At 58.4% G+C, this 57671-nt stretch carries 49 protein-coding genes (2 of these 49 only partly in view); 28 read left to right on the forward strand and 21 right to left on the reverse strand.

The window, feature by feature from the left end; genetic code table 11:
• Together QQX03_RS00830 and QQX03_RS00835 are read right to left on the reverse strand one after the other, a co-directional pair.
• Positions 1-427, reverse strand: the 5' end (the start) of a protein-coding gene (locus QQX03_RS00830) for a carboxyl transferase domain-containing protein (protein ID WP_285976000.1). 1181 nt of this gene lie to the left of the window's left edge; the window shows 427 of its 1608 coding nt (coding positions 1-427); it begins with the start codon at positions 425-427; its stop codon lies off the left edge, out of view.
• Positions 424-1593, reverse strand: coding sequence for an isovaleryl-CoA dehydrogenase (locus QQX03_RS00835; RefSeq protein ID WP_285976001.1), 1170 nt, complete (start codon positions 1591-1593; stop codon positions 424-426). Before QQX03_RS00835 ends, QQX03_RS00830 begins: the two co-directional genes overlap by 4 nt.
• A gap of 124 nt (positions 1594-1717) precedes the next feature.
• Here QQX03_RS00835 and QQX03_RS00840 point away from each other — a divergent pair, with 124 nt between their 5' ends.
• Both QQX03_RS00840 and QQX03_RS00845 read left to right on the forward strand, forming a co-directional pair.
• The gene (locus QQX03_RS00840; protein ID WP_432762831.1) at positions 1718-2527 is read left to right on the forward strand and encodes an ATP-binding cassette domain-containing protein; all 810 of its coding nucleotides are present in this window, start codon (positions 1718-1720) and stop codon (positions 2525-2527) included.
• A complete protein-coding gene (locus tag QQX03_RS00845) occupies positions 2524-4059 on the forward strand; it encodes an ABC transporter permease/substrate-binding protein (RefSeq protein WP_285976002.1) in 1536 nt (511 codons plus the stop codon). Before QQX03_RS00840 ends, QQX03_RS00845 begins: the two co-directional genes overlap by 4 nt.
• Here QQX03_RS00845 and QQX03_RS00850 read toward each other — a convergent pair.
• Positions 4056-5120: a class I SAM-dependent methyltransferase gene (locus tag QQX03_RS00850; protein ID WP_285976003.1), complete on the reverse strand. Its 1065-nt coding sequence runs from the start codon at positions 5118-5120 to the stop codon at positions 4056-4058. The genes QQX03_RS00845 and QQX03_RS00850 overlap by 4 nt on opposite strands.
• Positions 5117-6004, reverse strand: a complete 888-nt coding sequence (gene lgt / locus QQX03_RS00855; RefSeq protein ID WP_285976004.1) for a prolipoprotein diacylglyceryl transferase — start codon at positions 6002-6004, stop codon at positions 5117-5119. Before lgt ends, QQX03_RS00850 begins: the two co-directional genes overlap by 4 nt.
• 164 nt (positions 6005-6168) lie before the next feature.
• Between lgt and QQX03_RS00860 the strand changes: the two genes are divergently transcribed.
• The 3 genes from QQX03_RS00860 to QQX03_RS00870 all read left to right on the forward strand — a co-directional run bounded on the left by QQX03_RS00860 (position 6169) and on the right by QQX03_RS00870 (position 13039).
• Positions 6169-7875 (forward strand): class I adenylate-forming enzyme family protein, encoded by a 1707-nt coding sequence (locus QQX03_RS00860; RefSeq protein ID WP_285976005.1) that lies wholly within the window; start codon positions 6169-6171, stop codon positions 7873-7875.
• Between the two features lie 9 nt (positions 7876-7884).
• Positions 7885-10644, forward strand: a complete 2760-nt coding sequence (locus QQX03_RS00865; protein WP_285976006.1) for a [protein-PII] uridylyltransferase — start codon at positions 7885-7887, stop codon at positions 10642-10644.
• 79 nt (positions 10645-10723) lie between these two features.
• The gene (locus tag QQX03_RS00870) at positions 10724-13039 is read left to right on the forward strand and encodes a TonB-dependent receptor (RefSeq protein WP_285976007.1); all 2316 of its coding nucleotides are present in this window, start codon (positions 10724-10726) and stop codon (positions 13037-13039) included.
• 65 nt (positions 13040-13104) lie between these two features.
• Here QQX03_RS00870 and QQX03_RS00875 read toward each other — a convergent pair whose 3' ends face one another.
• Complete coding sequence (locus QQX03_RS00875; protein WP_285976008.1) at positions 13105-13575, reverse strand: hypothetical protein; 471 nt, start codon at positions 13573-13575, stop codon at positions 13105-13107.
• Complete coding sequence (locus QQX03_RS00880) at positions 13572-14249, reverse strand: YggS family pyridoxal phosphate-dependent enzyme (protein ID WP_285976009.1); 678 nt, start codon at positions 14247-14249, stop codon at positions 13572-13574. The genes QQX03_RS00875 and QQX03_RS00880 overlap by 4 nt, the downstream gene beginning before the upstream one ends.
• On the opposite strand from QQX03_RS00880, the gene QQX03_RS00885 reads away from it, so the two are divergent.
• Both QQX03_RS00885 and QQX03_RS00890 read left to right on the forward strand, forming a co-directional pair.
• Positions 14248-14808, forward strand: coding sequence for a thiamine phosphate synthase (locus tag QQX03_RS00885; protein ID WP_285976010.1), 561 nt, complete (start codon positions 14248-14250; stop codon positions 14806-14808). The two genes, QQX03_RS00880 and QQX03_RS00885, sit on opposite strands and share 2 nt — an antisense overlap.
• 197 nt (positions 14809-15005) lie before the next feature.
• Positions 15006-17357, forward strand: coding sequence for an FtsK/SpoIIIE family DNA translocase (locus QQX03_RS00890; RefSeq protein WP_285976011.1), 2352 nt, complete (start codon positions 15006-15008; stop codon positions 17355-17357).
• 2 nt (positions 17358-17359) lie between these two features.
• On the opposite strand, the gene QQX03_RS00895 is transcribed toward QQX03_RS00890, so the two are convergent.
• The 6 genes from QQX03_RS00895 to QQX03_RS00920 form a co-directional block, all read right to left on the reverse strand.
• Positions 17360-17608, reverse strand: a complete 249-nt coding sequence (locus QQX03_RS00895) for a hypothetical protein (RefSeq protein WP_285976012.1) — start codon at positions 17606-17608, stop codon at positions 17360-17362.
• Positions 17609-17696: 88 nt separating this feature from the next.
• Entirely contained in the window at positions 17697-18743 is a 1047-nt protein-coding gene (locus tag QQX03_RS00900; RefSeq protein WP_285976013.1) for a substrate-binding domain-containing protein, read from the reverse strand.
• A 114-nt stretch (positions 18744-18857) separates the two neighbouring features.
• Complete coding sequence (locus QQX03_RS00905; protein WP_285976014.1) at positions 18858-20255, reverse strand: OprO/OprP family phosphate-selective porin; 1398 nt, start codon at positions 20253-20255, stop codon at positions 18858-18860.
• A 137-nt stretch (positions 20256-20392) separates the two neighbouring features.
• Positions 20393-21658, reverse strand: coding sequence for an NADH:flavin oxidoreductase/NADH oxidase family protein (locus QQX03_RS00910; RefSeq protein ID WP_285976015.1), 1266 nt, complete (start codon positions 21656-21658; stop codon positions 20393-20395).
• A gap of 5 nt (positions 21659-21663) precedes the next feature.
• Positions 21664-22068, reverse strand: coding sequence for an acyl-CoA thioesterase (locus QQX03_RS00915; RefSeq protein ID WP_285976016.1), 405 nt, complete (start codon positions 22066-22068; stop codon positions 21664-21666).
• Positions 22065-24257, reverse strand: a complete 2193-nt coding sequence (locus QQX03_RS00920) for a S9 family peptidase (RefSeq protein WP_285976017.1) — start codon at positions 24255-24257, stop codon at positions 22065-22067. The genes QQX03_RS00915 and QQX03_RS00920 overlap by 4 nt, the downstream gene beginning before the upstream one ends.
• 126 nt (positions 24258-24383) lie before the next feature.
• Here QQX03_RS00920 and QQX03_RS00925 point away from each other — a divergent pair, with 126 nt between their 5' ends.
• The 8 genes from QQX03_RS00925 (at position 24384) to QQX03_RS00960 (ending at position 31561) form a co-directional block, all read left to right on the forward strand.
• Complete coding sequence (locus QQX03_RS00925) at positions 24384-26189, forward strand: aminopeptidase P family protein (RefSeq protein ID WP_285976018.1); 1806 nt, start codon at positions 24384-24386, stop codon at positions 26187-26189.
• A 102-nt stretch (positions 26190-26291) separates the two neighbouring features.
• Positions 26292-26684, forward strand: coding sequence for a VOC family protein (locus tag QQX03_RS00930; RefSeq protein WP_285976019.1), 393 nt, complete (start codon positions 26292-26294; stop codon positions 26682-26684).
• Positions 26685-26909: 225 nt separating this feature from the next.
• Positions 26910-27569, forward strand: a complete 660-nt coding sequence (locus QQX03_RS00935) for an EF-hand domain-containing protein (protein ID WP_285976020.1) — start codon at positions 26910-26912, stop codon at positions 27567-27569.
• Between the two features lie 50 nt (positions 27570-27619).
• Entirely contained in the window at positions 27620-29410 is a 1791-nt protein-coding gene (gene pabB, locus QQX03_RS00940) for an aminodeoxychorismate synthase component I (RefSeq protein WP_285976021.1), read from the forward strand.
• Positions 29407-30129 (forward strand): RluA family pseudouridine synthase, encoded by a 723-nt coding sequence (locus tag QQX03_RS00945; RefSeq protein ID WP_285976022.1) that lies wholly within the window; start codon positions 29407-29409, stop codon positions 30127-30129. Before pabB ends, QQX03_RS00945 begins: the two co-directional genes overlap by 4 nt.
• A complete protein-coding gene (gene arfB, locus QQX03_RS00950) occupies positions 30122-30538 on the forward strand; it encodes an alternative ribosome rescue aminoacyl-tRNA hydrolase ArfB (protein WP_285976924.1) in 417 nt (138 codons plus the stop codon). The genes QQX03_RS00945 and arfB overlap by 8 nt, the downstream gene beginning before the upstream one ends.
• Positions 30539-30659: 121 nt before the next feature.
• On the forward strand, positions 30660-30827 hold the full coding sequence (gene rpmG / locus QQX03_RS00955; protein WP_010233410.1) for a 50S ribosomal protein L33: 168 nt from the start codon (positions 30660-30662) through the stop codon (positions 30825-30827).
• Between the two features lie 68 nt (positions 30828-30895).
• Positions 30896-31561: a LolA family protein gene (locus tag QQX03_RS00960; protein ID WP_285976023.1), complete on the forward strand. Its 666-nt coding sequence runs from the start codon at positions 30896-30898 to the stop codon at positions 31559-31561.
• Between the two features lie 324 nt (positions 31562-31885).
• Here QQX03_RS00960 and QQX03_RS00965 read toward each other — a convergent pair whose 3' ends face one another.
• Entirely contained in the window at positions 31886-33316 is a 1431-nt protein-coding gene (locus tag QQX03_RS00965; RefSeq protein WP_285976024.1) for an alkaline phosphatase, read from the reverse strand.
• A 104-nt stretch (positions 33317-33420) separates the two neighbouring features.
• Here QQX03_RS00965 and QQX03_RS00970 point away from each other — a divergent pair, with 104 nt between their 5' ends.
• The 8 genes from QQX03_RS00970 (at position 33421) to QQX03_RS01005 (ending at position 40835) form a co-directional block, all read left to right on the forward strand.
• Complete coding sequence (locus QQX03_RS00970) at positions 33421-34215, forward strand: exodeoxyribonuclease III (protein WP_285976025.1); 795 nt, start codon at positions 33421-33423, stop codon at positions 34213-34215.
• A 29-nt stretch (positions 34216-34244) separates the two neighbouring features.
• On the forward strand, positions 34245-35282 hold the full coding sequence (gene ribA, locus QQX03_RS00975; RefSeq protein WP_285976026.1) for a GTP cyclohydrolase II: 1038 nt from the start codon (positions 34245-34247) through the stop codon (positions 35280-35282).
• Positions 35279-35776, forward strand: a complete 498-nt coding sequence (locus QQX03_RS00980) for a GNAT family N-acetyltransferase (protein WP_285976027.1) — start codon at positions 35279-35281, stop codon at positions 35774-35776. Before ribA ends, QQX03_RS00980 begins: the two co-directional genes overlap by 4 nt.
• A 106-nt stretch (positions 35777-35882) precedes the next feature.
• Complete coding sequence (locus QQX03_RS00985) at positions 35883-36164, forward strand: hypothetical protein (RefSeq protein WP_285976028.1); 282 nt, start codon at positions 35883-35885, stop codon at positions 36162-36164.
• Positions 36165-36328: 164 nt separating this feature from the next.
• Positions 36329-37507: an acyl-CoA dehydrogenase family protein gene (locus QQX03_RS00990; protein WP_285976029.1), complete on the forward strand. Its 1179-nt coding sequence runs from the start codon at positions 36329-36331 to the stop codon at positions 37505-37507.
• Entirely contained in the window at positions 37507-38739 is a 1233-nt protein-coding gene (locus QQX03_RS00995) for a CoA transferase (protein WP_285976030.1), read from the forward strand. Before QQX03_RS00990 ends, QQX03_RS00995 begins: the two co-directional genes overlap by 1 nt.
• Complete coding sequence (locus QQX03_RS01000) at positions 38736-39965, forward strand: acetyl-CoA C-acetyltransferase (protein ID WP_285976031.1); 1230 nt, start codon at positions 38736-38738, stop codon at positions 39963-39965. Before QQX03_RS00995 ends, QQX03_RS01000 begins: the two co-directional genes overlap by 4 nt.
• A gap of 18 nt (positions 39966-39983) precedes the next feature.
• Positions 39984-40835 (forward strand): HTD2 family dehydratase, encoded by an 852-nt coding sequence (locus tag QQX03_RS01005; protein ID WP_285976032.1) that lies wholly within the window; start codon positions 39984-39986, stop codon positions 40833-40835.
• Here the strand turns inward: QQX03_RS01005 and QQX03_RS01010 are convergent.
• Entirely contained in the window at positions 40832-41329 is a 498-nt protein-coding gene (locus tag QQX03_RS01010; RefSeq protein ID WP_349665856.1) for a polyphosphate kinase 2 family protein, read from the reverse strand. The genes QQX03_RS01005 and QQX03_RS01010 overlap by 4 nt on opposite strands.
• Between QQX03_RS01010 and phhA the strand changes: the two genes are divergently transcribed.
• Positions 41328-42269 (forward strand): phenylalanine 4-monooxygenase, encoded by a 942-nt coding sequence (gene phhA / locus QQX03_RS01015; RefSeq protein WP_285976033.1) that lies wholly within the window; start codon positions 41328-41330, stop codon positions 42267-42269. The two genes, QQX03_RS01010 and phhA, sit on opposite strands and share 2 nt — an antisense overlap.
• Before the next feature lie 17 nt (positions 42270-42286).
• Here phhA and QQX03_RS01020 read toward each other — a convergent pair whose 3' ends face one another.
• The 4 genes from QQX03_RS01020 to QQX03_RS01035 all read right to left on the reverse strand — a co-directional run bounded on the left by QQX03_RS01020 (position 42287) and on the right by QQX03_RS01035 (position 47560).
• On the reverse strand, positions 42287-42541 hold the full coding sequence (locus QQX03_RS01020; RefSeq protein WP_285976034.1) for a GlsB/YeaQ/YmgE family stress response membrane protein: 255 nt from the start codon (positions 42539-42541) through the stop codon (positions 42287-42289).
• Between the two features lie 71 nt (positions 42542-42612).
• The gene (locus QQX03_RS01025; protein WP_285976035.1) at positions 42613-43470 is read right to left on the reverse strand and encodes an undecaprenyl-diphosphate phosphatase; all 858 of its coding nucleotides are present in this window, start codon (positions 43468-43470) and stop codon (positions 42613-42615) included.
• 82 nt (positions 43471-43552) lie between these two features.
• Positions 43553-45700: a M13 family metallopeptidase gene (locus tag QQX03_RS01030; RefSeq protein WP_285976036.1), complete on the reverse strand. Its 2148-nt coding sequence runs from the start codon at positions 45698-45700 to the stop codon at positions 43553-43555.
• A gap of 129 nt (positions 45701-45829) precedes the next feature.
• Positions 45830-47560, reverse strand: coding sequence for an ABC transporter transmembrane domain-containing protein (locus QQX03_RS01035; protein WP_285976926.1), 1731 nt, complete (start codon positions 47558-47560; stop codon positions 45830-45832).
• A 304-nt stretch (positions 47561-47864) separates the two neighbouring features.
• On the opposite strand from QQX03_RS01035, the gene QQX03_RS01040 reads away from it, so the two are divergent.
• Positions 47865-49100 carry a polyhydroxyalkanoate depolymerase gene (locus QQX03_RS01040; protein WP_285976927.1) on the forward strand — a complete coding sequence of 412 codons (1236 nt, stop codon included), beginning with the start codon at positions 47865-47867 and terminating at the stop codon, positions 49098-49100.
• A gap of 11 nt (positions 49101-49111) precedes the next feature.
• Here QQX03_RS01040 and QQX03_RS01045 read toward each other — a convergent pair whose 3' ends face one another.
• From QQX03_RS01045 to QQX03_RS01055, 3 genes are all read right to left on the reverse strand, one after another.
• On the reverse strand, positions 49112-49693 hold the full coding sequence (locus QQX03_RS01045) for a carboxymuconolactone decarboxylase family protein (RefSeq protein WP_285976037.1): 582 nt from the start codon (positions 49691-49693) through the stop codon (positions 49112-49114).
• A complete protein-coding gene (locus tag QQX03_RS01050; RefSeq protein ID WP_285976038.1) occupies positions 49693-50874 on the reverse strand; it encodes an acetyl-CoA C-acyltransferase in 1182 nt (393 codons plus the stop codon). Before QQX03_RS01050 ends, QQX03_RS01045 begins: the two co-directional genes overlap by 1 nt.
• Positions 50875-50953: 79 nt before the next feature.
• Positions 50954-51403 (reverse strand): MaoC family dehydratase, encoded by a 450-nt coding sequence (locus tag QQX03_RS01055; RefSeq protein ID WP_285976039.1) that lies wholly within the window; start codon positions 51401-51403, stop codon positions 50954-50956.
• A gap of 223 nt (positions 51404-51626) precedes the next feature.
• Between QQX03_RS01055 and QQX03_RS01060 the strand changes: the two genes are divergently transcribed.
• The 3 genes from QQX03_RS01060 to QQX03_RS01070 all read left to right on the forward strand — a co-directional run.
• Positions 51627-52532 (forward strand): hypothetical protein, encoded by a 906-nt coding sequence (locus QQX03_RS01060; RefSeq protein ID WP_285976040.1) that lies wholly within the window; start codon positions 51627-51629, stop codon positions 52530-52532.
• Positions 52533-52761: 229 nt separating this feature from the next.
• The gene (gene gltB / locus QQX03_RS01065) at positions 52762-57414 is read left to right on the forward strand and encodes a glutamate synthase large subunit (protein ID WP_285976041.1); all 4653 of its coding nucleotides are present in this window, start codon (positions 52762-52764) and stop codon (positions 57412-57414) included.
• Positions 57415-57433: 19 nt separating this feature from the next.
• Positions 57434-57671: the start of a glutamate synthase subunit beta gene (locus QQX03_RS01070; RefSeq protein WP_285976042.1), read on the forward strand. It continues 1199 nt past the right edge of the window; the window shows 238 of its 1437 coding nt (coding positions 1-238); its start codon is at positions 57434-57436; the stop codon falls past the right edge of the window.

The following is a 57671-nucleotide window of genomic DNA, read 5'->3' on the forward strand; positions in this document are numbered from 1 at the left end:
AGATGCACGGCAGGCGGTTCTCCTGCGCGATCTCCTGCGCGCGCAAGTGCTTCTTGACCGTCATCGGGTAGTAGCTGCCGCCCTTCACGGTCGGATCGTTGCAGACGATCATCACCTGCCTACCACTGACGCGGCCAATGCCGCAGATCATGCTCGCGCCAGAGACATCGCCTTCATACATTCCATTCGCAGCGAGTTGGCCGACTTCGAGGAAGGGCGAACCCGGATCGAGCAGGCGTTCGACGCGTTCTCTCGGGAGAATCTTGCCGCGCGACACATGCCGTTCTCGATGCTTCTCCGGCCCACCCAATGCGGCCTCGGCGACGCTTGCGCGCAAACCATCGGCCAGCGCCTTGTTATGATCAAACCGCGCCTTCGCGTCTGGCGCTTCGCGATCGAGCTTCGTGGTGAGAACAGGTGCGGTCATCCCGCAGCCCCGATCAGTTCGCGCCCGATCAGCATTCGGCGGATTTCATTCGTGCCCGCGCCGATATCGAGCAGCTTGGCATCGCGCATATAGCGCTCCACCGGCCAATCGAGCGTGTAACCTGCGCCTCCCAGCGCCTGAACACTTTCGGCGGCTGCGCGGAAGGCGTTCTCGCTCGACAGCAGGATCGCGCCCGCCGCATCGAAGCGGGTGGTCTGGCCAGCATCACACGCCTTTGCCACCGCATAGGTGTAGGCACGCGTCGATTGCAGCGCGACATACATGTCCGCTACCTTGGCCTGCATCAGCTGGAAGCTGCCGATGGGTTTGCCGAATTGCTTGCGTTCGCGCAGATAGGGGATGACCGTGTCGAGACAGGCCTGCATAATGCCGAGCTGAATGCCCGACAGCACCACACGCTCATAATCCAGCCCGCTCATCAACACGCCCACGCCCCCATTCAGCGGCCCCATGATGCGTTCTTCGGGTATGTGGCAATCGTCGAACACCAGCTCTGCCGTGGGTGAGCCTTTCATGCCGACCTTCTCGATTTTCTGGCCGATGGAGAAGCCTGCATCGCCCTTCTCGATCAGGAAGGTCGTGATCCCGCGCGAACCCGCACTGCCATCGGTCTTAGCATAGACTACCAGAGTGTCTGCCTCCGGTGCATTGGTGATCCAGAACTTTGTGCCATTGAGCACATAGCCGCCCTGCACGGCCTCGGCCTTGAGTTTCATCGAGACAACGTCCGAGCCCGCACCCGCTTCGGACATGGCGAGCGAACCGACATGCTCGCCAGAGATCAGCCCGGGCAGATATTTGGCCTTCTGCTCTTCATTGCCCCAGCGGCGAATCTGATTGACGCAGAGGTTCGAATGCGCGCCGTAAGAAAGTCCCAGCGAGGCGCTAGCGCGGCTGACTTCCTCAACGGCGATGACATGCTCGAGATAGCCGAGGCCCAGCCCGCCATCTTCCTCATCAACGGTCAGACCATGCAGGCCAAGCTCGCCCATTTGCTGCCACAGCTCTGCGCGCGGGAAATAGTCTTCGCGGTCAATCTTGTCCGCCAACGGGGCGATTTGCTCGTCGGCAAACCGGCCCACGCTGTCGCGGATCATTTCTGCCGCTTCGCCCAGCTGGAAATCGAAATCGGGTGTGGCACGCATTGTCTGAACTTCTCCTCTTCAATTCCCATAACAGCGCACGGGGTTTGCGCAAACCGGTTGCAGCTGAAATCATCTGGCAATTGCACGTCGTCTCTTGGCCTTGCCGCTGGCTTTCCCTAGAGTTGTGTCAATCGAGCGGGGCGAAATCATTTCCGACACATTGCCAGATAGCGTGATCCATTTCCGTGCAGTGGCGCGGCATTTCGACGATGTCATCGCGGTTGGCGGCGTGGATTTGAGCGTCGCGGCCGGATGCTTCGTTGCGCTGGTCGGCGCGTCGGGCTCCGGCAAGTCAACGCTGATGAAAATGGTCAACGGGTTGGAACAACCGACCACTGGCCAGGTCATCTTTGCCGGTGAGGATGTGTCTACTCAGCCACCAGCAAAGCTGCGCCGGCGCATTGGCTATGTGTTTCAGTCAATCGGCCTGTTCCCGCATATGAATGTGGCCGAGAATATCGGGATCGGCCCACGCCTGTCAGGGCAAAGGCTTGGCGATGGGCGAATTCGCGCATTGCTCGAGCTGGTGGAGCTTGAGGCGGATATGACAAGCCGCATGCCAGACGAGCTTTCAGGCGGCCAGCGCCAGCGTGTCGGCGTGGCTCGCGCGCTGGCGAACGAGCCAGAGCTGCTGCTGATGGACGAGCCGTTCGGCGCGCTTGATCCGATCACGCGTGATGCTTTGGGCGAGCGCGTGCGCGCGCTGCATGATGCCTTGGGCCTCACCAGCATCATGGTAACACACGACATGGCCGAAGCTTTGCTGCTGGCTGACCGCGTTCTGGTGATGGATGCAGGCCTGATCGTCGCGGACGAAACACCCGCCGCATTGCTAGCCGGCAAAGGCGGAGAGATCGCGCAAGGGTTAGTAGCCGTGCCACGCGCGCAGGCTGAAAAGCTTGCAGCCATGGAACGCGAGGGCAGCAGATCGTGAACGGGTTCCGGGATGCCTTGCTGGGCCTGGGCCCGCAACTTTCTGCGCATATCCTGTTGTCCGCGTCCGCCATCGTATTGGGTATTCTCGTAGCGCTGCCGCTTGCCGTGTGGGCCAGCCGTTCACCACCGGTGGCGCGTGTCGCCTTGGGTTTTGCAAGTCTTGTTCAAACCATCCCGGCGCTGGCACTGCTGGCATTGTTCTTCCCGATCCTGCTGAGTCTGCGCGTCATCTTTGGTGAAGGCTTGCCAACCTTGGGCTTTCTGCCCGCGCTGCTTGCGCTGGCACTGTATGCCTTGCTGCCGATCCTGCGCAATGCCGTGACTGCGCAGGCCAATCTCGATCCCGGCGTATTGGAAGCGGCAGACGGCGTAGGCATGACCAAATGGCAAAAGCTCAAGCTGGTCGAAGCGCCGCTGTCTGCCCCCTTCATCATGGCGGGTATTCGCACCGCAAGCGTGTGGACCATCGGGGCGGCAACGCTCGCCACCACGATCGGCCAGCCGAGCCTGGGCGATCCGATCTTCGCCGGATTGCAAACGCAGAACTGGGTGCTGGTGCTGGCGGGCTGTTTCGCATCGGCAGGCCTGGCGCTGATTGCAGATGCTCTGCTGGGCCTGATCGAGCGCGGGATGGCCACACGCCAGCGGGGGCTGGCACTTGGCGGCCTGGTAATGGTCATTCTGGGCATCGCTGCGGCGGCGTTTGCGCAATTCGGTGGCGGCGAGCGCGACCGCATCCTGATCGGAGCAAAGGGTTTTTCGGAGCAATATGTGCTCGCGCGGCTGATCGGACAGCGGCTGGAAGCCGAGGGATATGCTGTCGAATATCGTGACGGGCTGGGTTCAGCCGTGGCGCATAGCGCGGTTTCCAGCGCCGATATCGATCTGCTGGTGGACTACACTGGCACAATCTGGGCCAATCAGATGAAGCGCACCGACAACCCGGCGCACGAACAGATGTATAATCAGATCTCGGATTGGGAGCGGGAAACAAGCGGCACCGTGGTGCTTGGCCGCATAGGCTTCGAGAATGCCTATGGCCTCGCAGTGCGGCAAGATGTCGCCGAAAGTCGTAACCTGACCTCGATCGCTGATCTGGCCAGTATCGCCCCCCAACTCACAATCGGTGGAGATCCCGAGTTTTTCGAGCGACCCGAATGGATCGCGGTACGCGATGCCTATGGCCTGCGCTTTGGCCAGACCAGAAACTTTGCGCCGACATTCATGTATAACGCGCTCAAATCGGGAGAAGCGGATGTGATCAGCGCCTATACTTCGGACGGGCGCATCGCTGCAGACAATCTGGTGCTGCTGGACGACCCGGCCGGGGCATTTCCGAACTATGACGCGATCCTGCTGGTCAGCCCGGATCGGGCAACGGATGCCGCGCTACTCTCAGCGCTCACACCCGTGATTGATGCGATCGACGTTGATGCGATGCGCGAAGCCAATTACGCGGTCGACCGCGACACGGACAAGCTTACGCCAGACGAAGCCGCGCGGATGCTGGCAGCGCGCGTCGGACTTTAGCCAAGGAACCCTGATGCATCGCCGGGCCAGCCTTTGCCGGCAACGCCCAGCACTTTGAACAACAGCCCCATCTGGTCATCCGCCATCAAGCGATGCCGCTGGCGATCCAGCACCTCAATGTTTCGCGGTGACTTCTTCTTGAGCCCTTCAAAGCGCATCTCTGCCCCCAGTTCAGTGAGCCATTCACCCTGAGTCGAGATGCCAAGCGCGCGGCACCCCTGCCGCTCTGCAACATCGCGCAAAGTGCCAAAATCGACATGCGCGGTAATGTCCATGTCGCCCGGATGCGCAAACACATCGACTTTTCGATGCGCTTTGATTGCTTGCAATGTCGAGCCGGCGCCCAGCTCTTTCGCGCCATAGTCAAAGATCAACGCTGCTCCGCCTTGTGCAGCCAACCGATCTGACAGTTCAGACATGATCGCAGAAGACGCGGCACTGGTTTCCAGCAACGTGCCCTGATTGGCATGTTTCCAGCGCTCCGGCACCGCGGCGTCCATTGGCTTGTCGCCAAAGACAAACGACAGCTTGCCGTCTTCCAATCCAACCATCCGTTCGCGCCAACCCTCTGCCGCGCGCAACAATTGGCGGATCGGCAGCGCGTCGAAGAACTCATTGGCTACAATCAACAGGGGGCCATCCTCTGGCAGGCTGGTCACATCACTATGATGCTGCACCCCGGGCACCGTACCGCGTTGAATCAGCTGCAAGGCTTCGGAGCCCTCAACAAAGTGGACCTTGGGGTTGAGCCCATACCGCCCGGCGGCGCGCAAAGCATCCGACGCGAGCGTTCCGCGACCGGGCCCCAGCTCGACATAGTGTACGTTATCAGGCCGCCCGGCACGAACCCAGATATCCGCCAGCCACAGCCCGATCAGCTCGCCAAAAACCTGGCTGATTTCCGGCGCAGTGATGAAATCCGCGTCTTCGCCCAAAGGGTCGCGGCTGGTGTAATAGCGCGCATTGCTCTCACCCATATATTGAGCAAGGCTGATCGGCCCGTTTTCACGGATCAATCGGCAGAAGGCATCTGCCAGATCGCCTTGCGGCTTGTCATTCATGCCCGCGCCGGACTGCTCCCGCCCGAACCCAGCGGGCTGCGCCGAATTGCGGAGAGAATGACAATCAACCCAAGCAGGATCAGCGGTATTGTGAGCCATTGGCCCTGACTAAGCCCCGTTTCGACAACTCGATCTGCCAAATGTTCATCAGGTTCTCGGAAGAATTCGTTAACAAAGCGCGCCGCACTGATCCCGGTAACGAAGATCCCGGTCAGCAAGCCCGGGCGGAAACGCGCACCGGTTTTCCAGAACAGCAATGTCATGACGATCAACAGCAGCAAACCTTCAAGCCCCGCCTGATAGAGCTGGCTTGGGTGGCGCACCACGTCTCCGCCGCCGGGAAAAATCATGCCCCACGAAACGTCTGTTGCGCGGCCCCACAATTCGCCATTGGTGAAATTGGCCAAACGACCCAACAGCATGCCCATCGGTACGCCCACAGACACGTAGTCGGTTACGCGCAGGAAAGAGAGCTTGCCACGCCAGCTGACCCACATCATCGCCGCCATCACGCCCAACAGCCCGCCGTGAAAGCTCATACCGCCATCCCAAAGGCGAAGCAGATCCCAGCTGACAAAGCCTTCGCCATTGAAGCTGGTGAACAATTCCGGGCGATAAAACGCGGCATAGCCCAACCGTCCGCCCAGAATCACACCCAATGTGCAGTAGAAGAAGAGATCATCGACATGCCGCTGCGCCATTGGTGCGCCGGGTTGTTTGATCATCTTGGTCACATGCCAGTAAGCAAACAGCACGCCCAGAAGGTAAGCGAGCGAGTAGTATCGCAGAGTAAAAAACCCCAGATCGATACCCTCCGTTAAGCCCAGATTGGCCCAGTAAATTGGGTCGGTAGCAGCGCCAGCGGCAGCGAGTAGTGACAGCACGAAGTGAACCTCTATATAGGTGACACGTCATCCGGACATGCCTGTTTGGATGCTGCTATTGGCACAGCCAGAGAATTGGGGAAACCCCGAAGGCTTTGAGCGTTAGCTTGAAGAACGGGGCTTCGCGGCCGCGGCCCGGATTGAAAAGTGGAGAGAGTACAGAGATGCCTTCAGAGTTGGATATTGCGCTTGAAAACATCATCGGCGAACTGATCCAGGAAGGTCAGCCGTTCGAAACTGTACCCTTTGAACGCAATGGTGTGACCATGCCTGCGTTCAAGAACGCGCCGCCAAGTCTGGCCCATTATTTCGCGCATTTCTGCAATGAGCACAAAGATTTGACATTCTTGGTCGATGGCGACGTTCGGCTGACCTTTGGTCAGGCATGGGCCGCTGCAAGCTGTGTCGCGCATGGGCTGGCAACGCAGCACGGCGTGAAGAAGGGTGATCGCGTAGGCATCGCCGCTCGCAACTCGGCCAACTGGATTATTGCCTATATGGGCATCGTTATGGCGGGTGGCTGCGCCACATTGCTCAACGGTTTCTGGTCTGGAGACGAGTTGGCCTATGGCATCCGCCTGGCCGAATGCGATGTAGTGCTGGCAGATGCGGGCCGCGCCAAGCGACTCGAAGGCACAGACCATTCCGCAAAGCTGGTCTTGATCGATCATGACAGTGCGCCGGCTGAAGGTCTCGCCAATATCTGGGCTGAAGGTGACACAGCGATGGCTATGCTGGCGCAGATCGGCCCCGATGATCACGCCACCATCCTCTACACCTCTGGTTCGACCGGCCAGTCCAAGGGCGCCTATTCAGACCATCGCGGCGTTGTCAGCGGCGTGTTCAGCTATGTCGCGCAAAGTGCGATGGCCAAGGTACTGCTCGAATCGCGCGGCGAAGATGTGAGCACGCAGCCATGCGCTTTGATCGCGGTCCCGCTGTTCCACGTAACAGGCGAAGTGCCGCTGTTCCTGCAAAGCTTTGGCATTGCGCGCAAGCTGGTGCTGATGCCCAAATGGGATGCACGCGAGGCGCTACGGCTGATGGAAGCAGAGAAAGTCACTTACTTCGTCGGCGTTCCGCTGATGAGCTATGAAATTGCAACGCACCCAGAGCGTGAACAATTTGATGTATCAAGCTGCAAGAGCTTTGCCGCTGGCGGCGCACCGCGCCCGGTCGATCACGTCAACAAGATCAAGGAGGCTTTCCCCGGCGGGTTCCCGCTGCTCGGTTATGGCCTTACAGAAACCAATGCAGTTGGCTGCGGCAATTTCAACGAAAACTACATGGCGAAACCCGGCTCTACCGGCAAAGCCAGCGTGCCATTGGTTGACCTCGCCATTCTCGACAATGATGGCAATCCACGCCCGCAAGGCGAAGTGGACGAGGTTTGCATCCGTTCGGTGGCAAACTTCCTGGGCTATTGGAACAATGAGGAAGCGACCAAGGCCGCTTTCACTGATGACCAGTACTTCCGCACGGGCGATTTGGGCTATCTCGACGAAGACGGATATCTCTTCATCGTCGATCGCAAGAAGGACATCATCATTCGCGGCGGCGAGAATATCTCCTGCATCGAAGTGGAAGAGGCGATCTACGGCCACGATGCGATCGCGGAATGCTCTGTATTCGGCGTTCCCGACGATCGGATGGGCGAAGTGCCAGCGGCCGTATTCTACCAGAAGGGCGGCAGCACGCCTGTAAGCAAGGAAGAGCTGCGCGAATATCTGCTTTCGCGCATCGCACCGTTCAAGGTTCCATTGCCCGAGCATATTTGGGTGTCTGACAAGGCGCTGCCACGCCTGGGCACACAAAAGATCGACAAACGCACGGTTCGCACCATGTTCGCCGGCGAGCTCGTGGACAGCTAAGGACAGCGCTTGAATTCCGTCAAGATACCTCGCCAGCGCGCGATTATCGATCGGCGCAAGACCGCTGAGGCGATCAATGCATTGGTAGCCGAAAAGGGGGATGCGGCACGCAATGAAATTGTGTCGCTGCTGAAGGATGTGCTCCGTAATGGCCGGGCAGAGATCGCCAAGCGGCTGGCGGAGAATCCTTCTGCCGGGCACGAATGCGTGGCTGCACAGGCCCTGCTGATCGATCAGATGCTGCGGCTGGTGCACGACCATGTGATCGAGCATGTTTATCCGGCGGGCAATCGCAGCAGCGCTGAGCGGATCGCGATTCTGGCAGTCGGCGGGTACGGCCGGGCCGAGATGGCGCCACATTCCGACGTCGACATCGCCTTTATCACGCCGATGAAACGCGCTGCGTGGTGCGAGCAGGTGATAGAAGCCATGCTCTATTTCCTGTGGGATCTCGGGCTGAAAGTGGGTCAATCGAGCCGCACCGTCGATGAAACCATCCGCATGGCGAAAGAGGATCTGACGATCCGCACCGCGCTTCTGGAAAGCCGCTTCATCTGGGGCGACCGCGCCCTTTACGCAGAAACCGGTCGGCGCTTCTGGGCCGAAGTTGCCAAAGGCAGTGAGCGCCAATTCCTGACGCAGAAACTGGAAGAGCGCGATGCGCGCCACAAGCGGATGGGTGACAGCCGTTATGTGGTCGAGCCCAATATCAAGGAGGGCAAAGGCGGCTTGCGCGATCTGCAAACGCTTTATTGGATCGGCAAGTATGTCCACCGCGTCCGCAGCGCAGCGGAACTGGTTGATGTCGGCTTGCTGACCAAGGCCGAGTACAGCAGTTTTCGCAGAGCCGAGGGCTTCCTGCTGGCGGTGCGCAGCCATATGCACATGATCACTGGTCGGGCTGAAGACCGATTGACCTTCGATCTTCAGCGCGAGGTCGCAGCGCGCATGAACTTCGCTGATCGCCCCGGAAAAAGCGCGGTTGAGCGCTTCATGCAATTCTATTTCATTCAGGCGAGGCGCGTAGGAAGCTTGACCGGCGTGTTCCTGGCCCATCTGGACGATGAGTTCGCCAAGAAGCGCGCCCGCAAGGGTTTCTTCGCAGGATGGAACCAAAAGGCGCGGACGCTGAAAGGCTATCGTGTTTTTGGTGGCCGGATTGCTGCCCCGTCAGACGATTGGTTCAAAAAGTACCCGGTGCGTCTGATCGAGGTTTTCCAGCTGGCCGAAGCCAACAGTCTGGAGATACACCCTGACACGATGCGTCAGGCTGATCGTGACAGCACGCTGATCAAGGCGAATATCCGCGAGGATAAGTGTGCCAATGCTCTGTTCGTTGAGTTGCTGGCTGGACGCAACGATCCGGAAACGGTGCTGCGCTGGATGAATGAGGCGGGCGTGTTTGGCCGCTTCGTACCTGACTTTGGCAAGGTCAATGCACAGATGCAGTTCGACATGTATCACCACTATACTGTTGATGAGCACACTATCCGCGCGATCGGATTGCTCTCCAGAATCGAGAAAGGTGAACTTTCAGCGGATCACCCGCGCTCGACCCGGCTGATCCACCGCGTTAACTCAAGGCGTGCGATTTATGTCGCTGTGTTGCTTCACGATATTGCCAAGGGGCGCGGCGGAGACCATTCAGTGCTTGGCGCCGAGGTTGCCGAGGAGCTGTGCCCTCGCTTTGGCCTGTCCGAAAACGAGACCGAACTGGTTGCCTGGCTGGTACGCTATCACCTTCTGATGAGTGCGACCGCGTTCAAACGCGATCTCACCGACCCCAAGACCATCGAGAATTTCGTAGGCGAAGTGCAAAGCCTTGAGCGACTTCGGAATCTAATGATCCTTACCGCTGTCGACATTCGCGCGGTCGGGCCGGGCACGTGGAACAGCTGGAAGGGTCAGCTGCTCGGCGATCTATACGATGCCGCGCAAGAGCGCTTGCGTCTTGGCCACATGAAACATGGTCGCCAACAGCGTATCGCCGCCAAGCAGGAAGCGGTTGTCGCTCTGTTGGGCGACAAGGCCCATCTGAAAGAAGACGTCGGATCGTTGCTCGACGATTCCTATTGGATTGCCGAGCATGAAGACATGATTACCAGCAATCTGATACAGTATGAGATCGCACGTAAAAACGAAGAGCAACTCTCAATCCATTGCGAGTTTGACGCAACGCGCGGTGCGACCTTGGTCAGTGTCATCGCGGCAGACCATCCCGGTCTGTTTTTCCGGATTGCAGGCGGTATCGCACTTGCAGGAGCGAACATCATCGATGCGCGCATTCACACCACGCGCACCGGCTACGCCGTCGATAATTTCTTGGTACAGGATCCGCATGGGCAGCCCTTTGCAGAGGGCCGACAGTTGGAGCGGCTCAAGCGTTCGATCCGCGATGCACTCGCGAACCGGGTCGACCTGGTGCCCAAGCTCGCGGCACGCCCATTGCCAATTACCCGCTCGAGCGCATTCCGAATTGCTCCACGCGTTACCTTTGACAACAATGCATCGGGGCGCTTCACTGTGATCGAAGTCAATGCGCGCGACAGGCCCGCGCTGCTCAATCGCCTCGCCCGGGCGCTGTTCGAAAGCAAACTGGTGATCCAGTCCGCGCATGTGACAGCCTATGGCGAGCGTGCGGCTGACACTTTCTATGTGACCGACCTGCTCGGCGCGAAAATCACCGCTGATGATCGCCTTAAGGAAATATCGGACCGACTGCTGCACGCAGCAAGTGATGCACGTCAGAAACAGCTCGAAGAAGCCTGATACACATTCGTCCGCAATTAGTTGCTTTTCAAGACTATCGCGCCAATGGGCGCCCAGAGGACTAAAAGGAGAGCCCCCCATGAATACCAGATTTGCTTCATTGAAGACGCTTGCCTTGCTTGGAGCAGGCATGGCGATGATTCCCGCTACAGCTTTCGCGCAAGATGCTGTGGAGGAAGAAGAGCAACAGACGGGCCGTACGAGCATCGCTGATGCGACCAACGTCATTGTTGTGACCGGCACAAAGACGCAGAATGCAGAAAATGTTCAGGACGTGCCGTTGGCGGTGACAGCGTTCAATGCAGAAAGCCTCGATGCGCTCAAGGTGCGTGACGTTCAAGGACTGACATATTCGGCACCCAACGTGTCGCTTGACCAGATCGGCACCAGCCGTGGAACCGCAAACTTCTCGATCCGCGGTCTGGGCATCAACAGCTCGATTCCCTCGATCGACCCAACTGTCGGCGTATTCGTCGATGGCGTTTACCTCGGCTTCAGCGGCGGCGTCGTGTTCGACCTGTTCGACCTTGAAAGTGTAGAAATTCTGCGCGGCCCTCAGGGTATCCTGTTCGGACGCAACACCACCGGCGGCGCGGTGTTGATCAACACCGGCAACCCGACCGACTATTTGACCGGAAAATTCCGCGCGGCGGTTGATGGACCGCTTGTAGATGGCGGTCGCGGCGGTGCAAACTATACCGTCAGCGGCGTAATTTCAGGCCCGATCGTTGAAGACACGCTGCTGTTCAAGCTGGGCGCATATTACAACAAGAATGAAGGTTACTTCACCAACCTGTTCGATGGCTCAAACCACGGCAAGGCTGAAACCAAAATCCTGCGCGGCGCGCTGGAAGGCCGCTTTGGCGACCTGACACTGACCGGCAAGCTGGACTATTTCACCAGCGATGGCGACGGCCCTTCAGGCCAGAACCGCGGTGTGTTCGAGCGTGACACTTTCGATCTGTCGATCGACGAGCGCGGTAACTACGATAACGAGATCTGGACCGGATCGCTCACTGCAGAGGTTGATATCGGCCCGGGTACACTGACCAATATCTTCGGTTATCGGGATTATTCGGCAACAACACTGGGAGATATCGACAGTCTTCCGATCTTCGGTTTCCATTCAAGCACAGAAACCGAGCACGATCAGATTTCGAACGAGATCCGCTACGCGATTTCGACTGACAACTTCGACCTGACGATCGGCGGTTTCTATTTCGACCAGTCGATTGCCTACACAGAAACTCGTGATCTGCCGCCGCTCAGCCCGCTGACATTCTATGGCGGTGGTTCGCAGGACCACGAAGTATTGGGCGCGTTTGCGGCAAGTCAGTATTATCTGACGTCGGACTTTTCTGTCATCGCCGGCATCCGCTGGAGCCGCGAAGAAAAGTACGCTGGCGTGACATATGTACGTCCGCGTCCAGAATGTTCGGTAGTTGGCGGCACATGCCCAACCAGCGGCACAAACCCGTTCATCCCGACCGAGAATAACGGTTTCGAAGATGGCCGCAGCTGGACCAACTGGTCGCCAAAGTTCGGCTTCCAGTATGAATTCGACGACAGCCAGATCTATGCTCACTGGACCCGCGGATATCGCAGCGGCGGCTACAACTTCCGTATCACCAACGCGACCGTGTTCGAGACTGTCGTTGTACCGGCAACCGGCGGCAATTTCGGCTTCGATGAAGAGCGCGTCGACAATTACGAGATTGGCGGCAAGTTCCAGACCAGCGATGGTGCATTGACCGTCAACGCTGCAGTCTATCTGACCGAGATCGACGACATGCAGCGCGAAGTGAATCAGAGCTCGCCAACTGCCGGCGTGTCACAGTTCATCCTGAACACGGCGGATGCCGAAATTCTTGGCTTCGAAGTTGAAGGGCGGGCGCGGGTTACCGACAACCTGATCTTCACGGCGAACCTCGGCATCATCGACGATGACTACAAGAGCGTAGCTTTCGATATCTCGAGCGACGGCGCAATCGACGATGCAGACACCGCTCTGCGTCTGCCACGTGTGCCGGAAGTAACCTGGGGCGTTGGCATGCTCCATGAGTTGATCTTGCCGAATGGCGCGATCGTCAGCCGGGTGAACTATCAGTTCCGCGACGAGTTTGCCTATACGGACAACAACTTAGGCTGGATCCAGGCTGCCGACAACCTTGATGCCAACATCACATGGGAAACCCCGATGGATGGCCTGTCCGTATCGATCTACGGCAAGAACCTGCTCGATCAGGTTCAGGCTGGTGGTGACACCCAGCTGCCGTTCGGTGGTCCGCTTAGCAATGGCGTGAACCGTCCGTTCGATGCCTATCCGGCTGGCGGCACACTGTCGCCGCTGTCGAAGGGTCGCCAGATTGGTGCGGAAATGACTTTCGAGTTCTAATTCGCACAAGATCACAGAATATCGGAAAGGGCGTCTCTTGCGAGGCGCCCTTTTCTTTTTGCGACCTAACCTTGTTCGGTGCCTTGTTCGGCAATCAGGATCAGCGCGATCTGCCTGTCGTCGAAGCAGACAAATCCCCATTCCACGCTCGTGCGCGAAATCGGATTCCACAAGCCGTCATAACGGTTGGATACAACCGTCAGCGAAGTTCTGTCGAATGCGGCCAACAGGTCTTGCGCGCAGCGAGACGCGGCGGTGGAACCAAGCCATTCCTTTGACGGGTTGGAGATATCGTTGGCGATCGCCTTTGTCAGTTCGCCAACCGCTGAACGCGGACTATCCGCATCGCCATGCGCATCAAGCAGTTCCCAATTGAAGCCAATTGGTGTGAAACCGAGTTCACTGACGAAAGTGTCGGCAACCGCGGAATGCAGCCCGGCATCAGGCGGCGTCAGGCCATGGTGAAACGAAGTGCGAGCGCCCGTATTCAGCCGGGGCAGCCATTCGGCTTCAAACCGCTCCAGCGCCTCGCTCACTGCCCCTGCTTCCGGCGCTCACCAAACAGTGCGGTCCCTACACGCACATGGGTCGAGCCCAGCATCACAGCGGTTTCATAATCGCCGCTCATGCCCATGCTAAGCTGATCCAGGCCATTGTCGGCCGCCAGCTTGAACAAATATGCAAAGAATGGCGCAGGTTCGATGTCGAATGGCGGAATACACATCAGGCCAAGGATCGGGATCTCCGCCGCCTTCGCTTGCTCTATCAACGCAGGCAAATCAGCGATTGCGCAGCCCCCCTTCTGCTCTTCCTCACCAATATTGACCTGAATGAAACACGGCACACGTTTGCCCGCTTTGTCCATCGCTTTGGCAAGTGCTTTCAGCAGGCTGGGGCGGTCCAGACCGTGAATACAATCAAAAAGCGCGACTGCTTCGTCCGCCTTGTTGGATTGCAATTGCCCGATCAGATGCAGCTCAACATCGGGATAGGCTTCGCGCAGCGCAGGCCATTTCTCCTGCGCTTCCTGAACGCGGTTCTCTCCGAAGACGCGATGCCCGGCCTCCAGAAGTGGCGTGATCTTCTCCGCAGGATGGGTCTTGCTGACCGCAATCAATGTAACGTCATCGGTCTCGCGGCGCGAAGGCTTGCACGCCTTCGCGATATTGGCGCGGACTTCATCGAGGCGATATGCTGCTTCATTTGCCATGACAGCGCGCTATAGCGTGGCAATGGCGCAGTTCCAGCATCTTCCTGACCTTTGGTTGCTTTCAGACGAACGCAATGACGGCACGCTGGAGGCATCCCTGGCTCGGTTGCCGCGCGCATCAGGCTTTGTTTATCGCCATTATCATTTGGATGACCCGCAGCGTTGGGCCAGGTTTCAGCTATTGAAGCGTGTGTGCCGCGCGCTTGAACATGTGGTCATTCTGGCTGACAGCACACTAACCGCGCGCGAATGGGGCGCTGACGGTATCTATGGTGCACCGCGATCCCTCTATCCAACGCGTACCGATATGCTGACAATCGCAACGGCGCATGATCTCGAAGAGATTGGGCAAGCGAACCGCGCAAGGGCCGACGCGGTGATGGTTTCACCCGCGTTTGCAACCAATTCACACCCTGAGACCCCATTTCTTGGACCAAATCGGTTCAGAATGCTCGCGCAGCATGCCGATATGCCTGTCATCGCGCTGGGCGGTATGAACCAGCGTACGGCGGATCGGCTGAAGTGGCCGCGCTGGGCGGCGATAGATGGGTTGAGCTAGCTTGTTGCGCTGAAGTCCCAGCCACCCGCGCCTTCCACCCTTCCACCCGGATTGTATCCCGGTAGGCTCCGGGTGGAAGGGTGGAAGGCGCGGCTGGCAATGGCACGCTACAAAGACACCGACGCTTGAGGCTCTAAAAACGTTGACCGCGAGTCCTCGAAGATTCATGGTGTGTTCTTGTAGGAGAGATTGCCCCGATGGCTACACGGTCAATGCGCAAAAAGGGACAGGCAGACTGGCGCGCGGCATTCCGTCGCTCGATGCGCCGCGCCGGTCAGATGGCGGGGGCGGGCGGGCTCCTGATCCTGTTGGTTTTTCTGACCCTGGCGCTGGCAAGCTATACCCAGACTGACCCGTCCGGTTCCACGGCCGCATCGGGCAATGACATTCGCAACTGGATGGGTGCAAGCGGGGCTTGGGCCGCAGACAAGGTGCTGGGCACATTTGGCATAACTTCGGTGCTGCTGCTGCCGCTCATCTACATCGGCGCGCGCGGGCTTTGGCGCGAGGTCGAGCACGAAGATGAAGATAAAGGCACCCGGTGGTGGCTGCCGCTCGGCATGCTGCTCGTCGCAATGGTGTTGCTCTCAACCTTCCTGTCCTTGATGTTCGAAGGGCCGGACAGCACGCTGCCTGCGCAGATGGGCGGCATTTCTGGCCTATTGGGCGCTAGCGCGGTCAACGCCGTGGCGGACCGTTTCGGTGAAGGCACGTCTGGCTGGGTTACAGGCGGGCTGGTGTTCGCCAGCCTGGCCGGCGGCATTGCACTTACCACGCGCGTATTCGCGATCGACTGGCGCAGCCTGCTGACCTTGCCGGACTTCGTACGCAATCTTCTGCCAGTGCGCAGCACTCGCGAGATCACCGATGAGACAAGCACGCCCAGATTGAAGCGCGCAAAATCGAATCGGGACCGAGGCGATGCGGAGGTTCTGGCAGATCCTGCACCGCGCCGTACACCGACGATCACTGATCCTACCAAACCGCCCAAGAAAGCCGCACTCGCGAATGCCAAGCAACGCGATATGTTCGCAAGCTTCGACTTGCCGAGCCTCGATCTGCTCGAGGACATGCCCGAGGACAAAGGCGTCAAGCTGGACAAGATGGCGCTCGAGCGAAACGCGCGTCTGCTTGAGAATGTGCTCGACGATTTCAACGTCAAAGGTGAGATCACCGCAGTGCGTACTGGCCCGGTTGTGACGATGTACGAGCTGGAACCAGCACCGGGCATCAAGGCCAGCCGCGTTATCGGCCTGGCCGAAGATATTGCCCGTAATATGAGCGCGATCTCCGCCCGCGTTGCACCGATCCCGGGAAAGACGGTGATGGGCATCGAGCTTCCCAATGCCGAACGGCAAATGGTGAGCTTCAAAGAGCTTGCCGCTTGCGCAGCCTTTGCGGAAAACAAGGGCACGCTGCCGATTATCCTGGGCAAGGATATCGCAGGCGAGCCTATAGTGGCGGACCTTGCTGCCATGCCGCACTTATTGGTCGCTGGCACGACCGGTTCGGGTAAGTCGGTGGGCCTCAACGCGATCCTGTTGTCACTGCTATATCGTTTCACACCGGCTGAGTGCCGCTTGATCCTGATTGACCCCAAGGTGCTCGAGCTCAAGAGTTATGATGATATCCCGCATCTGCTCAGCCAGGTTGTGACGGAACCGCACAAGTCCGTGCGCGCGCTTAAATGGGCGGTCGAGGAGATGGAGCGCCGCTATCGCATGATGAGCAGCGTGAACTCGCGCAATATCAGCGGTTTCAACGAGAAGGTTCGCGCCGCCGCCGCCAAGGGCAAGCCGCTGGGCCGGCGCGTGCAGACCGGCTTCGATCCCGAAACGGGTGAGGAGCTGTTCGAGGAAGAACAGCTCGATTACGAACCATTGTCGATGATCGTCCTGATCGTGGACGAGCTGGCTGATCTGATGGTGACGGTCGGCAAGGAAATCGAAGTCCTGATCCAGCGCCTCAGCCAGAAATCACGCGCGGCGGGCATTCACCTGATCATGGCAACGCAGCGCCCATCAGTCGATGTCATCACCGGCGTGATCAAAGCGAACCTGCCGACACGGATCAGCTTCAAGGTAACCAGCCGGATCGACAGCCGCACCATTCTGGGTGAGCAAGGCGCCGAGCAGCTGCTTGGCCGCGGTGATATGCTGTACAAGCCCAACACCGGCGCGCTGACCCGCGTCCACGGGCCGTTCGTGAGCGATGATGAAGTCGAAAGAGTGGCGAACTATTGGCGCAGCCAGGGCAAGCCTGAATATGTCGACGCGGTTACCGAGGAGCCGGAAGATGGCGGCGGGCTGAGCTTTGAAGACGAATTCACCGCCAGCGACAATCCCGAAGAGCGCAAGTACCGCCAGGCCTGCCAGATCGTGATCGAAAACCAGAAAGCCTCTGGCTCATGGCTCCAACGCCAGATGGGCGTGGGCTACAACACCGCCGCCAAATGGATCGAGCGGATGGAAAGCGAAGGGCTGGTCGGCCCGGCGAACCATGTCGGCCGCCGCGAAATCTTCCGCGATCAGGATGGCAATCCGATCTGAGATCAAGAAGGATCGTCATCTTGGGTTAGCTGGGAGTCTTGCCATTGCTTGTGTGTTTGCCCGTTGGCTTGCATGACCTGCGCTAGCGTGACGGCTTCGGAGAGCGGGGCGAGCCCTGGCTCAAGCGGTGCATCTTCAAAACTGGCCGGGTTGAATTTTGGATCTGGCGACGTCAGCCATATCAAGAATAGCACGATGACAATCAACCCGATCATCGCGCCGAGTGCCTCCGCTGTGCATCGCCCAGCCATATAGCACAAAGCGCCTTAATACGAAAAACGCCGCACTGCCAGATTGGCAGAGCGGCGCTTCGATCAGAAGTAACCGGAAGGGAGAGGATTACTTGCTGAGGTCGTCAGCTGTGATTGTGACATAGTTCTTTGCAGCGAGCTCGTTCTTCGCGCGCTCGGCTTCTGGTGAAGGCACCAAGCCGATCTTGGTCAGAGCACCATCCGGCCCCCAGCTACTGACCCACTCTTGCAAATACTCGTCAAGGCCGCGGATCGCGCTGCGGTGCGCAGCCTTCACATAAACGAAAAGCGGGCGAGCACCGGGATAAGAGAAGTTGGAGATGTTCGCATAGGTTGGGTCCACGCCGTTCATCGGCAAGCCCTGCACCTTGCCGGCATTCTCTTCGAGATAGCTGAAGCCGAACACACCGATCGAGCGCGGGTTGCTCTCGATCTTCTGCACGATCAGATTGTCCTGCTCACCCTGGTCGACATATTTGCCGTCAGCGCGCACTTCAGTGCAAACCTGATCATAGCGATCTTCATCGCTTTCTTTCAGAGCTTTCATGTCTTCATTGGTCTTGCAGCCAACTTCAAGGACGAGCTCTTTCAGAGCATCGCGAGTGCCCGAGGTGGACGGCGGGCCATAGACAAAGATCGGCTCATTCGGGAGCGAAGGATCAACATCGGACCATGTTTCATTGGTCTGCTCGCCGCCATACGGATTGGCTGCCAGCGCTTCATAAACGATCTTGGGGGAAAGGTTCATCATCAACCCGCCTTGCGCGGATGCAAATGCGATTCCGTCAAGACCGACCTGCAACTCGACGATTTCCGTCACACCGTTTTCCTGGCAGGTTTCAAACTCAGACATCTTCATGCGGCGCGATGCATTGACCATGTCAGGGGTGCTTGCGCCAACGCCAGCGCAGAACAGGTTCATACCGCCGCCAGTGCCGGTCGATTCGATCAGCGGAGAATTGAATTCGGGGTTAGCGCGAGAGAAGTTTTCCGCCACTTGCTTGGCAAACGGAAAAACCGTTGAAGAGCCAACCGCGCGAATTGAGTCGCGGGTGCCGCCGCCGGCACCTTCACCGCAAGCGGCAAGGGCGAGGCTCGAAATTGCCAGAAGGCAGGTTGTTTTTACAAAACGCATGGAAAAATCCTTCAATTGACCCCTAGATATAAGATGCGCTTAGGGGAGATGCGTGACAGTAATGTGACAATTGTTAGTCAGCCCGGAGCGTGTCTTCCAGGCCGACCTGGAGGATCAGAAATCGATCTGAGCGCGAACGCCGATTACATCTGCGCTGTAATCCGTATCGCCGGTTGCGGTCGGGTGAACAGCATTCGAATAGTCGAGCTTACCATAATTCGCGAGCAGCATGGTGTAGTCGGTTGGCTTCCACACCAGCGACAGGAAATAGCCGTCCTGTGTCCCGCCTACGATACCGGCATCGCTGAGGTCGAGGCGATCATAGCGTGCGTTGAGCTGGATCGAACCGATGCCGCCTTCGCCGACAGGATTGGCTGGTTTGGTGCGGTCAAACTTGCCGCCCTTGTAGCCGCGCGTGTCGCCGCTTGTCAGGAAGTAACCGATTTCGGCATAGCCGCCGAAGAAGGTCGGATCATCAGCGCCCATTGGCAGGTTGACGCTCTGCCAATAGCCTTCAGCCGCGCTGTGGAACGGGCCAGCGATGAACGCGCCTTCAAGACCAAATCCAAATTCGCTGGTTGCGCCCAGATTGCCAGTGTTGATGAAACGCTCTGACGTGAAGTGGACCAATGGACGCTGGCGATAGCGAACGGTCTCGCCGGTTTCGAGGTCGGAATAGTGAACCGAGCCGCCGAAATGCAGTTGAGTGTCGCCGGCCTTCGGATTGAAGACCACGCGGCCATCCGCGCTCCAGTTCTTATTGGAAAGATCTTCCAAATTGTCAGTGAAGAGACCTGTCTGGATCAGAAGATCGCCGCTGCTGAAGGTGGCGGCCGCACCGACCCGGCGTTCGAAACCGAAAGCGTCGGTGAAGGCCGCGCGCTCGATAAAGCTGGTATGGAGCGAACTGGTCAGTTCTTCCAGTGACTGGAAGGTATTCATCTGGCCAACGCTGATTTCTGCATCACCAGCTTCGTATGAGATGATCGCATCGGTGACGGCCACATCGTTGCCCGCGAAGTCGACTTCGAACTTGTAGGCAAAACCGCCGGGCATATCGCCAGAGACGCCCAGGCGTGCGCGACGCGCTTCGCTACCGAAACCGTCGCTGCGGCCAGTCGATGAAGGTACTGATGTAATGCCTGCGTCATATTGCAAGCGACCGCGTGGCTTGAAACTCCAGCCGCCATCGGCCTTGATTTCAGGCGCGCCTTTGAAGGCAATGCTTGCGCCCGCGTCCGCCGCTTCAGCTGCTGCGACCGCCGCACTTGCCGTCTCGCTTGCGGCAGATGCAGCTTGCGACGCTGCTGCGGCCTGCGTCGCTGCGACGTCTGCCTTGGATTCCGCTTCAGCAAGTTCCGCTTCAAGCGTGTCAATCCTGGCTGCCATCGCAGCCATTGCCGCACGCATTTCAGCGAGCTCTGCAGAAAGCTCGGAATTGTCCTGCGCGATGGCGGGTGAAGTAAAACAAAGGGCGCCAGCCGCTGCTGACAAAAGCAATGCACGTTTCATTGTGTGTGTTCCCTATGACCGTTTTGCTGCGGCACTATGACGGGAAAATTACATTTTTGAGACATGCCGCGCTGGCGTGCACACAGTCGGAGCAACCAACTGAAATCAAACAGGATTACTTATGCACAGAAGATTGGTCAGTTCGCCCGCCACTTGCGGTAGCCCTTGGCGCGCTTTGCCGCGCGATATTGATCGGCCACTAGCGCGATAACAGCTGAACCGCCATCACCCGGCGGCTTGTTTTTGGCCATTTTCTCAAGCTGTTGCTTGGTCAGCGCCATAGTCGCGAGGCCATTGAGGGTGGCATCCTTGAAGCCGGCTTGCGGAAGCGAAACGTTGGCATTCGTTCCTTCACGCCAATGCTTTGGCAGATCCGGATCGCTGGCCAGCGCACGCGCAATGCCCAGCAATTGTACGCCAAAGCCCGTTTCATCCTTCGCCAGCGCGGCTTCAGCAACTTCCATCTTCGTGATGCCGCCTGTCACCATGATCGGCATATCGGCGACTTTCGCGATCTGACGGGCGAAATCGATAAAGTAGGTCTCGCGCGCGGCCGTTGAAGAACTTGGGGTTGAGCCTTCCTGCGGATTGCCTTGCATCGCGGGGCTCTCATAGCTGCCGCCTGACAGCTCGACAAAATCGAGCCCGTGACCATTAAGCCATTCCAACACTTGCCTTGCGTCTTCGAATTCGAAGCCACCGCGCTGAAAGTCAGCCGAGTTAAGCTTGAGGCCCACACCGAAGCTGAGCTTCACACGCTGACGCACCGCTTCAACAATCCGCAACAGGAAGCGCGCGCGATTTTCAAGGCTGCCACCCCATTCATCATCGCGCTTATTGGTGAGCGGCGAGAGGAACTGGCTGATAAGATAGCCATGCGCACCGTGGATCTGGACACCATCAAAGCCTGCTTGTTCGGCCAACTCCGCAGTGTCTGCAAAACGCGTGATGATCGCTTCGATCTCGCCCACTTCGAGCCTGCGGACGGGTGCGAAGAGTGATGAGAACTTGCCAAGGTTGAGCTCCACACCAGAGGGCGAAACGGCAGTCTCTCCCAAGCTCTTGTAAAGCTGGCGTCCCGGATGACTGATCTGGAGCCAGAATTGCCCACCAAAGGATTGGCCGATCTCTGCCCATTTCTTGAACGGCGCCAACTCAGTGCCTTTCTGCAGCACCACACCGCCTGGACCGGTCAGCGCGCTAGGGTCAACCATAACATTGCCGGACAGGAGCAAGCCTGTGCCGCCCTTCGCCCATTGGCGGTAAAGCGCGAACAGCTTCTCCCCCGGGTATTGCCCCGGCTGCACGGCCATATTTTCTTCCATCGCAGCCTTGCAGATGCGGTTGGGTAGCGTGCTGCCATTGGGCAACGTCAATGGTGCAAACAATGGGCTCTTGGTCATGCGGCTTATTCCCCCGATAGCTGAAAGGGCGCTATCACTTCAGGGCGAACGCGCACAAGCCGCTGTGTTTTGCGGTCGAGCATGGCCCAGGTGGTGCGCGCAGAGACGATCACCTTGCCCGCCGCGTTGCGGAAGTCGACCCGGCGATCAGATTTCGCGCCTTTGGCAGGCCCGTCGATCCACGTATCTCCGGTCACACTTTCGCCCGCTGCGATATTGCCGCGGTAATCGATCTCGTGCCGGATCACGACCCAGAAGAATTGCGCATTGTCTTCCGGCCGCGCGGCTGCATCCCAATGCGCGGTGGCGATATCCTGAACCCAGCCGACCCAGACGGTATTGTTGACATGCCCGAGCTCGTCAATGTGCTCGGGCAACGCCGTGAACTTTCTGGTGAAGCTAGTGGTCAATCTGCCCCCTCGGCTTCGGTCATGCCCATCTGCCACAGGATAAAGGCGTATTCTTCCGCGACCTCATAGACCGAATTCCAACGGCCCGACTTACCGCCATGCCCAGCGCCCATATTAGTCTTCATGAGCAGCTCTTTGTTGTCAGTCTTTACATCGCGCAATTTGGCGACCCATTTGGCTGGCTCCCAATAGGTCACACGTGGATCGTTAAGACCGGCGGTAACGAGCAGCGGCGGATAGTCTTGCGCGCTCACCTGATCATAGGGCGAGTAGCTGAGGATGTAAGCGAAGGCCTCTTTGCTGGTCAGAGGATTGCCCCATTCCTGCCATTCGCCCGGTGTCAGCGGCAGGCTTTCATCAAGCATGGTGTTGAGCACGTCGACAAACGGCACATGGCTGACCACTGCGCCATATTGCGACGGGTCTTGGTTGATGACCGCCCCCATCAGCTCGCCGCCGGCCGAACCGCCTGATGCGGTGACTTTACCTTCGCTCGTATAGCCCAGCTCAATCAGCCCGCGCCCCGCATCGACAAAGTCGTTGAAGGTGTTGCGCCGCTCGAACATCTTGCCTTGCAGATACCAGCGGCGGCCCAGATCATCGCCGCCGCGAATATGCGCGATGGCATAGGCAAAACCGCGGTCGACCAGGCTCAGGCGCGTGGTAGAGAAACCCGGCGGTACCGCGTAGCCATAGGCGCCATAGGCATAGAGGTGCAGCGGTCCGGCTTTTTCTTCCAAAATCTCTTCGCGATCCTTACGCATCACGATGCTGACCGGAACCTTTGTACCGTCACGTGCAGTGATTTCGACCCGCTCGGTCGTATAGAGCGAGGCATCGTAGCCCGACGGGATTTCCTGCTGCTTCAACAGCTCCAGCTCGCCCGATGCTAGATGATAGTCATAGACCGAACCCGGGGTGATCATGCTTTCGTAAGAAAGGCGCAACTTGCTGACATCGTATTCGGGATTATTCGAAAGGCCGGTGTCGTAGCTGGCTTCAGGAAAATCGATCGATTTCATGTCGGACGCGTCGGCATAACTGCGGATCTGCACCTGATCGAGCCCGTTCAGGCGCCCTTCGGTAACGTAGAAATCCTTGAACAGCTCGAAACCGGTCAGGTAAAACTCGTCCGAGCCTGCAATCACCGTTTCCCATTCACCGGGGGTCTTCAGCGAGGCCTTGGCCAGGCGGAAGTTGATGTGATTATCATTCGTCCAGATGAAGATCTCTCCATCCCGCACATCGATAGAATATTCGACGCCTTTCTGGCGTGGCTTGATCAGAATCTGCTCGCCGGTAGGGTCGTCAGCACGCACCAGCCGTACTTCGCTCGTCTCATTGTCGCCCGTGGCAATGATCAGCCAGTCATCCTGCGCGGTAAGACCAGCCCCCACACCGAAGCTCTGGTCGTCCTCTTTGTAAAGCGTCACATCGCTTTCCACCGGCGTGCCGATCACATGCAGCTTGGCCTCCAGCGTGCGCCATTCCTCGGTCGATGGTCCGTAAACCAGCGCCGTGTCATTCGCGACCCAGGTCAGCCCGCCACGCAGATTGGTGAGCTCGTCATCCAGCAGCTCACCCGTCTGCAAATCCTTGATCCGTGCAGTGTAGCGTTCCGATCCATTGGTGTCGGTCGAATAGGCAAGGAAACGCCCGTTCTTGCTGACCGATGCAGCGCCAAGGCGGAAATACTCATGCCCCTCTGCAAGCTCATTTTCATCAATGATAAGCACCGGATCACCGCCAGCAGCGGGTTTGCGATAGTGCTTGCGATATTGCGCGCCTTCTTCAAACTCGGACCAATAGATCCAGTCCCCATCCTTTTGCGGGACAGTGCTGTCGTCTTCCTTGATCCGCGCCTTCATCTCTTCGAACAGCGTGTCGGTCAGCGCCTTCTGCGGCGCCATACGCGTTTCGAACCAGGCGTTTTCAGCCTTCACATAATCGAGCACGTCTTCGTCATCGATCGTGGGGTATGATTGGTCTTTCAGCCAGTGATACGGATCGCTGACGGTAATTCCGTGGTGGGTAAAGCTATGCTCGCGCTTTTCGGCGATCGGGGGGGAGGTTGGTGCCTCACTTGTCACGTTAGTTGATTCCTCTTGATTGGCAGCATGGGCAGCGGCGAGCGGCGAAATCGCCAGACAAGCTGCGAGCGCGCCATGTGCAATGCGCGTTAAACTCATTGGGCATCCTTCTGTGCGAACCCAGCGCGGGTGGAATACCGCGCGCTGAAAGACTATGTGGTGAGTCGTTTAGAGATTAGCGCTCATGCCGCAAGCCTGAAGCGCTCAACACGCAGGATCGATCATATGTTGATGCAAACCCACGAAGCGCGTCTCGACGCGTTGAAGCAGGAATTGAAACGTCGCGAACTGGACGGGTTCATCATACCCATTTCGGATGAGCATATGAGCGAATATGTCGGTGCCTATGCACAGCGGCTTGAATGGCTGACCGGATTTGGCGGCAGCGCAGGCAGCGCTGCGGTGCTGCTAAACACAGCCGCGATCTTTGTTGACGGCCGCTATACCGTGCAAGTGCGCGATCAAGTGGACGAAAAACTGTTTGAATACCGCTCTGTGCCCAAGGATACGATTGGCGGATGGATCGCCGACCATGCCGGCCAAGGCGCGAAGATCGGTTACGATGCATGGCTGCATAGCAGGGCGTGGGTAAATACGGTTTCAGCGCAAGCGGCCAAAGTGGGCGCAGAACTGGTACCTGTCGACGGCAACCCGCTTGACGCCGTGTGGCAGGACCAGCCCGAGCCATCCGATGCGGTGGCAATGATCCAGACAGACGAGCACACTGGGCGCTCCTCGGCTGAAAAGCGCGCGGAGATCGCAGATTGGCTCAAGGCCGAAGGTCACGATGCAGCGGTCATCTCCGCGCTCGATTCGGTGGCGTGGCTGTTGAATATCCGCGGCTCAGACATCGCGCATACGCCAGTCGCGCTAAGCTATGTCGTTGCACATGCCGATGGGACTGCAGAATTGTTCATCGGTTCCGAGAAAGTCACGCCGGAGCTGTCACAGCACTTGGGCAATGCGGTGACGATCCGTGAACGCGGCACCTTTGCAGACGCGCTTGGAACAATGGCAGGGAAGAAGGTCGCGGTTGATCCCAATTATGCCGTGGCCGGGATTGCTCAGGCGCTGGAGGCAGGTGGCGCAACCGTGAGCTTTGAGCGCGACCCCACCATTCTGCCGCGCGCGATCAAAAATCCGGTCGAACAACAAGGTCACCGCGACGCGCAGGCCCGCGACGGCGTCGCTGTAAGCCGTTTCCTGCGCTGGATCGAGGAAACCGCGCCGTCGGGCGAAGTCGACGAGCTGGCCGCCGCGGCAAAACTGCTCGAATTCCGCCGCGAGCTGGGCAACCTCAAAGACATCAGCTTCGACACCATCTCTGCCGCTGCCGGTCACGCCGCGCTGCCGCATTACAAGGTCGATGAAGACAGCAATATTCCGATCCCGCCCAGCTCAATCTTCCTGTGCGATTCAGGTGGGCAATATCCGGCGGGCACAACCGATATCACGCGCACTGTTTGGGTTGGCCCTGGCGAACCAACAACAGAGATGAAAGACCGCTTCACGCGCGTTCTCAAGGGCCACATCCAGATTGATCGCGCCATTTTCCCGCAAGGCACCTGCGGGGGTCAGCTGGATGCCTTTGCCCGGCAATATCTCTGGGAGGCAGGCGTCGATTACGCGCATGGTACTGGCCATGGCGTAGGTAGTTTCCTGTCAGTCCATGAAGGGCCACAGCGCATCGCCAAGCTTGGCGGCGGTCAACCCGGAGCGGACGAGGAACTGTTCGCAGGCATGATCCTGTCGAACGAACCTGGCTATTACAAAGCGGGCGAATTTGGCATCCGGATCGAGAATCTGATCCTGACCGTACAACAGGATATCGAAGGCGCAGAGGGCGAGTATCTGGGGTTCGAATGCCTGACCTTTGTGCCGATCGACCGTACACTGGTTGAAGAGACCCTCCTGACCGCTGACGAGATCAATTGGTGGAATGATTATCATGCCAAGGTCTGGGATATCTTGAGCCCGCAGATGGATGGCGAGGACTTGGCCTGGCTGGAAAAGCATTGCGCTCCGCTTTGATAGGCGGAAATCCTTAGGTCGGCTTGTGGAACTGCAAATGTTCTTGTAATGTTCTTACATTGCGGGTCGCGAAATTTGTGACTCATGACGGGAGAGTATGTGATGATCGGTTATGTAACGCTGGGCACGAACGATCTGCCGCGCGCCGCCAAATTCTATGACGCTATCGCCGCTGAAATGGGCGTCGGACGGATGATGGACTTCGATACTTTTATTGCCTGGGGCGCATGGGATGGCGGTGCAGGCATAGCCGCGACCAAACCGTTCGATGGCAAGGAAGCGACCGTCGGCAACGGCACGATGGTGGCCATCGAAGCCAAGGACAAGGATCAGGTCCATCGACTGTATGACATTGCAATGGTACACGGTGGAACCGATGAAGGCGCGCCGGGCCCACGCGGTGAACCGGATGAGAACGGCAAGGTGTTCTATGCCGGATATTTCCGTGACCCAGACGGCAACAAGCTCAACGCTTTCCTTATGGCAGACGCCTGAGGCATATTTCGCGCAAATGAACAGAGGTCTGAAGGTGATACAATCTGCGACAATTTGCCTCTAAACTGGCATACTCCTGCGACACAGCGCCGCGAGATAAGTGTTCAAGAGTTGCAGAAAGCGGACCGTTTGCATTCCCCTGTGCAAGCAAGGCCCCCTCCCTCTCAAAATGTGGTTAGGTTCGTTTTCTGCAGCTCGCACGACACATTCATAGGAGCAAACACAATGCGTAAACTCACACTCACCCTTTCAGCCGCCGCTCTTGCCATTGGCGCTTCTGGCGCGGCCTTCGCTGACCATCATGGCGGCAAGCGCGGACCCGATGCCAATGGCGATGGCAATGTGACACTTGAAGAAGCGCGCACTCACAGCGCGAAGATGTTCGAACGCGCCGATGCCGATGGCAATGGCGTGATTGATCGGGCAGACCGCGCTGCAAAGCAGGCAGAGCGCTTTGCCAAAATGGATGCAAACGGCGACGGCGAAGTCACGCAGGCTGAAATGCAGGTCGCGCGCGAAGCACGACAGAGCCGACGCCAGGAACGCCGTGGTGATCGCGCAGAACGCATGTTCGCCCGCGCAGACACCGATGGCAGCGGCGGTCTTAGCCAGGAAGAGATGTCTGCAGCCCGCGAAGCGATGCGCGCTCGGGCAGGAGAACGCGGTGGTCGCGAAGCGCGACAAGGCCGCGGTGGTCCTTCGCGGATGATGGCTATGCTACGCCGCGCAGATACCAATGGCGACGAAGCTGTGACGCGCGAGGAATTCGATGCGGCTATAGAGACGCGTTTTAACAGTGCAGATAAAGATGGCTCTGGCACGATTTCATCTGCAGAGCGCAAGGCAGCGCGCGAAGCGATGCGCGAGCAGCGCAGCGGACCCTAGGTGGTCAAGTACTCGACTTGTGCACGCGATTGGCTAAGGCTGCACTGGCAATGGGACAGCGCACACCCTTTATCCTGCTTGATGACGCGCGCCGGGACGGCGCAGCATCTGCGCATCTGTTTACCGATCCACGCCAGATTTTCATTGCGATGCGCGGCGAAGAGGTGGCGGATGTGTTGACCGCAGCCGATACCGCACGACTAGCCAGCGGCGGAACATTGGCGGGCTATATCGCTTACGAAGCGGGCCTGGCGATGGAGCCCAAACTTTCGCCCTTGGTGGATGCACGCAGCGGTGCGGCAGGCCCGCTAGTCTGGCTCGGCCTGTTTGACAGCGAGCAAGAAATTGCCGCGCAAGACGTTCCACAATGGCTCGCTTCGCAGTCTGAAGGCACAGGGACGCTGGGGCCGATGGAACCGCAGCTTTCGACCGGCGGCTATGCGGCAGCATTCGCCCGGCTTCAGGACGCGATCCACGCAGGTGACATTTACCAGGTCAACCTGACCTATCAGCTCGCCGGATCCTATCGCGGCGATCCGGTTGCGCTCTATTCACAGCTGCGCCCGGCTGCCGAGGCCGGCTATGGCGGATTGCTGTTCGATGGCTCGCACTGGCTGCTCAGCCTCTCACCCGAATTGTTCGCTTCGCTCAAGGGCAATGCGGCAAAAGTCAAGCCGATGAAGGGCACGCGCCCTCGTGACGACACGGCCGAAGCCGATCAAGCATTGGCGGACGAATTGGCTAAGTCAGTCAAGGACAAGGCCGAGAACCTCATGATCGTTGACTTGATGCGCAATGATCTTAGCCGTGTGGCCGAAGCTGGCAGCGTGCGCGTTGAGGCACCGTTCACCGTCGAGAGCTATCCAACGGTGCATCAAATGGTTTCCAGCGTGCATGCCAAACTGCAAGAAGGCAAAACTGCGGTCGATCTGGTCCGCGCCATCTTTCCCTGCGGTTCCATCACCGGCGCGCCCAAGATTCGCGCGATGGAGCTGATCAATGAGAGAGAGCGCGATGCGCGCGGACCCTATTGCGGGGCGATCGGACGGATCGGGCCTGATGGCGATACCGCATTCAATGTCGCGATTCGCACGCTCCGCTTGACGCCGGAAGAGAACAATCGAGGGCGCGCGGTCATGGGCGTAGGCTCTGCGATTGTTGCAGACAGCGAAGCCATGGCTGAACGGCGCGAATGCGAAGTGAAGGCAGGCTTTGCGCGCCGCCTGAGCGATTGCGATTTGATCGAGACAATGCTGTTCGATCCGGAAAGCGGTATCGGCTTGCTCGAACTGCATCTGGAACGGATCAAGGCTTCAGCGCAGGCTTTGGGCTTTTCTTTCGACCGGCATGCCGCGCGCAACCAGATTCAGGCGCTGTGCTTTGATCTGGAAACGCGCAGCAAGGTGCGGCTGCTGGCATCGCGGCGCGGAGAGTTGGCGCTGGAGGCGGGGCCTGTACCAAGCGCCAGTGATACACCGCTGCGATGTATCGCGCTGCCTCTGCCGGTGGATCCCAGCGATTGGCGCTTGCGGCACAAGACAACCGATCGCGGGTTCTACGAGGAGGCGCTGGCCGCCGCAAAGGCCGCAGGCGCGAAGGAAGCGCTGCTCGTTCATCCCGAAGGCTTCGTTACCGAAGGCAGCTTCACCAATATCTTTGTTGAGCGCGACGGAGTATGGCTCACTCCCCCGGATTCGCTTGGCCTGCTGCCCGGCGTATTGCGCCGCTCGCTGATTGACAGCGGCAAGGCGCGCGAAGAACATCTGATCTTGGAAGATCTCGAAAATGGCTTTTTGCTCGGCAACGCCGTGCGCGGGCTGATGAAAGCTGAATTGATATGAATATCGAAATACTCTTCGAAGACGGCGAAGCGCTGGTGATCAACAAACCTGCGGGTTTGCCAGTGGACCGCCCCAAGCGCGGCGGCCCCGCTTTGTGGGACCATATCGAGCAGTTGAAGCTGGGATTTCAGCGCCCGCCAGTTGCCGTTCACCGGCTCGATACCGATACCAGCGGCTGCCTGATTCTTGCGCGCAATCCGAAGGCGCTGAAGCGCTTTAACAGGGCGTTCGAGGACCGTCTTGTTGGCAAAACATATCTGGCAGTGATGGATTTTGAACCGTCCGAACAATCCGGCACGATCGAACTTAACCTCTCCAAGATCAGCTCGGCTGAGAAGGGCTGGCGGATGATTGCCGCGAAGAAAGGCAAACCGGCGATCTCGCATTGGGAATTGCTCCAGACTATCGGTGAAGAAGACCGAAAGCGGTCGTTGATCCGCTTCCGCCCCGAGACCGGGCGCACGCACCAATTGCGGGTTCACGCCTTGCAAGGGCTGGGCGTTCCACTGCTGGGCGATCCCGTTTACGGGCCCGTGCGCGGGCAAAACAAAGGCGCGCCCCGCACCATGCTGCACGCAGAGGCGATCCATATGACACGCCCAGGCAAGGATCCGATTACCGCCTACGCTCCATTTCCGGAAGACTTCGTTCGGGCGGGTCTCACCGCCCCTGAGCCTCCGCCTCCGCCAGAACGCACGCACGTGTCAGATGATGGATGATGATCTTCTCGCCCGCGCGCATGCTCTGGCAGAGGAAAGTTTCCTCGCTGGCAGCGGGCCGGGAGGGCAGAACGCCAATAAGGTAGCGACCGAGGTCCAGCTGCGGGTGAATATCTACAAATTGGGTCTGCCGCCGGCTGTTTTTGCGCGGTTGAAAGAAATCGCCAAAAGCAAGCTCATCGCGTCAGGCGACCTTTTGATTACAGCACGCGAACATCGTACCCAGGAAGCAAATCGCACCGCGGCGCGCGAGAAGCTCGAGCAATTGCTCACCAAAGCGCATGAGCGCCCCAAGCCGCGCGCCAAAAGCCGCGTCAATCGCGTGGGCAAGGTCCAGCGGCTGAAAGCCAAGAAAGCCCGTGGCGATGTGAAGGCGAAAAGAGGTAAAGTCAGTCGCTCTGATTGGTGAGTCGTGCTTGACTTTTGCCCCAGAATCACCCAATGGCGCGCCTCTGGATGGCGGTGCTGCTCGCGCCGCCTGTATTTTTTCGGCTGAACATCAGCCCTTTTGCAAGTTTTAGGATACCGTCATGGCGAAGCCAGCAACCGTCAAGATCAAGCTCGTCTCGACTGCAGACACGGGCTTCTATTACGTGACGAAAAAGAACCCGCGTAACATCACTGAAAAGATGACTTTCCGTAAATATGACCCGGTTGTGCGCAAGCATGTCGAGTTCAAGGAAGCCAAGATCAAGTGATCTTGCTGAACGGCTGAACGCAATCAAGTTCAGTGACAGTTAAACGCCGCGTGATTAGAAAGCGCAGCATGAGCATCTTTGCATTTCTTTCCAAACGCCCGCTGCACGTTGCGCTGGCGAGTGCTGCCTTATGCGCAATCCCCGCATCTATCGCGACGACCGCGCCCGCCATCGCGCAATCCGAAGCGGGCGATCTGAACCGCGCTGTCAGCGCGCTTCGCCAAATCGCCACACTAAAGGCAGACTTCTCACAAACTGACCGAATGGGGCAGACTGCCGACGGTGTTCTGACACTAAAGCGTGGCGGAAAGATCCGGTTCGACTATGGCGAAGATCAGGATTTGCTGGTCATATCCAACGGTCGGTCGCTCTACCTCGTCGATTATGAAGTGAATCAGGTTCAGCGCTGGCCGATCCGCAATTCGCCGCTGGGTGCCTTGCTTGATCCGGAGCGGGATATCTCCCGTTATGGCAAGCTGGTTCAGACCGGGAATCCTGACGTGATCAGCATTGAGGTGCGCGACCCCAAACGCCCCGAATTCGGCATGATCAATATGATCTTTGTGCGCGATGTGACCGCGCCGGGCGGGCTGGAGCTCAACACCTGGGTTGCGCTCGATGCGCAGAACAATCGCACGACGGTTCGGCTAAGGAATCACCGCTATGGCGTGTCTGTTCCCGACAGTACGTTCCAGTTCCGCGATCCGCGTAGCTCGTCTCGTCGCCCACGATAAACGCTTCGGCGTTGCAAGGTTGTAAGAACACGACAGAGCGCTGTGCGTCATTCATTTAGCCGAAAGCTGAGAAAGGGTAGTTTCTTCTTGTGAACCGGTCGAAGGCGGGTTTCCCCCCCTGTTGCCTCAACCTTCATCGAAGTGCGGTTCATCCAAGCGTGACGAACGCTAACTAGGAACCCTCGTGCCAATGCCCCCGGCGCGAGGGTTTTTGTTTGGCATCCTGTTTTTTCCGCACTCGCCTCGGCGTACGCAATTTCCTCCCGGCCTTGCGGGCTACCTGCGGGTAGCCCAATCCAGCTCGTGCAAGATCACCTTGATCTCTTAGTCATCCCAGCCAAGCGCCTTGACGATGATGTTATAGATCGCATTCTGCTCGATCACGCCGCGAACACGATCAGCGCCAGGACCATTGCCATAGAGCGCCACATCTTCGCCGCCATGGGTTTCACTGCTGGTCGGGATCGCGGCCTGTTGGTGCGCATGAACGCCGGTTTCAGGCATCGGACGCTCTGCCATATTGGCAATTGCACCGGGACCATTCTGGTAACCCAGCGTGGTGTATGGCTTACCATCGGTCGCGGTGGTCGCCTCTGCCAGTTCGGCACTCCCTTCAGGAGCGACAACCAACCCCAGAATGTCATTTCCACGGCGCGGATAGCCCGACATTGTGAAGACGTGGCTGTGATCTGCGGTTACCAGAATCAATGTTTCAGCAGGATCGGTGTTTTCGATTGCGTATTGGATTGCGTTAGCGAACTCGACTGCTTCTTCCAATGCATAGCCAGCTTGCCCGGCATGGTGACCGTGATCGATCCGGCCCGATTCGACCATCAGATAAAAGCCTTCGGGATCATCTTGAAGCCGCGTGATCGCCTGCTGCGTCATCTCGGTTAGTGTCGGTTCAGTCGAATCGTCGGTGCGGTCGACCGTGTAAGTCATGTGACTGGGCGAAAAGAGCCCTAACACAGGCTTGTCTGCTGGTGCAGCAGCCAATTCAGCTGCTGTAGAAACAAAGGTGCCGCCTGTACGTGCCGTCCAATCTGCAGGCAGGTTCGCATCCGCATTTAGCCGCCTCCCGCCGGAGTCTGCGCCAAAGAATGCCGCCGTCCCGCCGCCCAGGGCGACGTCGAATGTGCTGTTCACAAGCTGCGCCGCGATATCATCGCAGCCCTTGCCGCGTTGATCCTCGGGTATCCACGCATCTGCCTCCCAGCCGCGATCCGGGGTGCGCGAATAAACGCTGGCTGGGGTCGCATGGGTAATGCGCGCGGTGGAAACGATCCCCAGGGCCAGCCCGCGCGCTGTTGCTTGCTCTCCTAGAATTGGGAGCGAGTTGGCCAGCCCGCTTTCGCAATCGCCAGCGGTGACATCGGGGCCAACCCCCAGAACACCGATCTTGGTCTTGACGCCAGTGTGCATCGCGCTTGCCGTGCCGGCACTATCGGGCACCTGCGCGTTGCTGTTATAGGTTTTTACGAGCGCAACATTCTCGAAAATCTCGAACGGCAGGACATATTCCTCGCCGCTCTGCCCGTTCTTCTGGCCGGCATAGATCCGCGCGGCTGTGACCGTCGAAACTCCCATACCGTCACCGATGAACAGGATGACGTTCTTGGCCTTGGGCTCGGTCGCCGCGGCTGGCATTGCCGATGCGCTGGCAATCTCGCTCTGCCCATATCCAGCAGGTGAGCATGCAGCCAACGGAAAGGCCATTGCAGCTGCAAGTGAAAGCGCGCTGCGCGAAGTCGTCATAGGGTATCTCCTTCTCTCGGGACCACCGCTATCGCTATTCTTTGTGACGGGAAAGCTAAAGGTGTGCTGGACCCAAAAGAATACGCACCCTAAGTGCTGTCCCCATGGTTTCTATCGCGACTTGGAATATCAATTCGGTGCGGCTGCGGCTGCCGATTGTCGAACGGTTTCTGAAAGAGGAAGCACCCGATGTGCTGTGCTTGCAGGAAATCAAATGTCAGGAGCACCAGTTTCCTGCGCAAGCGCTGGCTGATGCGGGCTACAAATATCAGGCGATCCATGGCCAGAAGGGATATCATGGTGTCGCAACGATCAGCCGCATTCCATTAAAGGAATTCAGCCGCCATGACTGGCAGGCCAATGGCGAAGCTCGGCATGTCGGGGTCGAATTGCTCGGCCCGGGCAAGGGCATGGTGCTTGAAAACGTCTATGTCCCGGCCGGCGGAGACGAGCCGGACCGCGAAAAGAACGCCAAATTTGGGCAGAAGCTCGACTTTCTGGGCCGCATGATCGGCTGGGCGGACAAGATCGATCGCCCAACCATGATCGTGGGCGATTTCAACATTGCGCCACTCGAAAGCGATGTTTGGAATCACAAGCAGTTGCTCAAGGTTGTCAGCCATACTCCTGTTGAAGTCGACACGCTCGAGCAGTTCAAACAAGCCCATGGCTGGGTCGATCTGGGACGTGAGTTTATCCGCGATCCTGAACGCTATTTCAGCTGGTGGAGCTATCGTTCCAAGGATTGGAAAGTGAATGATCGCGGGCGGCGGCTCGATCACATGTGGGCGAGCCCCGAACTTGCCGCGCAAGCCATTGGCCACCGTCTACGCGAAGACGCGCGCGACTGGGAGAAGCCAAGCGATCATATCCCGCTGATCACGGAGTTTGCGCTCTGAGTGTAGGTTCTCCCTCGCCCTCTCGCCGCGTGGCGCAAGCGGTGGACGCGCTGCGCCATGGCTGGCCGATTGCGTTTGATAGGGGGCCTGTTTTCTTGCCAGCCGAGACTGCGATTACGACCGGCGCGACGTCGGAGAAGATGCTGATTTCTGCGGCCCGCGCGCTCACCTTAAAACTTGCGAACCAGCGCGAGGCGGCAGTTCCTAACGCACCCGTTCTGATCCGCAGCGGTGAGCCGTTTGCCTTGAGCGAAGCACGCGCAGTGGCAGACCCGGCGCTTGACCTGAAGCACCCGTTCAAAGGGCCCTACAAAGCCGAGGCGTTGGAGTGGCGCGAGGTTGCCGAGGTGGCGCTGGAGCTTGCCCGGATTGCAGGAATCCTGCCTGCCTTTCTGGTCGATCCGACCGATCCGGGCGAAACAGTGCCGGTTGCAGCGAGTGATTTGTCGGAATGGAGCGAGGGCAGGCAATTGAACATCGCGACCCGCGCCAGATTGCCGGTCGCGGCTTGCGACACAGCTGAGATTGTGGCCTTTCGAAGTGCAGACGATACCCGCGAGCATGTCGCACTGATCATCGGGGATCAGCGCGGAGACAAGGCTCCGCTCATCCGCCTACATTCGGAGTGCCTGACCGGCGATATATTGGGCAGCCTGAAGTGCGATTGCGGCCCGCAATTGGACGCAGCGCTAGCGGCCATGGCTGATGTCGCCATCGAAGGCGGTTGGGGCGCTTTGCTATATATGCGTCAGGAGGGGCGCGGTATCGGCCTGATCAACAAACTGCGCGCTTACCGCTTGCAGGATCAAGGGTTCGACACTGTCGAAGCCAACGAGCGGCTTGGCTTGCCCGATGAATCGCGCGATTTCGCTACCGCTGCGCGCATGCTCGATCTACTCGGCGCGCGGAGGATCCGGCTGATGACGAACAATCCCAAGAAAGTCGCCGCGCTTGAGGCGGCAGGCATCACAGTGAACGAACGGGTACCGCATCAACTGCCTGATAATCCGTACAATGCGCGCTATCTCGCCACAAAGCGCGACAAGTCAGGGCATCTCCTCGAATGAGCATCGCCTGCCGCCCGGAAGAGCTGGACGACCGGCGCCCGATCTTCAAGCTCACCAAAGCCGCATTCAAAGACATGCCCTTCAGTGATGGTGACGAGCAAGAGCTGGTGGACCGGCTGCGCAAAGACGGCGACCTGGCGTTATCTTTAGTCGCAGAAACGCCTGAAGGCATTATCGGCCATATCGCGTTTTCCCCTGTTACGATCAGCGATGGCACTAAAAACTGGTACGGCTTGGGGCCAGTCTCTGTTTGGCCCGAGTTGCAGGGCAAGGGTGTCGGCAGCGCACTGATTAATCACGGGATTACGCAGATGCGCGCAATGTGCGCGAAAGGGATCGTGCTATTGGGAAGCCCTGAATACTATTCACGCTTTGGCTTCAAATCAGACCCGTCGCTTGCCTATCCCGGTCCACCGGCGGAGTATTTTCAATATCTTACCCTCGTCGGTGTACGACCAACGGGTACAGTCAAATTCGCCCCCGGATTTGAATGATCAATCGCTCCACTCGTCGCAGTTCTTGAAAGATTTTACACATTGCGCCCTTGGCGCTTGTATCTAGACCGCGCTAAGAAGCGGTTAAATTCAGGAGAAAGTACCAATGAAGAAGTTTGCATACACCCTACTGGCCGGCGCTGGAGCGTTGACATTGGCAGCTTGCGGGGGCGCAGACGATGCGTCGATCGAAGCAGAAGCCGACACGGTCGAAATGCCGGCAGACGCCGCGCTTGAAGGCGTGGAAGAACAGGCTGTTGAAGATACAGGTGCGGCAGACGAACCCGCTGCGGTCACCGAGGAAACTGCAACCGAAGCGGCTGATGCAGCCGCGGATGTCGCAGCAGCAGCCGAAGCGGCCGCAGCTGAGCTAGGCGTCGAAGAGTAACAGGCCAAGCGCGGCTTTTTGCCAGATTGCAAAGCGGACGGGTTGCCATCGGGCGATTCGTCCGCTTTTGCTTTTAGGCGAGAGAAAGCCTGCCACATTGAGCAGGCGACATGGGGCTCGCTGAAACCGATTGAACGAGCTGCAAAGAGAGGACGCTAGAACCGATGTCGCAATCCGGAATGGACCCAGAAACCTTCGAACAGTTCATCGAGCAGCTGGACCGCTATGTGCGGGAGCGGCTGATCCCGGCGGAAAGGGACGTGATCGAGAACGATCGCCTGCCCGATGATATCGTTGAAGAGATGAAGGAGATGGGTCTGTTCGGGCTGACAGTGCCGGAAGAATATGGCGGCGCAGGCCTGAATACCACGCAATATGCGCGTACGGTGCGATCGATGAGCTATGCCGCGCCTGCGTTCCGCTCAATCTTCTCGATCAACGTCGGCATGTTCAATTCCGCGATCAAGAATGGCGCGACCGAAGAGCAGAAAGCCGAATGGTGGCCGCGCGTCGCCGCGGGTGAAATCGCCTGTTTCGGCCTAACGGAACCAGGCTCCGGCAGCGACAGTGCGGCAATGCAGACTTTCGCCAAACCCGACCCAAGCGGCAATGGCTGGGTGCTCAATGGCACCAAGCGATACATCACCAACGCCCCGCATGCGAATGTCGCGCTGATCATGGCGCGCACCGAGAAAGAGGCATTGCCCAAGAACGCGCATGTCAGCGCTTTCATCGTGCCGATGGATACGCCGGGCATATCCACCGGCAGCCCTGACAAGAAGATGGGCCAGTCAGGCGCGCATATCTCCGATGTCATCCTGGATGATGTGCATGTGCCGGGCGAAGCGCTGCTTGGCGGAGAGACCGGCAAGGGTTTTCGCTTTGCCATGATGAGCCTCGACAATGGCCGTATTTCGGTAGGCGCGGCCAGCACCGGCTATGCCCGTCGTGCGCTCGACAGTGCGCTGCGCTATGCCAATGAGCGCAAGGCCTTTGGTGAGCCGATCGCAAACTTCCAGCTGATCCAGCAGATGCTCGCCGAAAGCGAGACTGAAATCTACGCCGCGGAGGCCATGATGGAAGATGTCACCGCGCGCGCTGACCGTGGAGAGAACATTCTCGTCAAGGCTGCCGCGTTCAAGGTATTCGCATCCGAGACGTGCGGCCGCGTGGTTGACCGCGTTGTGCAGATCTACGGCGGCGCAGGTTATTTGGCCGAATACGATGCAGAGCGTTTCTTCCGCGACGCGCGCATCTACCGCATTTACGAAGGTACCACACAAATCCTGCAGCTCCAGATCGCCAAGCACATGCTCAGGGATTGGGCGGCGGTACACGGCTGATGTACAACCTTTTAGACGACCTCTCCCTCATCGAAGTCTCAAGCTTCGTCGCGTCACCGACCATCGGGCTCTATTGCGCGCAAATGGGCGCCGAGGTGATCCGGGTTGACCACAAGGCAGGCGGGCTCGACTACGATCGATACATGCTAACAAAGGAAGGCCGCAGCTTAAGCTGGGAGAATCTCAACCGCGCCAAGAAATCGGTCGCGCTGGATTTGCGCAGTGGCGAAGGACGCGAGCTTTGCGTCGAGCTGGCACGCAAAACCGGGCAATGCGTTACCAATCTGCCCGAGAAGAGCTTCCTTAGCCATGCGGCTTTGTCCGAAGGGGGGGGCGATATGGTCAGCGTGCGCATCATGGGCTGGCACGACGGGCGGCAGGCGATGGACTTCACAGTCAACGCTGCAAGCGGATACCCGCTGATGTGCGGACCGGAAGATTGGGACATGGCCACAGCGCCCCCGGTCAACCAGGTTCTGCCCGCGTGGGATTTCATCACCGGGGCCTATGGCGCCTTTGCCCTGCTCGCCGCATTGCGCCACCGCGACGCGAGCGGCGAAGGCAGCGAAGTGCGTATCCCGCTGGGAGATGTCGCTATCGGCACCATGGCAAACAGCGGATCGATGGCAGAAATGCTTTATCGCGGGGCGGATCGCGAGAGACTCGGCAATGCGATCTGGGGTGCGTTCGGGCGCGATTTCAGGAGCCTGGACAACCAACGCTTCATGGTCGCGGCGCTCACGCCCAAGCAGTGGCACGGGCTGGTAGCCGCCTTTGGCCTCACCGAAGAGATCGCTGCACTAGAAGCAGAATTGGGCGTCCGCTTCGCCGACGGAGACCGCCCCCGCTTCGAACACCGCCACCGGCTGTTCGACCTGTTCCAGCAGGCGGCAGGGCAGCACGATTACAATGATCTTGCCGCACGGATGAGCGAACATGGCTGCACATTCGAGCGTTACCGTACCATGCACGAAGCCGCGAACGACCCGCAGTTGGTGGCCAAAAACCCGCTGTTCGGACCGTCGCCCGCAAACCCGTCAGGCTTCAAATATCCCGCCACGCGCAGCTTTGCGAACATGCCTGAGAAACAGGTCGGCGACCCTGCACCTGCACCATATCTCGGCCAACACAGTGAAGAGGTTTTGGCCGAGCGACTTGGCCTATCCTCTGGAGCGATTGGCAAGCTGATCGATGCAGGCACGGTAGCTCTTTCAGACAAGGAAACACGATGACCAAGAGACGCGCCGCTATTGTTTCACCTTTGCGCACGCCGGTAGGCAAATTCCTCGGCAAGCTCGCCCCATTGGACGCCGGCAAGCTGGGTGCGGTTATCCTGAAGGCGTTGATCGAACGCAGCGGCATTGATCCGGCGCGGGTCGACGATGTTGTCTTCAGTCAGGGCTATGGCAATGCCGAAGCGCCCGCGATTGGCCACTGGAGCTGGCTGGCCGCGGGACTGCCGATCGAAGTTCCCGGTTTCCAGCTGGACCGCCGCTGCGGCTCTGGCGTGCAAGCGGTCGCGACCGCAGCGATGATGGTGGAAACAGGCATGGCCGATGTCGTCGTCGCAGGCGGCTGTGAAAGCATGTCAAACGTCGAACATTACACGACTGACCTTCGTGGCGGCGTGCGGATGGGTGATATGACACTGCATGACCGGCTGAGCCGTGGGCGTTTGATGAGCCAGCCGATCGAGCGGTTCGGGATCATCACTGGGATGATCGAAACGGCAGAGAATCTGGCCAAAGACTACAAGATCACCCGCGAAGAAGCGGACGCCTTTGCTGTCCGCTCTCACCAGAACGCCACCAAGGCGTGGGAAGAGGGCAAATTTACCGATCATCTCGTGCCGGTTGAAGTGCCACAGCAGCGCAAGGATCCTTTCGTCTTCGATCACGATGAAGGCTATCGCGCCGACGCGAGCATGGAAACGCTTGGATCATTGCGCGCGATTGATCTGAAGCGAGATCCTGAAGCCATCGTCACAGCAGGCAATGCCAGCCAGCAAAACGATGCAGCGGCTGCTTGTCTTGTTGTGGCGGAAGACAAGCTTGAGGAAATGGGGCTCACCCCTTCGCTGTGGTTCCATGGCTGGGCGGCGGCAGGCTGTGACCCTTCGCGCATGGGTATCGGCCCTGTCCCTGCGGTCGAGCGGTTATTCGCGCGCGCCGGCATGGGCTGGGATGACATCGGCCTGGTCGAGCTTAACGAGGCCTTCGCACCGCAAGTGCTGGCCGTGCTGAAAGGCTGGGGCTGGTCGGATGATGACAGCCGCCGAGACATCCTGAATGTAAATGGTTCGGGGATTTCGCTGGGCCACCCGATTGGCGCAACCGGCGGGCGTATTCTGGCTGACATGGCAGCGGAGATGCATCGACGCGAAGTTCGCTTCGGGCTGGAAACAATGTGCATCGGCGGCGGTCAAGGAATCGCGGCGATATTCGAACGCGCGGCGTGATCGTGATAGGATGCACGCATGACTGAGTGGGACAATTGGATCGGACGCGAGCAGGTCCAGCGTGATACGCTCGACAATGCGCTCGCCAATCGGTGGTTCGCGACCTTTAACCTTGATGCATCTCCAATTGGCATGATGCCGCAGGGCATTCATCTGTGCCTTTGCACGCCCGAGGCGCCCCAAACTGCGCTGGGCAAAGATGGCCATCCAAAGCGCGACGAAAGCGACCAGAGCTTTTTCCCGCCGATCCCGCTGCCGCGCCGGATGTGGGCTGCGAGCGAAATCGAGTTTCTAGAACCAATTCCCATTGGCGCGGACATCGAGCGGACCAGTCGAATTGCTTCGATTGCCGAGAAAGAAGGTAAAAGCGGCAAATTGGGGTTCGTAGACGTCGAGCATGTTACCAAGGCCAATGGCGTCATTGCGGTGCGCGATAAGCAGACACTGGTCTACCGCGATGCGGTGGCGGGGGATGCTCCGCTTAGCCCGCCCGAGCCGTCGAGTGCTGCATTCGATGCCGCCTCATGGGATCAGCATCAGCAGATCACACCCGATCCGCGGTTATTGTTCCGTTTCTCTGCGCTGACATTCAACACGCATCGGATTCACTATGATCTGCCTTATGCGCGCGATGTTGAGCGCTACCGCGGTTTGGTAGTGCACGGGCCGCTGATGGCAAGTCTGCTGCTGCAAATGGCCGTGAAAGTGCTGGGCGAGAACAAGCTCAAGACCTTCAATTTCCGCGCCGTCAGCCCGGCAATTGCGGACGAGCCGCTGCATATGGCGATACGCAAGTCAGGTGACGGCTACGAGCTCGGCACTTTTGCGAGCGACGGCAGGCAATGCGTAAAAGCGTCGGCTACCGCCTAATCTTCTATATCCACCGGATAGTCGGCGATGGGATCTAGCATTGAATAGCTTTCCCGCTGCGGTTCACGGCCCAGCTCGGGAAACTCCAATGGCGGCGGGTCTATATGCGTATCTGGCAAGCGGTTCAGTAAGTCGCGCACCAATGTCAGCCGCCCAAGCTTCTGGTCATTGAAATCCACCAACGTCCAGGGCGCCCACTCAGTGTGCGTTGCTTGCAGCATCGCTTCGCGCGCTTGCGTGTATGCGTCGTATTTGTCGCGCGCCGCGAGATCGATGGGCGAGAGTTTCCAGCGCTTGAGCGGATCCTCCAGCCGTTCGCGCAGCCGCTCTTCCTGATTCACTTGATCAGTCGTCAGCCAGTATTTGAACAGTAAGATACCATCATCCTCTAATGGCTCAAGCAGCTCTTCATATTGCTTGCGTTTAAGCCTCTCCAAGCGCACCTCCTGTTTGCACAGCCCGCTTGGGCGTGGTATAGTTACAACTGAAACTATGCCTACACTCGCAGAACCACAGCAGGATTATTCGACCCTGCCCGATTTGCCGGCGGATGTCTTTACCGCGCCGCTGAAAAAGCCCTCGCATGTGGGCGATGACTGGTTGGAGCCAGCGCAGACGGAATATACCTCAGAAGATCACCAGGTTTGGGATGACCTCTTTGCGCGCCAAATGGATGTATTGCCCGGCAGAGCGGCAACGGCGTTCATGGCGGGCCTTGAGAAGCTGGACCTCGGCCGCGGCGGCGTGCCGGAATTCGGCAAAATGTCAGAAGAGTTGAACGCGCTCACAGGCTGGAGCGTTGTGCCTGTACCGATGCTGATCCCTGATCACGTGTTCTTCTGGCATCTGGCCAATCGCCGTTTCCCGGCTGGCAATTTCATCCGCACACGCGAGACATTCGACTACATTCAGGAACCTGACGTATTCCACGACGTCTTCGGGCATGTGCCCATGCTGACCGACCCGGTTTTCGCGGATTATATGCAGGAATATGGCCGCGCCGGGTGGAAGGCGATGCGCTACAATCACCTCAAGGCGCTGGGCGCGCTCTATTGGTACTCGGTCGAGTTCGGCCTGATCGAAGAAGCGCCCGATGACATCCGCGCCTATGGAGCCGGCATCCTGTCAGGCCCGACGGAAGCCGTTTTCTCTGTCGAAGCGGAAAGCCCCAACCGGATCATGCTGAATGTCGATCGCGTCATGCGGACTGACTATGTGATCAGCGATCTTCAGCCGACGTACTTCGTGATCGAAAGCTTTGAAGATCTCTATCGCCAGACTGTCGAGCGTGATTTTGACCGGCTCTATCGCAGCCTCGGGCCCAGCTTCACTTATGCCAATACTGCGGTGATCGATGTCGACAATGTGGTGCATCGCGGCAGTCAGGAATATTTGCTGCGCGGTGGGCGCGGTTCAGGCGCCAAACCAGTTTGATGTGAAGAATCAGCCTCTCAGGCGGAGGTTCGGTCGAGCATGAGCTTGCTGATCGCGACCAGCACAACTGCCCCAACTATCGATGCGCCCAACGCTGTCCAGCTGAGGCCGCCGAGAAACGCCCAATTGTTCGCGAACAGGCCGGAAATCAGCGCGCCAACCAGTCCGAAGCCGATGTCGCGCCGGATACCCGGCACGTTTTCGGTGCGCGTCAGGATCGCGGCAAGCCAGCCGATAAGCGATCCGATAAAGATGAAGCACAATAGGGACATAGGTTCCAAGCGTGTCTAAAATCTGAGTTCCTCTACTCCTGTAACATCGCGGAGGGATAAAGGTTCCAAGATCAGAAAATCGCCAGCAACGCCGCACCAAGCAAGACGCGGTACACCACAAAGACCATCATCGAGGCTTTCTTGAGGAAATTCATCAGAAAAGCCATTGTTGCGAAAGCCGCAATAAAGGTGAAAATTCCGGCCCAGAGCGCGTCCCAGGCAAGATTCGCCCCTGCTTCGAAAATCTCCGGCACGATCAAAACCCCGGCGCCTGCGACTGCCGGGATCGACAGCAAGAACGAGAACCGCGCAGCCTCGACACGCTGATATCCAAGGAACCGGGCCGCGGTCATGGTTACGCCTGAGCGGCTTGTGCCGGGAATGATCGCCAGTGCCTGTGCGAGGCCGACGATCAAGCCATCGCGCCAGCTCATATCTTCGAAAACTTTGACTTCCTTGCCGACCTTGTCCGCAATGCCAAGCAGCACCCCGTAAAGGATAAGGTTCACCGCGATCAGATCGACAAAGCGGATCGAATTCATCAGATCGCCATCGACAATCTCGATACCGAACACGTTTTCCGCAATCCCGTTGAACGCGCCCATCTTGATCGAAAGCCCGAATAGAACCGCGGGGATCGTGCCAACCACGATCCACCAGAACAGGCGCCGCTCTGCCGGCGCATTGGCCGCGGAGGAGCCAAAACCGACACTGGCGAAACCGCCGCGCGCCAAAACCACTACGTCTTTGAAAAAATAGACGATGATCGCCAGCAAAGAGCCAACATGCACCGCGACATCGATCAGCGGGCCTTGGTCGGGCAAATCCGTAAGATATGGGATCAGGATCAAATGCCCTGACGATGAAATCGGCAGGAACTCAGTAACCCCCTGAACGATCGCAATTAGAAGCTGCTGAAACAGTGTCATGCCTTGCGCCTAAGAGCCAAAGGGCAGAACAAGTCAAGCGACCTGCCCTGCCCATTTGCGATTTTGCGTTTGCGGTGCCTGCTTACCAGATGCGGATGCGTTCTTCCGGCGGCAGGTAGAGATCATGCTCTTCCGTCACGTTGAACGCTTCGTACCAGGCATCCAGGTGACGCACAGCGTTGTTCAAGCGGAACGTACCGGGAGGGTGGTTCGCTGTCATCACGCGGTTGCGCAGGCTTTCCTCGCGCTCCATCCCGCGCCAGATTTGGGCAAAGCCCAGGAAGAACCGCTGATCGCCGGTCAATCCGTCAATCACAGGAGCTTCCTCGCCGCCCAGCGAAATGCGGTAGGCGCGATAGGCCATTTGCAATCCAACCACATCGCCTAGCGTCTCTCCCATGGATTGTGGGCCGCGCAGGCAGACTGGACCTTCGGGGCTATCAACCGGGCAATAGGCTTCGATGAATTCTGCCATGCGGGCCGTGAATTGCTCGAAACCTTCGCGATCTACGTCCTGCCACCAGTTCCGCAGCTTGCCTTTTGCATCATATTGAGAGCCCTGGTCGTCATAACCATGACCAATCTCGTGGCCGATAACAGCGCCGATGCCGCCGTAATTGACCGCCGGATCGGCATTGCCACCAAAGAATGGCGGCTGCAGGATCGCGGCAGGGAACACGATACGGTTGGTGAGCGGCGAATAATACGCATTCACCGTTTGCGGCAGCATGCCCCATTCGGTCGGGTCAACCGGCTTGTCCAAATCCTTCAGCGAGTCTGCGCGCGCCCATGCGATGGTGTTTATCCGGTTGGCGAGCGGGTCGTCCGCTGTGATGTCCAAACCTTCGTAGGTTTCGAATTCATCAGGATAGCCAACCATCGGCACGAAGCCTTTGAGCTTCTCGGTGGCCTGCTCGATCGTTGCTTCGGTCATCCACTCGTTTTCTTCGAGCGCCTTGCCCATCGCCAGCTTGAGATTGCCAACCAGTGTTTCCATCCGCGCCTTGCTTTCAGGCGGGAAGAAGCGCGCCACATACAGCGTGCCTAGCTGCTCACCCAGCTGCCCCTCAACTGCATCAATCGCGCGTTTCCAACGTGGGCGCTGCTCAGTGCGTCCACCAATTGTCTTGCCGAAGAATTCGAAATTGGCATTGTCGAGTTCGCTCGAGAGAACCGACGCATTTCCTGACAGGAACTGCGCCGCCATATAGGCTTTGATTGTGGCCAGCGGCGTCTCTGTCAGCAGTTGCATCATCGCGGGCAAACCGCCGCCAATCATCCCCAGCTGCTCGCTGGTCAGGCTGTATTCCGCGATTTCATCTTCGGTCGGCGGGATTTGCGGCACTAGATAACGCGCCTTTCCGTCAAACTTGCCAGCAGAAATCACGGTCTCGATCGGAAATCCACCAGAGAGCGCCTTCAACTCATCAAGGGTCAGCTCGTTATAGGTAAGGTTGGGCATGCGGAAAATTTGCCGCGCCCACTCCAGCTTTGCGACCTTGTGCTCAAAAGCATAGACCGCTTCGGCCGCAGCGGCCGGGTCCTGATAGCCAGCAGCATCAAGCAGCTTGGTCAGATACCCCTTATAGGCGCCGCGGATTTCGAGATTGCTCTCTGAATCGACCAGATAATAGTCGCGGTCGGGCAGTCCCATGCCGTCAAAACCGATTGAGACCGCGTGATCGGTCGGGTTGCGCGAGTCGACGGTTACGCCTGCACTCACCAGCGCCGGATAGCCGGGTGTCTCAAACAGCTCCGCTAGGCGGGCTAGGTCAGGTGCTGTGAAAATCTCGTTGAGATAAGGTTGTGCCGGGGCAAGGCCGCTTGCATCAATTGCGTCCATTTCGAGATAGGCATTGTAGGCATCGACGATCCGGCGCGCAGTCGTACCAGGCTCAGGTTTCGATGCGACAAGATCCGCAATCAGCGCCTCGACATCGGCAACCGACTTCTCACGCAGCATGTCAAACGCGCCATAGCGCTGGCGGTCGCCCGGGATCTCGTTATTCGCAACCCACAGTCCGTTCACATAAGCGTCGAAGTCATCGCCCGGTGCGCGCGTCTGATCAATCGTGTCCAGTCCAACACCCCAGGTACCGAAATCCATGGTCGGCGAAGACGGCACTTCTGCAGTAGTTTCTGTTTCGGTTGTAGTCTCGTCAGCCAGCGCCGGTGCGGCGATGACAAGCGCGATTGCGCTGGTGCCTGTGGCAAGCAATTGCCTAATCATAAATGCGTCCCCAAGATTGACGTTTCTCGGCGTGATCTCGCCGAATTCCATTGCAACGCCTTAAACGGAATTTCGCTCCCGCGCCGTCGTTTGTCGGAAATGTGTGCAGTTGGTCGAGAATTGCGGGCTTCAAGCGGCCTCGTGCGAAGCAAATTGCAGCTTTGCCAAACGCGCGTAAAGCCCGCCTGCACTGGACAGTTGCTCATGCGTCCCTTGCTCGGCAATCCGGCCTTCATCGAGCACGATGATGCGGTTCGCTGCACGAACGGTCGCCAAGCGGTGCGCTATGACCAGCGTCGTGCGATCTTTCATCAGTTCATCGAGCGCTTGCTGAACCAATTGTTCGCTTTCGGCGTCCAGCGCGCTGGTCGCTTCATCAAGCAACAGAATCGGCGCATCGCGCAGCAATGCTCGCGCAATGGCGATGCGTTGCTGCTGCCCGCCTGAAAGGCGCGTGCCGCTTTCACCCAGATAGGTATCAAGCCCATCTGGCAAGTCGCGCAGGAAAGCCTCCGCATTGGCCGCGCGCGCCGCTTCCCAGATCTCTTCCTCGCTCGCGCCCCATTTGCCGTAGCGCAGGTTGTCGCGTGCGGTTGCGCTGAACAGCACGCCGTCTTGCGGAACAAAGGCGATGCGTTCGCGCACATCGGCTGGGTCGGCTCTGGTCAGCGGAATGCCATCCAAGCGAATGGTGCCGGCTTGCGGATCGTAAAACCGCTCTGCCAGCTGGAAAATGGTCGACTTGCCCGCACCTGATGGCCCGACAATGGCAACCGTTTCGCCCGGTTCGATTTCCAATGTGAAATCCTGTAGCGCGGCGGTTTCTGGACGCGTGGGATAGCGGAATGTGACATTACGGAATGACAATCCGCCGCGCGCCGGCATTGGCAAGGCTTGCGGCTTGTCCGGCGCGGCGATGGTCGGTTTGGCATTCAATAGCTCGTTCAGCCGGCTGGCCGCACCGGCCCCGCGCAAAAGATCGCCATAGACTTCGGTCAATGAACCGAATGAGCCGGCAACAATCCCGCCGGTCAGCACGAATGCAAAGATTGTCCCGCCGGAAATGGTCCCTTCAGAGACCGCGATGGCTCCGCGCCACATCATCAAGGTCACGCCGCCGAAAATCAGCACGATCACGATAGATGTCATCGCGGCGCGCAAAGCGATGCGCCGTTTTGCCGTCTGGAATGTACGTTCGACAGCACCGCCGAACCGCTCCGCTTCGCGCGTTTCCTGTCCAAACGCTTGCACAATCTTCATCGAAGAAAGCACTTCAGTCACCATTGCACCCACATCCGCGACACGATCCTGGCTCGAACGCGCGACAGAACGGATTCTGCGCCCGAACAGCATGATCGGTATGATGACGAGCGGTATGCCCATTAGTAGCCCCAGCGTGAGGTTAGGCACCAGGAACAGGAGCAATATCGTGCCGCCAATCGCGGTCAGCGTATTGCGCAAGGCGATAGAGACCGTCGTTCCGACAACCTGTTCGATAACCGCGGTGTCGCTGGTCATCCGGCTGGAGATTTCCTTGGGACTGTTCTCTTCGTAAAAGCTGGGCGACAAGCGCAGCAGATTGCGTTGCACCTGCAACCGGATATCGGCAACAACCCGTTCACCGATCCAGCTGACGAAGTAAAACCTCAGCGCCGTGCCGATTCCCAATACGAACACAATCATCAGCAGATATTGGAAAGCTTCGGCAATTTGCGCTGATCCTGCGGTGCCGCCAAAGGCTTCATCAATAATGACTTTGAATCGCCAGGGAATTGCCAGCGTAGCCGCCGCCGTGACGAGCAAAGCAACAAACGCCAGCAGAATCTGGCGAGGATATTTCGCCGCTGCCGCATAGACCATTTTCAGCGGCCCAAGCGATTTGGCCTTGGGCGGCTCGCTCGCCGCACCCTCAGCCTCGGCCTTGTTCCGGCGAAATAGTCCCTTGCGCGGCGGCTGGTTCTCGATTGTTTCGTTTTGCCCGTCCATTGCTTGTCACAGGTAGTCATACAAGCCGCAAATTTCACGTGATAATTCTGCATGCTTGCCATGCTATTCCGAGAACTGCGGAAAATTGTGCATTGCACAATGTCCTTGAAGGGTTCAAGAACCCTCTCCCAACCGCTCGGCAAGAGGCGGGATGCCTAACAACACACAGGGGAACGCCTTGCTTTACCACGCCTACGAGTTGCAAAGATCATGGCTCAACAGCGCGAGCGCAGTTGCTTCGATCGGCGCGGAATTTCTGACTAACCCGGCGAACCCGCTTTCCTATATGAGCGTGGGACCAATGGCAGCTTCGGCACTGGATGTTTTCGCTCATGCAACCGCGTCATACAGCAAGCCTGCCTTTGGCATCGAGTATGTCGAGGTCGATGGCGAACGCCATCCCGTGGAAGAGGCGACCGTCATCAATCGCCCTTTCGGTGATCTCAAGCGGTTTCGCCACACCGGTCTGCCCGAAAGTTCGCCGCGCCTGCTGATTGTCGCACCCATGAGCGGGCACTACGCCACGCTATTGCGTGGTACAGTCCAGCGCATGCTAGAAAGCTGTATTGTCTACATAACCGACTGGGCCGATGCGAAACTGGTGCCGATGCATGAAGGCACTTTCGATCTGGACGACTACATCGATTATCTTATCGCATTTCTCGAGCAGATCCGCGTCGAGGGCCAGGGCGACCGCCCGCATATGATGGCAGTTTGCCAGCCATCGGTCCCCGCTTTCGCCACTACCGCGCTGATGAACCTGCATAAGGACCCGGCGACGCCCAAGACCCTTACCATGATGGGCGGACCGATTGACACGCGCGAAAGCCCGACAACGGTGAACAATCTGGCCATGGAGCGCCCGATTGAATGGTTCCGGAATTCAGTGATTGCCACTGTTCCGATGAATTATCGCGGGTCAGGTCGCAAGGTTTATCCGGGCTTTATGCAGCTCGCGAGCTTCATGAGCATGAATCTGGGTAGCCACATGATGAGCCACTATGAGATGTTCAAGCATCTGACAGCGGGCGACGATGACAGCGCGCAGGCGACCAAGGATTTTTACGACGAGTATCGCAGCGTGTGCGACATGACTGCGGAATTCTATCTCCAGACTGTCGAGGAAGTGTTCCAGAAGCACTCGATCCCTAATGGCGAATTCCGCCACAAGGGCGAGATTGTCGATCTCGGCAAGATCACTGACACTGCGCTGCTCGCAATCGAAGGCGAGCGTGACGATATCTCTGGGCTGGGCCAGACAAAGGCCGCGCTGGATCTTGCGACGGGCCTGTCGGCCAAGAAAAAGCAATACTACATGGCCGAAGGCGCGGGGCATTACGGGATTTTCAACGGCAGCAAATGGCGCGATAAAGTCGCGCCGGTTGTCGAGGATTTCGTCGCCACCCACGGGTGACGATTGTTCCATCAGGAACGCAGGTCAGGATCGGCCTCGTCTTCGTCCTCCAACTGTATGCCAAGAGTGTTCAGGAACATTGAAACCTGCGTGTATTGGCCAACCGTGAAGGCCAAATCCATTCGGCCTTTGGTCCCCAACTCTTCGAGCGATACCCATGTCGCGTCAGACACGTGATGGTCCGAGACCAGCTCATCAGCCGCTCTCAGCATCGCCGCCTCGATGGGTGTCCAGCCTTCGGCGTCGGGTCCTTGCTTGATCCGAGCAATGTCCTCGTCAGTCAGACCACACATCTTGCCGATGCGAGTATGTTGCGCGAACTCATAACCTGACTTGCACAGCCAGCCGACCCGCAAGATCACAATCTCGCGCTCGCGTGGTTGCAGGCTGTTCCTTCTAGAAAGGATGTAATTGCCCCAGGCGAGAAACGCTGAGAGCGCGTCCGGCGCATGCGCCAGTGTACGAAAGATATTGAGCACGCGCCCGCCGCCAACCTTGTTGTCAGGGTTGGCGAAGGGAGCGAGTGCCTTCGCCTGCTCCTCGTCGAGCTGCTCGAGATCGAGCGGCAAGACACGAGGAGAGCGCAGACGCATTAATAAACCTCGAACATCCCGGCTGCGCCCATGCCGCCGCCGACACACATAGTCACGACGACATATTTCGCGCCGCGACGCTTGCCTTCGATCAGCGCGTGACCAACGCAGCGCGCGCCGGTCATGCCATAGGGGTGCCCGATCGAGATCGAGCCGCCATTGACGTTGAGAATGTCGTTGTCGATGCCCAGCTTGTCACGGCAATAGAGCACTTGCACAGCGAAAGCTTCGTTGAGTTCCCACAGGCCAACCTCGTCCATCTTGATACCGGTTTGCTTGAGCAGCTTCGGGATCGCGAAGACCGGGCCAATGCCCATTTCGTCAGGCTCCGTGCCGGCAACCGCCATGCCGACATAGCGGCCAAGCGGCTGCAAGCCCTTCTGCTCAGCGACCTTGGCTTCCATCAGAACGCTGGCCGACGAACCATCGGACAGCTGCGATGCGTTGCCTGCAGTGATGCACATGCCCGGGCCCATGACCGGCTGAAGCGATTGAAGGCCTTCCAGCGTGGTTGAAGGGCGGTTGCCCTCATCCTTGGTGATCGTGGTTTCGACCATCGAGACTTCGCCGGTCTCCTTGTCCTTGACCCCCATCGTGGTGGTGACAGGCACGATCTCGTCATCGAATTTGCCAGCTTCCTGACCAGCGGCCGTACGCATCTGCGATTGCAGCGCGTATTCGTCCTGCGCTTCGCGGCTGATATTGTAACGCTTGGCGACGGTTTCTGCCGTGCCGAGCATCGGCATATAGACGTCCTTGTGCATCGCGATCAGCGACTTGTCAGGGGCAACGCGCATTTCCGGGGTCTGGACCAAGGAAATCGAATCCTGACCGCCGCCAACAACGATATCCATATTGTCGACGATGATTTGCTTGGCGGCAGTGCTGATCGCCATCAGGCCCGAAGAGCACTGACGGTCAATCGTTTGCGCAGCCACGGATACTGGCGCACCGCCGCGCAGCGCGACCTGGCGGCCGATATTGCCCGCTTGTGTGCCTTGCGTCAGGACCACGCCCCAGACCACATCGTCGATTTCACCGGCATCAATGCCTGAACGCTCGACAGCGGCTGCGAATGAGAACGAGCCGAGCGTTGCGCCCGGAGTTGCATTGAAACCGCCTTTGTAAGCGCGCCCAATTGGCGTGCGGGCGGTAGATACGATGACTGCATCACGTGACATAATGGGGGGTCCTTTCGAAAGGTAATACGATCCAGCCCCGCTGTCTGCGGAGCTTGATTTCGACTAAGATCCGGTCAGATCAGACGAAGAATTGCGTGATCCACTCGCACATCAGCGCGGGCTTATCCTCACCTTCGATCTCGATTGTGATTTCGGCTGTCTGCTGCCATTGCCCGGGGCGCTTTTCGATCATTTCGACCAGCTTCCAATGGCCGCGGATGCGCTTGCCGACGCGCACAGGTGCGATGAAGCGGGTTTTGTTGCCGCCATAGTTCACACCCATTTTCACGTTATCGATCTTGGGAATGTCGCTGTTTGCAGACAGATAGGGAATCATGGAGAGGGTCATGAAGCCGTGCACGATCGTGCCGCCGAACGGTGTCAGCTTGGCCTTCTCTTCATCAATATGGATGAATTGGTGGTCGCCTGTTGCGTCAGCGAACATGTTCACCTTGTCCTGAGTCATCTCGACCCATTCACTGGTGCCAATGTTTTCGCCGACCTTTGCTGCCAAATCCTGTGGGGTCATGGGACTCTCCTCCTCAATTCGTATGTAGCGGGCAAGACTCGCCCGCATGTTGCAATCTACATGGCGCATCAGCGCCAAGAGCGCAATGAGCTTTCCGTAAACGTCAACCTGCCGTTACGGAATCGCGCCTCAAAACACCGGTTTCCAGCCCTGCAAGCGCCAATCGAGACGCCATTGGCGGCGTTAGCGGGCTATTTACCCTGATCCGCTAGGCTCCCGACCTATGGGCTATTCAGATATCTCGACACGCAAAGCGCCTCTCAGCCGCCATCCGGCTTTCATGCCGTTGATCGCTGCATGGCTCGCGGCTCTGCTGGGCGGAAGTATGGCAGTGCTGCCGGCTGGCATGATCAATGCTGGATTGGCGCAAGCACCGTTCGCCCTGCCGGCCTTCGCAGCAAGCCAGATCGCGATAGCAGGACTTGCAGCGATTCTAGGTGCCGGCCTGGGTTGGGCCGCAGCGCGTGCGGTCTATGCCGTGCAGCACCGCCCTGAAAAGTCCGCCTCTGCCATCGAGCATGCCGTTAGCGACACCGAGGAATCTGAGGTCGTTGAAGCAAAGCAGATCGAACCCCTGCGCATCTTCCAGTTGGAAGAATGCGCACAGCCTGTGGTTGAGCAGGAGGTCGTCGAAGCCGAGGTGATCGAAGCGGAGGTTTTTGAAGACCATGTTACCGTTCAAGAACAGGTAGCTGATGACATAGCGCCAGTGCCTCAACCCTATGACGACGCGCCTTTCTATGCCGACGTCGGCCTGAGCGAATTGCTGGGTGCGCCGCGGGTCGAAGATGCCGAACAGAATGAGACAGCAATTTTATCAGGCATGGCAACGGGACAGATCGCGGTCATGGAGCCTGAGCAAGAGACCAAGCCAGAAACCACGCCGCCGCCTGTTTCCACTCAGCCGCAGGCAAAACTTCCGCAGCACGGCAAGGCAGTGAACCTGTTGCGTGCACACGACACCCGGAAACTGGCCATGCCGCAACTGATTGAGCGCTTCGCGGTTGCTCTGGATGACCAACGCCGGCTCGCAGAGAACGCCGCGCATAGCTATTCTCCGCCACTGCCGCCGGCAAGCCTTACACAGCGTTTGCGGGCGTTGGTCGGGGATGCACAGCCCGCCGAGTAGCCCTTTGCCGGCGGATCGAGCCCGGGACCCGTTCCCTGCTAGCTAAAGCTCAACCATAGTCGGCTGAAATATTGCTAGCCTCTTCGCAGTTGCAAAAATCATTTCATGTCGCCATGAGGGCATTGAGCGATGGAAAAGCTGCGCCAAGCAGCATCCGGGATTTCGCTTAATTGCCGGACAGCGTCTACGTGCGCGGTCGCACCCCGGCATCTGACATGATGGAGTTTGAATGGGATACCCAGCGCCCCAGGGCTTGTATGACTCGCGCAACGAACACGACGCCTGTGGTGTCGGATTTGTCGCGCATATCAAAGGCGTGGCTTCGCACGATATCGTCACGCAAGCGTTGGAAATTCTCAAGAATATCGATCACCGCGGTGCTGTCGGCGCCGATCCGCTGCTGGGTGATGGTGCGGGAATCCTGCTGCAAATCCCCGATCCGCTGATCCGCAAATGGGCGGATTCGCAAGGCCATGATCTGCCTGCTCCCGGCGATTACGCAGTGGCGATGTGCTTCATGCCACAGGACGAAGCGGCGCGCGCTTTTGTAACCGAACAGTTCGAGCGGTTTACTGCAAAAGAGGGCCAGACACTGATCGGCTGGCGCGATGTGCCGGTAAATCTGGGTGGCTTGGGCAAAGCTGTGGTCGATTCGATGCCGGTGATCCAGCAAGCGATCATCGCCCGCGGAGACAATTGCGCGGATCAAGACGCGTTCGAGCGCAAAGTAATCGTGATCCGCAAGCAGACACTCAATCCGCTGAACGCGCAGGCGGAAAAACACGATCTGCCGAGCCTGACTGATACCTATATCCCGAGCTTCTCAAGCCGGACGATTGTTTACAAGGGCCTGTTGCTCGCCAATCAGGTGGGCAGTTTCTTCGATGATCTGCGCGATCCCGATTGCGTGAGCGCGCTGGGCCTGGTGCATCAGCGGTTCAGTACCAATACCTTCCCCAGCTGGCGCCTGGCGCACCCCTATCGCATGATTGCGCACAATGGCGAGATCAACACGGTTCGCGGCAATGTGAACTGGATGAATGCGCGCCGCCGTACGATGGAATCGCATCTGCTCGGCGCGGATCTCGACAAGATGTGGCCGCTGATCCCACACGGTCAGTCTGACACCGCATGCCTCGACAATGCGCTCGAACTGCTGCTCGCAGGCGGGTACAGCCTGGCGCATGCAATGATGATGCTTATGCCCGAAGCCTGGGCCAAGAATGATTTGATGGATGCCAAACGCCGGGCGTTCTACGAATATCACGCCGCGTTGATGGAGCCATGGGATGGCCCGGCCGCGGTGGCATTCACCGATGGCCGGCAGATCGGCGCGACACTGGATCGCAATGGTCTGCGCCCCGCGCGCTTCTGTGTAACAAAGGACGATATCGTCTGTCTCGCGTCGGAAAGCGGCGTGCTGCCGTTTGCCGAGGATGACATCATCCGCAAATGGCGCTTGCAGCCGGGCAAGATGCTGTTGATCGATTTCGAGCAGGGTCGCATCATCGAAGATGCCGAGCTGAAGGCCGATCTTGCCAGCGCACAGCCTTACGAAAAGTGGCTGAGCCAAGCGCAATACAAGCTCGACGATCTGGATGTGGTCGACCCCGAGTTCGCCCAGCTTCCGCAAGACGAGAATCAGGATACGCCGACACTGCTGCAAGCGCAGCAGGCGTTCGGCTACACGCAGGAAGACATCGCCAAATTCCTGGAGCCGATGGCGGTGCGCGGGGAAGACCCGATTGGTTCGATGGGCACGGACACGCCGATTGCGGTGCTCTCTAACCGCAGCCGCCTGCTATATGATTATTTCAAACAGAACTTCGCGCAGGTCACAAACCCGCCGATTGACCCGATCCGCGAAGAGCTGGTGATGAGCCTGCTCTCGATGATCGGTCCGCGACCGAACCTGCTCGGTATGGACGCCGGCACGCACAAACGTTTGGAAATCAGCCAACCGATCCTCACCAACGAAGATCTCGCCAAGATCCGCTCTGTTGAGGTCGCATTGGATGGCGCGTTCCGAACCGAAACCATCGATATGACCTGGCGCGCCAGCAAGGGGCCCAAGGGCCTCAAAATGGCGCTGAAGGAAATGTGCTGGGCCGCGACCGAGGCTGTGCTGCAGGACAAGAACATTCTTGTGCTGTCAGACCGCAAGCAAGGGCCCGACCGGATTCCGATGCCTGCACTTCTCGCAACCGCCGCTGTGCACCACCATCTGGTGCGTCAGGGTCTGCGTATGCAAACCGGGCTTGTGGTCGAAACAGGCGAAGCCCGCGAGGTGCATCATTATTGCGTGCTGGCAGGCTACGGCGCGGAGGCGATCAATCCCTATATCGCGTTTGAGACACTGGAAGATTTGCGCGCCAGAAAGCACAGCGATCTTTCCCCCGCCGACGCGCAGAAGAACTATATCAAGGCTGTCGGCAAAGGCATTCTGAAGGTCATGTCCAAGATGGGCATTTCGACCTACCAGTCATACTGCGGTGCGCAGATCTTCGATGCGGTCGGCCTGTCCAGCGAATTCATCGATAGCTATTTCACAGGTACGGCAACCACAATCGAGGGCGTAGGCTTGAAGGAAGTGGCCGAGGAAACCGTGCGTCGCCATGCGCAGGCCTATGGCAACAATCCTTTGTACAAGAACATGCTCGATGTGGGCGGTATCTACCAGTATCGCTTGCGCGGTGAAGAACACGCATGGACGCCGGAGAACGTCGCGTTTCTGCAGCACGCGGTGCGCGGCGACAGGCCGAAGGATTACGAGGCTTTTGCCAAGTCGATCAACGAGCAGTCGGAGCGGCTGCTGACAATCCGCGGGTTGATGGAATTCAAGAAGGCAGACGAGGCAATCCCGCTTGACGAGGTCGAGCCTGCTAGCGAAATCGTGAAGCGTTTCAGCACCGGCGCGATGAGTTTCGGCTCGATCAGCCATGAAGCGCACTCGACCCTTGCCATCGCGATGAACCGCATTGGCGGTCGTTCGAACACCGGTGAAGGCGGCGAAGAGCCAGAGCGGTTCAAGCCGATCGAAAATGGCGATTCGATGCGCAGCCGGATCAAGCAGGTTGCCAGTGGCCGATTTGGCGTGACTACCGAATATCTCGTCAATTCCGACGATATCCAGATCAAGATGGCGCAAGGCGCGAAGCCCGGTGAAGGCGGCCAATTACCCGGCCACAAGGTCGATAAGCGGATTGGCGCAGTGCGCCATTCAACCCCGGGCGTGGGCCTGATCAGTCCGCCACCGCACCACGACATCTATTCGATCGAAGATCTGGCGCAGCTGATCCACGATCTCAAGAACACCAACCCGGTCGCGCGCATTTCGGTAAAGCTCGTTTCCGAAGTGGGCGTGGGCACTGTTGCTGCCGGCGTTTCGAAGGCGCGTGCAGACCATGTGACAATTGCGGGCTATGATGGCGGTACAGGTGCGTCACCTTTGACCAGTCTGACTCATGCCGGATCGCCATGGGAAATCGGCCTGGCCGAGACGCAGCAGACTTTGCTGCTCAATGATTTGCGCAGCCGCATTGCCGTACAAGTCGATGGCGGCCTGCGCACCGGGCGTGATGTTGCCATCGGCGCGCTGCTGGGTGCTGACGAATTCGGCTTTGCCACAGCCCCGTTAATCGCGGCGGGCTGTATTATGATGCGCAAGTGCCATCTGAATACCTGCCCCGTGGGCGTGGCGACGCAAGACCCCGTGCTGCGCGCGCGCTTTACCGGCCAGCCGGAACATGTGGTCAATTACATGTTCTTCGTTGCGGAGGAATTGCGCCAGATCATGGCGGAGTTGGGCTTCCGCACTGTCGAGGAAATGATCGGCCGGGTCGACAAGCTCGATATGCGGCGGGTGGATCGCCACTGGAAAGCGGCAGGGGTCAATCTCACGCGCTTGCTGACCAAGGTCGATCTTCCTGAAGGCGCGCCGCTGTACAACACGGAAACGCAGGATCACGGCCTTTCAGGCGCGATGGACAACGAGCTGATTGAAGCATGCAAGGACGCGATCAGCGAAGGCAAGCCGGTGCAGTTGACCCGCGAAATTCGCAATGTGAACCGCACTGTCGGCACAATGTTGTCAGGCGAAATTGCAAAGGCCTATGGCCACTCAGGCCTGCCCGCTGACACGATCCGCATCAATCTGACCGGTGTAGCGGGCCAAAGCTTCGCCGCATGGCTCGCGCATGGTGTAACGCTCGATCTGTCGGGTGATGCCAATGACTATGTTGGCAAGGGGTTATCAGGCGGGCGTGTTATCGTGAAGCAGCCGGAAGGGATTGAGCGCGATCCGGCGGACAACATCATTGTTGGCAATACCGTGCTTTACGGCGCGATAGCGGGTGAAGCCTATTTCGAAGGCGTTGCGGGCGAACGTTTCGCGGTGCGCAATTCCGGCGCAATCGCTGTCGTCGAAGGGGCAGGCGATCACGCGTGCGAATATATGACTGGCGGCGTTGTAGTCGTGCTGGGCAAGACAGGTCGCAATTTTGCCGCAGGGATGAGCGGCGGCGTTGCCTATGTCTACGACCCTGAAGGCAGGTTCGCATCGCTCGTCAATCCGGCGCAAGTCGATCTGATACCGATGACCGCCGCGCAGGACGAAGAAGACGGCACAGGTCGGCCTTCTCAGCGTCCGCAATCAGTCAATGATTTCGGGATGGGCGACATGCTGCGCCACGATGCAGAACGACTGAAGATTCTGGTCGAGCGGCACAAGCTTCATACCGGCAGCAAGAAGGCCGCCGCGATCCTCGACAATTGGGATCAAGAGGTCTCCAAATTCGTCAAGGTGATGCCACGCGACTACGAACGCGCGCTGCGCCAACTCGAAGCCGAGCGTGAAGAAGCCGCTTCGGTTGCAGCAGAATAAGAATACGGGACGCTAGAACATGGGCAAGGATACAGGCTTCCTCGAACTCGACCGGCGCGAGCGCGATTATCTCGATCCGAAGGAGCGCTTGAACAATTACCGCGAATTTGTCTTGCAGCCAGATGATGCAACCCTGCAAGCGCAGGCGAGCCGCTGCATGGATTGCGGCATTCCCTATTGTCACAACGGTTGCCCGGTTAACAACATCATCCCGGACTGGAACCATCTGGTATATGAAGGCGATTGGAAGAACGCCT

The organism is Altererythrobacter rubellus, from assembly GCF_030284385.1.
In the GTDB taxonomy this organism is placed as follows: Bacteria; Pseudomonadota; Alphaproteobacteria; order Sphingomonadales; family Sphingomonadaceae; genus Erythrobacter; species Erythrobacter rubellus.

What these genes read in the sequence shown, in the direction of transcription:
- QQX03_RS00860 (WP_285976005.1), top strand. Translation starts at nt 6,169, where the DNA reads ATGCCTTCAGAGTTGGATATTGCGCTTGAAAACATCATCGGCGAACTG.
- QQX03_RS00925 (WP_285976018.1), top strand. Translation starts at nt 24,384, where the DNA reads ATGTTGATGCAAACCCACGAAGCGCGTCTCGACGCGTTGAAGCAGGAA.
- QQX03_RS00935 (WP_285976020.1), top strand. Translation starts at nt 26,910, where the DNA reads ATGCGTAAACTCACACTCACCCTTTCAGCCGCCGCTCTTGCCATTGGC.
- QQX03_RS00945 (WP_285976022.1), top strand. Translation starts at nt 29,407, where the DNA reads ATGAATATCGAAATACTCTTCGAAGACGGCGAAGCGCTGGTGATCAAC.
- QQX03_RS00995 (WP_285976030.1), top strand. Translation starts at nt 37,507, where the DNA reads ATGTACAACCTTTTAGACGACCTCTCCCTCATCGAAGTCTCAAGCTTC.
- gltB (WP_285976041.1), top strand. Translation starts at nt 52,762, where the DNA reads ATGGGATACCCAGCGCCCCAGGGCTTGTATGACTCGCGCAACGAACAC.
- QQX03_RS00920 (WP_285976017.1), bottom strand. Translation starts at nt 24,257, where the DNA reads ATGAGTTTAACGCGCATTGCACATGGCGCGCTCGCAGCTTGTCTGGCG.
- QQX03_RS00890 (WP_285976011.1), top strand. Translation starts at nt 15,006, where the DNA reads ATGGCTACACGGTCAATGCGCAAAAAGGGACAGGCAGACTGGCGCGCG.
- QQX03_RS01030 (WP_285976036.1), bottom strand. Translation starts at nt 45,700, where the DNA reads ATGATTAGGCAATTGCTTGCCACAGGCACCAGCGCAATCGCGCTTGTC.
- QQX03_RS01000 (WP_285976031.1), top strand. Translation starts at nt 38,736, where the DNA reads ATGACCAAGAGACGCGCCGCTATTGTTTCACCTTTGCGCACGCCGGTA.
- QQX03_RS00990 (WP_285976029.1), top strand. Translation starts at nt 36,329, where the DNA reads ATGTCGCAATCCGGAATGGACCCAGAAACCTTCGAACAGTTCATCGAG.
- QQX03_RS01045 (WP_285976037.1), bottom strand. Translation starts at nt 49,693, where the DNA reads ATGCGTCTGCGCTCTCCTCGTGTCTTGCCGCTCGATCTCGAGCAGCTC.
- QQX03_RS00905 (WP_285976014.1), bottom strand. Translation starts at nt 20,255, where the DNA reads ATGAAACGTGCATTGCTTTTGTCAGCAGCGGCTGGCGCCCTTTGTTTT.
- QQX03_RS01060 (WP_285976040.1), top strand. Translation starts at nt 51,627, where the DNA reads ATGGGCTATTCAGATATCTCGACACGCAAAGCGCCTCTCAGCCGCCAT.
- QQX03_RS00960 (WP_285976023.1), top strand. Translation starts at nt 30,896, where the DNA reads ATGAGCATCTTTGCATTTCTTTCCAAACGCCCGCTGCACGTTGCGCTG.
- QQX03_RS00870 (WP_285976007.1), top strand. Translation starts at nt 10,724, where the DNA reads ATGAATACCAGATTTGCTTCATTGAAGACGCTTGCCTTGCTTGGAGCA.
- QQX03_RS00835 (WP_285976001.1), bottom strand. Translation starts at nt 1,593, where the DNA reads ATGCGTGCCACACCCGATTTCGATTTCCAGCTGGGCGAAGCGGCAGAA.
- QQX03_RS01055 (WP_285976039.1), bottom strand. Translation starts at nt 51,403, where the DNA reads ATGACCCCACAGGATTTGGCAGCAAAGGTCGGCGAAAACATTGGCACC.
- QQX03_RS01005 (WP_285976032.1), top strand. Translation starts at nt 39,984, where the DNA reads ATGACTGAGTGGGACAATTGGATCGGACGCGAGCAGGTCCAGCGTGAT.
- QQX03_RS01025 (WP_285976035.1), bottom strand. Translation starts at nt 43,470, where the DNA reads ATGACACTGTTTCAGCAGCTTCTAATTGCGATCGTTCAGGGGGTTACT.
- phhA (WP_285976033.1), top strand. Translation starts at nt 41,328, where the DNA reads ATGCCTACACTCGCAGAACCACAGCAGGATTATTCGACCCTGCCCGAT.
- QQX03_RS00970 (WP_285976025.1), top strand. Translation starts at nt 33,421, where the DNA reads ATGGTTTCTATCGCGACTTGGAATATCAATTCGGTGCGGCTGCGGCTG.
- QQX03_RS01020 (WP_285976034.1), bottom strand. Translation starts at nt 42,541, where the DNA reads ATGTCCCTATTGTGCTTCATCTTTATCGGATCGCTTATCGGCTGGCTT.
- QQX03_RS00850 (WP_285976003.1), bottom strand. Translation starts at nt 5,120, where the DNA reads ATGAATGACAAGCCGCAAGGCGATCTGGCAGATGCCTTCTGCCGATTG.
- QQX03_RS00980 (WP_285976027.1), top strand. Translation starts at nt 35,279, where the DNA reads ATGAGCATCGCCTGCCGCCCGGAAGAGCTGGACGACCGGCGCCCGATC.
- QQX03_RS01035 (WP_285976926.1), bottom strand. Translation starts at nt 47,560, where the DNA reads ATGGTCTATGCGGCAGCGGCGAAATATCCTCGCCAGATTCTGCTGGCG.
- QQX03_RS00910 (WP_285976015.1), bottom strand. Translation starts at nt 21,658, where the DNA reads ATGACCAAGAGCCCATTGTTTGCACCATTGACGTTGCCCAATGGCAGC.
- QQX03_RS00880 (WP_285976009.1), bottom strand. Translation starts at nt 14,249, where the DNA reads ATGGCAAATGAAGCAGCATATCGCCTCGATGAAGTCCGCGCCAATATC.
- QQX03_RS00900 (WP_285976013.1), bottom strand. Translation starts at nt 18,743, where the DNA reads ATGCGTTTTGTAAAAACAACCTGCCTTCTGGCAATTTCGAGCCTCGCC.
- pabB (WP_285976021.1), top strand. Translation starts at nt 27,620, where the DNA reads ATGGGACAGCGCACACCCTTTATCCTGCTTGATGACGCGCGCCGGGAC.
- QQX03_RS00930 (WP_285976019.1), top strand. Translation starts at nt 26,292, where the DNA reads ATGATCGGTTATGTAACGCTGGGCACGAACGATCTGCCGCGCGCCGCC.
- QQX03_RS00985 (WP_285976028.1), top strand. Translation starts at nt 35,883, where the DNA reads ATGAAGAAGTTTGCATACACCCTACTGGCCGGCGCTGGAGCGTTGACA.
- QQX03_RS00895 (WP_285976012.1), bottom strand. Translation starts at nt 17,608, where the DNA reads ATGGCTGGGCGATGCACAGCGGAGGCACTCGGCGCGATGATCGGGTTG.
- QQX03_RS00965 (WP_285976024.1), bottom strand. Translation starts at nt 33,316, where the DNA reads ATGACGACTTCGCGCAGCGCGCTTTCACTTGCAGCTGCAATGGCCTTT.
- QQX03_RS00885 (WP_285976010.1), top strand. Translation starts at nt 14,248, where the DNA reads ATGACAGCGCGCTATAGCGTGGCAATGGCGCAGTTCCAGCATCTTCCT.
- rpmG (WP_010233410.1), top strand. Translation starts at nt 30,660, where the DNA reads ATGGCGAAGCCAGCAACCGTCAAGATCAAGCTCGTCTCGACTGCAGAC.
- QQX03_RS01050 (WP_285976038.1), bottom strand. Translation starts at nt 50,874, where the DNA reads ATGTCACGTGATGCAGTCATCGTATCTACCGCCCGCACGCCAATTGGG.
- arfB (WP_285976924.1), top strand. Translation starts at nt 30,122, where the DNA reads ATGGATGATGATCTTCTCGCCCGCGCGCATGCTCTGGCAGAGGAAAGT.